This is a genomic window from Ruegeria sp. AM1 (assembly GCF_056540745.1).
This window is the reverse complement of sequence record NZ_JBQFXH010000012.1, coordinates 1-55338: the sequence shown is the minus strand read 5'-3', so window position 1 is coordinate 55338 and position 55338 is coordinate 1. Positions and strand designations below refer to the sequence as shown.

Sequence of the window (55338 nt, the reverse complement as noted above, 5' to 3'; positions counted from 1 at the left end):
CAGCAGAATTGCACCGACCCAACTCGAACTCATTGCCCCATGGGTAGAGGTATTCAGATGGGCCACGTGCCGCCCATTCCCATTCCGGCTCAGTTGGGAGGCGGACACCAGCCCAGTTGGCAAATGCGTCGGCCTCATACCAGCTGACGCCGATGACCGGATGGTTATCCGTCTCCCACCCCGGACTGGAAAAAAACCGCGGCGCGTTGATTTCATTGCGACTGCGCCATGCCCACCCCTCGGCTGTCCAATAAGCCTTGCGCAAATATCCGTCGTCTTCAACAAAGCTGCGATATTGGGCATTCGTCACGAGATCTTTCGCAATCGCGAAACTGTCGACGTGAGTTTCGACCTGCCCGATTTCGCTGGTGAACAATGATGGGTCAATCCCGCGAAAGCCTGCTAGCATGGATCGCACGTCTTTCGCACGCGACCCCTGAAGAAAGCTGCCCGCTGGAATTTCGACCCATGGAATTTCGCTTTTCTGGATGAGAAAGACCTCGCAATATGTACACCGTATTTCGATGCATCGCTGAACATATGGACATGATATCTTTCTACTTTAACGAGAATGTTGTGACAACGGCGTTCTAGATTGTTGGGCTCTGTACCCCTCAATTTTGCCGCCGTTATCTCGATTGCATGATTCAAGCCGCTGAGTGTTAGGGGATTATCGTGAGCAATCTACTCTGGCTGACTGACGAACTTATGGAGCGTATGAAGTCTTATTTTCCGAAGCGCTATGGCAAATCGAAGGTTGACGACCGGCATGTTCTGAGAGGGATTATCTTTTACTACAATGGGTTGCTTTGACATGATGTTCGTAAAAGACTTTGTGACCAGTGCTCGGCTTGAGTAGTCTCACCTCTTGGACACGAATGGCGGCTTTTGCGACAAAAGACATTCATACGAGCAGCAAAAATGGTCTTCTCTTTCTGTGACCTTGGATGACGTGGCAATAGAAGACAAAGTACTCGTTCGAGTTTAGGTAGTTACGATCCCAAGATCGCGGTTCCCTTAATTTCCAGCCTCATGACCGTTCCGAAATACCGGGCAAACTGCCTCCGTTTGGAACTACCTGCAGTGCTGGCATAGAGACATTGCAAGGGAAAGAAAAAGGCCCATAAATGCCGAGTGAAGGGCATTGGGCAACAATCAAAAGACGTGTCGATGCAGTGATCAGTGTTTCCGATATCGTTTGTCAGAATGCCCGAATCTCACGATATCAGACAGGTGATGAGGACCCGCAAAGGACCCTGTCCAGTCGTCACTTGCCGAGTCGGAATGCATTGGTTCAAAGGACTCGCATTCCGTTTGAGGTGTTGGATGCAAGAGGTGTTCAACCTGACGACATCGCTCCATTTCTCATAGACCCCGTCATTTGGGACGAAGTCGGAAATCAGCGTGCCTCTGAAACAGCTCTGCACTTCAAGCCTCTCGCTGTCCTTGGTCGAGAGGCGGTGACTGTCGTGCTTCCAACGTGTTTGTCACTGGCGTTGCGAGAATACGTGATTGGAGAAATCTTTGATCACGGTCTGGAATATGCATTCGACCAAATGCTCATCAACAGATTTTCGGTAGTACTAAAAGACACACCGTTGCTGGGTGGTCCAAGAAACGCCCCTGTTTATTGGCGCAAGGTTGGTGAACACCGCGTCAGCAATGCAAATTTGCTTTGTTATCCTTGAGCTGCTTGAAATTGACGAGTGCAAGTTGTGGTTGATGACAGTCTGCAAAAACAGGGGTGGTGGGAACGCTTTATCGATGAAGAAAAGATTGCCGTCGAGGAAATTGAAGAGATCATCAAAACTTGGTTGTGGCTGATTGTTGCACTAGATGTCGCCACGCGTATGCCACTGGGCTGGGCATTGACGGACAAGCCAGGCCACGAAGCAACTTTGAAAGTTCTTCGAATGGTTACCCAGGACAAAACCAAAGAAAAGGTTGTTTACGGCAGTGAATCAGATCCAATGCCTGCAGTTGGGATCGGCGCGATCAAAACAGACAACGGCTCGGCCCTACCCCCGAAGTGGCACTTCGCCGATCATCGTTCCGACGGAACGATGATCTGACAGCCAGAATGCGAGGGCCGCACTGACTGCAATGTCTGCATGTCCGAAACTTGTTCCAGAGTCTATCACGGTACGACCCGCCGACGTGATCTCGGTCTTAAATGACTCAAGCTCTTCCTGCAAAGTCGGGCGAGCTGCAAAGTTTCCCATTCGCAGCTCGCCCGTGTGCAACGCCGAGTTAAGCCCGGAAAGGATACGAACCTTAGGCGCTTCTAATCTGACTAAGTCGGAGGCTCGCAATAGCCGTACCAAGCTCGACTCAATTTAGCGTTTTTGGCTCGCGCGTTGAGCACATACATCTGGTTCCCAAAGTCAAAGTGCCAAAACTCTGAAGGGTAATTTTCGAATCCTGCCTCAGTCATGGTCCAGTATAGCAAGCGGCGGTTGAGCAAAGCGGCATTGTCAGGCCGAATAAGGCCACGGTTGAGTGCCCGCTCCAGCTGGTCTGTATGGGCCACAGGGCTCAGATCATCAAATGCAGCCCCCAGATCCAGCTCCTTGCCCGTGTCAAGCGAGCGCAGCATGACGTCAACTGAGGCCCCGGATGAATGTATCGGCCACGTGGTCGCATCCCCCGGGTCAAATCTTCTCGGGTCCGAGCTATACTGACTGGTCAAAGCTTCCAGCTCGGAGCGAGAAAGAGCCGGATGGTGCCTTCTGACTTTCTCCAAAGCCCAAGCCCACAACCCTCTTTGAGTGGCTATTGGGCGATATGCATCGTAGACGACAAGTTCACACCCAAACGCTGACAGTTTTTGGTTTGCCGATCGAAGCATCGGCAGCAGGCCTTCACGACACCACATGCGAGAAAGACTGCCATCAATCCTTTGACCGTACGGGGCGTTAGAACCATCTGAAACATAGTAGTATGGCAAGACGGAAACGCCGTGCTCGCCAATGTCAATCAGTGCTTCTGCTCCGCGAGGGTCTGAGGCGTCTATTTCGACAAAATGATAGTTGCGTGCATCTAGATTATCGTCCCTCATTGGGATTGGCGGAAATTCGGATTTGCTCAAAGGCGTTCCTCACGTCGGAATCTGATCCCTAGCTAGGCAGGTAAAGCATTTGTCCAGTTTGGTGTTCAACTCAGACTGGTCTAATTCGGACAGCCCTTCGACCAGTTGCTTCTGAACAACAACGTGGTCCGATACGGCGGCGTCAATCTTCCTGATCCCGCTCGCTGTGAGCTTCACATGGACACTGCGCTTGTCTTCCGGGTTAGGTACGCGCTCCACGAAACCATCCTTTTCAAGCTGGTCGATCCGGTTCGTCATTGTGCCTGACGTTACCATCATCGTCGCAAGCAGTTGGTTCGGCGACAGCGCATGGGGCGGTCCCGACCTCAGGAGCGTGGCCAACACGTCAAAACTCGCCGCGCTCAGCCCGTGTTTCGCAAAGGTCTTGCCCATCTCTTCGCTGTAGAGAGCCGACAATCGAACCACCCTGCCAATCACGCCCATTGGCCCGGTGTCTATGTCAGGCCGTTGTTTCGCCCACTGCGCTCTGATGTCTTCAATATCGAACATGCTGTAACACTGAATAGATTTTTATCTTGACGTCAAGTTAAATGCATTTACCTCTACGTCAAGATAAATCGGAGATCCCCATGCCCCGCCCTCATGAACTTGCCATAACGGCACTGGCCCCACTTGTGTGGGGCAGCAGTTACATTGTCACCACACAGTTCCTGCCCAACCTTGATCCGCTGACCGTGTCTGTCCTGCGCGCTCTGCCTGCTGGCCTTCTTCTTTTGTGTCTGGTTCGCCAAGTTCCCCACGGTCACTGGGTCCGGAAGATGTTCGTTTTGGGCGCGTTAAATTTCGCGATATTCTGGTCGCTGCTCTTCTTTGCCGCATATCGTTTGCCCGGCGGCGTTGCAGCCGTGATGGGGGCATTGCAGCCGTTTGTGGTCATCTTCGCATCACGTTTCTTGCTTGGATCACCAATCAAAATGCTTTCACTCTTCGCAGTCGTGGCGGGCGCTGTTGGGGTCGCACTCCTCGTCCTAACGCCCGAAGCACAGCTGGATATGTGGGGTGTCGTTGCTGGCATTGCCGGGTCGGCGTCCATGGCCCTCGGCACTGTTTTGAGTCGAAAATGGCAGCCGCCGGTCAGCGCTCTGACCTTTACGAGCTGGCAATTGACGGCTGGCGGCTTGCTCTTAGTGCCCTTCGCACCTTTTGCACCTACAGATTGGTCAACTATCAACGGAGCGAACGTTTTAGGGCTCGCATATCTGGGACTTATTGGTGCCGCATTAACCTACATTATTTGGTTGCGCGGTATCCGCATCATACAACCCACTGCGGCGTCTATATTAGGTCTTCTCAGCCCTTTGAGCGCGGCACTACTCGGTTGGTTTATTCTAGATGAAACGCTGAGTATTCCGCAAAGCATCGGAATGATGGTTGTCCTCGTGAGCGTATTCGTCGGTCAATATGCGTTAAGACCAAAGCTGGTATCGACAAAGCCAACATTAGCCGCATTGCAGCAATCATGATATTTGGGCTCAAACCGGACTTGCGGCGACGCGGGAGCAAAAAAGTCAGGCTTGGACAGTCGATTTGCGGAAAATCGCTGCCGTTCGCGGCGGCTGCACGAATGTCTGGTTCGCCGAATGTTTTTTAGCGAGCCAATATGCTTGTTTTTAACACGGAATATTGTTTGCTCGCAGGGTCGCCCACCATGTTCAGTCGTTGAGGCGTAAGCAATCACCCAGTGATAGAAGCGTGTCTAAGTAGTAAGGATCCAAGTTTTCTGGACTGAACCGTTTCAGCCATTGAATTGAGAGATATTCTTTTGCCTTATGGAATACATGCGTGATGATCTGGTCGTCTGATATTGTCGCTGCTAAGCGAAGTTGATTAGGGTTGAAATCTCTTAGGTCATACGCGTCGTGATCAAAACCATTCTGCTCGAAAATCCTTGCGCAGATCTCCATCCATCCACCGCTCTTGAAGTCTTCATCCTGCCGATTGACATAAGCGTCCAACGCTAAAGAACGCAAACTCTGTTCTAATGGATCAACTGTTGGATGGCTGGCCGTTTTTCTAAATTCCGTCATCTTTAGTACAGGGTAATCCCATGGGCCGCGCGGTTCCCATCGAGACGTAGGGGCGATCCATTTCGGGTTGGCTTCTGGAAATTCTTGGATCAATTGCTCCCCTATAAAGAGACCAAGGTCGATCCTCACGCTATTCCAAGAAGGCGACTCCCAGATTTCTGGATCACCATATCTATTCATTTTGCGGCTGGGGGGCGTTAGAGCTTCAGTCAGTCGATCGCCAATCCTATCCAAGAGCACTGGCCTTGAAAGCGAGGAGGCATCGTTTGCCAAACCGCAAAGGTTTGAAAATTCTTCAATACGAGATTCATAGCAGGCCATAGCCTCCTCAAAGAAGACTGCAGGTCCATTATCCTCCACATGTTCTGGAAGTGCTGGGAGAGAAGTTGCAAAGGATAAGTAGTTCTCGGAACCAGGTAACGCTAACTCAGTACCCTGTTTACCTTTGAGAGCTGAGCAATCAAAAAACCCTATCTTTCCAAGGCTGCCAACGGGATGTAGTCGCATAAGGGAACAGCTTGAAAGACAAACAATTTTGACCATACGAGAGAGGCTTCGCCTATTTTGATACGACAAGTACATTTGTCTGTACAGCCTTTGCCACCATTCAAACGAACTGAAGCTTTGGTCAACATGGGTTCTCTGCGGACCTCTGAGGAAGCGCAGCAATCCACTGATATGTTGCCTCGTCAACGTCGGTTTGTCGCATTGGAAGGGCATGGCGGATCGGAGGATCAGTCATGGAAACACCAAATTCACCAGCCATTGGCGCGCTTAACCCAGCCTGGAACAAGCGACGCATTCTCGGCCAGAAGTGACCGCTAAAGCCAAAGCACGTCTGGGCGATCCGAGTTCGACTTGAACTGGCCGAGAACCATCGCGATCTCGCGCTCGTAACATGGCCATCGACTGCAAGTTGCGCGGCTGTGACTTGGTGAAGATGAAAGTGGTCGATGTGATGGCTTCACGCCATATCAAAGAACGGGCCTAGGTGCAGCGACAATGCCAGTCTTGTGCAACGCAACGTAGGAATTTGGAAATAAAAGCATGTGTTTAGTGTTCTTTCTATGAGAAAGGATCAGCTTCACGGTCCAAAAGCGACCTTGCGCGCCCCATCGGCATGCTGCGCTCGCAGCCCGCTTTGCGGTCATTCGCTGCAAGTGCAATATCTGGTGTCGCTTGAACTCACACATCGCGGACGGAGCGGACCTTTGACGCTTCAAGGCGAATGTCCGCTGTGAGCAAATCCGAGTTCATGAAATAAGGGTCAATTTGGCGAACCAAATTCTACACGCAGCCGTCGAGCCAAACATCACTTTGACTTTCTGGCCTGCAATCACCGGATGCGAGCCTTGCGATACGCGAAGCGCGGTCGTCCAGCTCTTCATCATTTTGAAGAAGCCGGAACCGTCCCGGAGCGATCAGCACAGCCAATAGACGATGATACTCTTGATCCGCGAGTTCAGAGGGTGCTCGGCCATAGATGCGTTCACTTGCCTCAAAGAAACCCGTCATCCACCCTTCAGGACCGCGCCCCATCTCGACGGTATCGAGCCAAAGCGCGAGTATCCGATCTTTGGTGAGTTGTCGTTCAAGACCCATCGCGAAGCCTGTCTGCCGTATCTTCCCAATTCCGGGGCGAAACTCTTCGAAACCTAGTCTCTTGGCCAGGGATTGAGAGATCGTAGTTAATCCCGCCCCGGCCGTAGAGAAATCAACGCCAGCATGGTCAATAAATCCCGGGTCTTGCACCAAGATAAGCTGCCTGAGTTGTTCGATGCCCAGATCATCTGGCCCGCGACCGCCGGCGATCAAAATGTCCGCGCGAGCTGCGTACGCATCTGCCTGACGAATGGCGTCCCAATATCCAATGGCGCCGTAGCCAGCGGCTCCCGCAAGAACGAGTAAGAATAGACTCAGTGCAATACCAAAAATCCGTCTCATGCTTCACGCTACCTTCAAAGAAACCTGCCCCTTTTAGACTACTGACGTCGCGCGTCAGTTGAAACGATGAAACTTCGCAAAGCGGCCCTTCGCGCATTGCGAAGCATTCAACACAATGGGCTCTTTCGACACCTTTGCCGCACTAGTTTCGAATGGCTGGTTCAAGGCAAACGCTGTTCGCTTCGTTGCGCGCGCCGCACTCCTCGGTCTAAATCGTTCACAAGCTCCAAATCCGCCCCGTGCTTGTTCACTGGCAACAAGCACGCCCGAGGAAGTACGTCGTCAATCTGAACAGGGCAAAATTTCCGCTGATCAACGCCAACATTGGCGCTGTTGCGCGAGGTCTGCCATTGGTCATGAACGTGGCCAAATGGCTGAACCGCACCTTTTCGCGCCCCACCCCGCCGCGTGTTTAACGCCATCGCCTGCATGCGATGTATTTTAGCAGGATCGCTGTCCCCCAAAGCGCCCGGTTGCATATGTTCGGCGGCTCAACATTGCGTTGAACGATTGACATGCATTCGCAGTTGGTATGCTATTCACACCCACAACGTTCACAGAAATTTGCGACACAGAATCGCGAATTCAATGCAGCTAAACGACTGCAATATGGGAGAAAATAATGAAAAAACACATGCTCGCGCTTGCGCTGTTGATGACGACGACGTCATTGGCCAATGCAGAAACCCTACGTTGGGCGCGCTCGGGGGATGCGTTGACGCTCGATCCGCATTCGCAAAACGAAGGGCCCACGCACACTGTGCGCCACCAGATGTATGAACCTCTGATCATCCGCGATACCTCCGGTGCTTTCGAGCCCGCGCTGGCGACGGATTGGGCCCCCAGCGAGTCTGATCCGAATGTCTGGGTGTTCAACCTGCGCCAGGGCGTGAAGTTCCATGACGGCGCCGATTTCACAGCCGAAGACGTGGTGTTCAGCGTTAATCGCGCGAAACAGCCGAACTCGGACATGAAAGAGCTGATCAACTCGATCGTCGAGGTGCGTGCAGTTGATGACCACACGGTCGAGATTGTGACGGATGGGCCGAACCCGATCCTGCCGGCGAACCTGACGGATCTGTTCATCATGGATAAGGGATGGACCGAGGCGAACAATGCCGTCGACGTTCAGGACTTTGAAGGTGGTGAGATCACTTTCGCGACCACCAATGTAAATGGCACCGGCCCTTACAAACTTGTCAGCCGCGAGCCTGACGTGAAAACGGTCATGGAGCGGAACGAGGACTACTGGGGGCGCGATCAGTTCCCTATGGCGATCAGCGAAATCATCTATACTCCGATCCAGAATGACGCAACCCGCGTTGCGGCGATGCTGTCGGGTGAGGTGAACTTCCTTCAGGATATGCCAGTGCAGGATCTCGGCCGGGTGAATGCCGTGGATGGGCTAGTCGTCAAACAAGCGCCACAGAACCGGGTAATCTTTTTTGGCATGAATCAGGGCGGAGATGATATCGACGCGGATAATGTCGATGGCAAGAACCCCCTCGCCGATGTACGCGTGCGTCAGGCCATGTCTAAGGCGATCAACCGCGATGCTATAAAGCAGGTGGTCATGCGCGGACAGTCGCAACCTGCCGGTATGATCGCACCGCCCTTCGTCAACGGATGGACCGCCGAGATGGACGGTGAAAGCAGCACGGATGTCGAGGGCGCAAAGGCCCTGTTGGCCGAAGCGGGCTATCCCGACGGGTTCTCGATCCGGCTAGACTGCCCCAATGACCGTTACATCAACGACGAAGGCATCTGTCAGGCTGCTGTCGGGATGCTGGGTCAGATCGGCATCACGGTGAATCTGGATGCCAAGCCGAAGGCACAGCACTTCCCGCTGATCACTGACGGAAAGACCGATTTCTACATGCTGGGCTGGGGCGTTCCGACCTATGACTCGGAATACATCTTCAACTTCCTGGTTCATGGCCGCGAAAGCGATATTGGCACGTGGAACGGCACCGGTTACGACAATGATGAGCTGGACGCCAAGATCAAGTCGCTGGCGTCGAACACCGATCTTGTCGCGCGCGATCAGGATATCGCCGAGATTTGGCGTGTGGTGCAGGACGAACAGCTGTATATCCCGATCCACCATCAGGTGCTGAACTGGGGCATGGCAGAAAATCTGGACATCAACGTTGATCCCGAAGATCAGCCAATGGTCAAACATTTCGGCCTGAATTAAGAAACGTGGCGGGCCTCGGGATGCGAGGCCCGCCACCAAAAAGTGGGAGCTATCATGAAACGTCTGACCACTGCCGCGCTTTTGGGCGCGCTTGCCTTACCTGTAGCAGCTGAAGAATTCACCTTTGCCGTCACAACAGACCCGCAGACGATGGATCCTCATGCGGTTAACTCTGCCCCTGTGCTGGGTTTTCTGAACAATGCCTACGAAGGGCTTGTTCGGCGGGGCAAGGATATGACCATCGAACCGGCGCTTGCGACCAGTTGGGAAACCATCGGTGACGGCGCGGGCTGGCGGTTCAAGCTGCGCGAGGGTGTAACGTTTCATGACGGGTCCGAGTTTAACGCGGATGATGTGATTTTCTCGTATCAACGCGCTTCGGACGAGAGTTCAGACACCCGCAGCTGGTTTGCGCCGGTCCGCGAGGTGGTGAAAGTCGACGACTACACCATTGATGTCATGACCACCGCGCCCAACCCGATCTTCCCGGACAGCATCGCCAACTGGATGATCATGGACAGCGGCTGGGCCGAGGCGAACGACGCAGCGCTGCCCGACAAAGAGGCCGGCAACTACGCGACACTGAACGCAAACGGCACCGGTGCGTTCCGTATCACCGCGCGTGAGCCGGGCCTGCGCACCGTGCTGGAACCTTTCGATGGCTGGTGGGGCGACGCGGAACACAACCTGACACGTGCCGAACTGGTGCCCATCCAGAACCCGGCGACCGCGCTGGCGGCGCTTTTGTCCGGGGATGTGGATTTCATCAATCCCGTGCCCATTCAGGATGTCGCGCGGTTGGAAGGCAATCCAGATGTGAAGGTCATTCAGGGCATCGAAGCGCGTGTTATCATGTTGGGTTTTGACCAGCAGGCAGGCGCCAGCGAAGCCGGGCAAGGCGGATCCGACATCTTCAGTGACACGCGCGTACGCGAGGCGGTTGCCAAGGCGGTGAATGTACCGGCCATCCTGAAGACCATTATGCGCGGCAATGCCGAAGCGGCAAGCCAGTTGGTCAGCCCGGCGATGCGAGGGTATTCTGCGGCGAACGCAGACCCTTATGCTTATGATGCTGAAGGCGCGAAATCCCTGCTGGCTGAGGCTGGCGCAGAGGGGGCCGAGGTCAGCTTTAAGTGTTCTAACAATCGGTATCTGAACGACGAATCCGTCTGCCAGGCGATCACCGCGATGCTGACGCAGGTTGGATTAACTGTGACGCTCGACGCGATGCCGGTGCAGAATTATTGGCCGGAACTGCGCGCCGACAATTTCGACATGTATCTGCTGGGCTGGTCGCCCGGCACATTTGATGCCGAACATCCCGTGCGCTTTCTCGCCTCGACCCCGAACGAGGAAAAGAAGCTGGGATCGTGGAACTTTGGCGGCTATTCCAACGCCCGCGTGGATGAATTGCTGCCGATGATCCAGTCCGAGATTGATGAGCCCAGACGTCAGGCCATGCTGGATGAGGTCGCGGGTATTCTGCAGGATGACGTGGCCTATGTGCCGCTCTATGTCCAGCCGCTGGTCTGGGGTGCACGCAGCAATATCGAGCTGACACAACGGCCCGACAACTTCTTCCTTCTGCGCTGGGTCACGGTCAACTAAATGCTTTCATACATTATCAGGCGTGTAGCCCAGTCGGCGCTGGTTCTGTTCGTCGTGGGCCTTGTCGCCTTTTCCATGTTCCGCTTTGTTGGCGATCCGATCGACAATATGCTGGGGCAAGAGCGGACCATGGAAGACGTGGAACGCCTGCGCGCTCAACTTGGCCTCGATCAGCCGTTTCCGGTGCAATATGTGAAATTCCTGCAGGAGGCGGCACAGGGGAATTTCGGCGTCAGCTTCCGGCAGGGCCGTGCGGTTGCGGAAATCCTGGCCGAGCGTGCTCCGGCCACGCTGGAACTGGCACTGGTCTCAGCCGTGTTTGCCATTGTTTTGGGCATCGCCCTGGGTGTGTTTACAGCAATCCGACGAGACGGGTTGGCGGCGAACTTCATCATGTCGGCCTCACTGATCGGAGTATCCCTGCCCACCTTCCTGATCGGCATATTGCTTATCTATATTTTCTCGGTCGAGCTTGGGTGGCTGCCCAGCTTCGGGCGCGGAGAGGTTGTGGATCTGGGCTGGTGGAACACCGGGCTGCTGACCAGCAGCGGACTTAAAGCCTTGATTCTGCCCGCAATCACGCTGGGCCTTTACCAGATGACCCTGATCATGCGGCTGGTGCGGTCCGAAATGCTGGAGGTGCTCCGACAGGACTACATCCGCTTTGCCCGTGCCCGCGGTCTGGGCGACCGGACCATCAACTTTCGCCACGCGCTTAAGAACACAATGGTTCCTGTCATCACGATTATCGGCCTGCAGCTGGGGGCAATCATCGCCTTCGCGATCATTACCGAGACAGTGTTTCAGTGGCCGGGCCTCGGCCTTCTGTTCATCAACGCGATCCAGTTTGTGGATATTCCTGTCATGGCAGCTTACCTGATGATGATCTCGGTCATCTTCGTCACCATCAACCTTGCGGTCGACATCCTCTATGCCTTCATCGACCCGCGCCTGAGGGTCAGCGCATGAGCCTTATGACGCGCATTCTGAACAGCGATCAGTTCTACGCCTTTCGCCGGTCGCCCGTGGCTATGGTGTCGGCCACTGTGGCGTTTATCCTTATCCTTGCCACCATCCTTGCGCCGCTGATTGCGCCGACAAACCCATTTGATCCGTCGAGCCTCAATCTGATGAACGGATTCACCCCGCCGATGGAGCCCAATGCCTTTACCGGGGAAAGCTTCCTGATGGGCACGGACGATCAGGGGCGTGATGTGTTCTCGACAATCCTCTACGGAATGCGAATCTCGCTGTTTGTCGGGGTGGCGGCCGTTCTGTTCGCGATGGTGCTGGGGATCGTTCTGGGCTTGCTGTCGGGCTATTTCGGCGGCTGGACTGAAACGATCATCATGCGCACGGCCGATGTGCAGCTGACTTTCCCGTCGATCCTTCTGGCCATGCTGATCTTTGGTATCGCCAAAGGTGTCACGCCGGTTGAGTATCGTGACCAGATGGCAATCTGGGTGCTGATCCTCGCCATAGGCCTGTCCGACTGGGTGCAGTTCGCCCGGGTCGTCAGGGGCGCGACACTGGTCGAAAAAAACAAGGACTATGTCGCCGCCGCGCGTATTATCGGACAGCGCCCGCTGACGATTATGCTGCGACACATCCTGCCCAATGTGCTGTCACCGGTGCTGGTGATCGCAACGATCTCATTGGCGCTGGCGATCATTGCCGAGGCGACGCTCAGCTTTCTGGGCGTTGGCGCGCCCCCCACGCAACCCTCGCTGGGGACGTTGATCCGCATCGGGCAGGGTTTCCTGTTCTCGGGCGAGTGGTGGATCCTGTTCTTCCCGGCCTGCACCCTGCTGGCGCTGGCGCTGAGTGTGAACCTGCTGGGCGACTGGCTGCGCGACGTTCTGAATCCGAGGCTGAAATGACCGATCCCGTTCTTTCGATCCGCAACCTGACAGTGGAAATCCCGACCCGCCACGGCATTTTCAAGCCCGTAGAGCATGTGACCTACGACCTACACCCCGGTGAAATCCGCGGAGTTGTTGGCGAAAGCGGTGCTGGCAAATCCATGACCGGCAACGCCGTGATCGGCCTGCTGGACCCTCCGGCCCATGTGTCCGAGGGCGAGGTCTGGCTAAACGGCCGCAGGATCGACGCGCTTGATGCAGAGGACAAGCGCAGAATCCGGGGAAAAGAGATCGGAATGATCTTTCAGGACCCGCTGACCTCGCTCAATCCACTGTTCACAGTGGGTCAGCAACTGGTCGAGACCATTCAACTGCATCTGGGTCTGTCTGCGTCAGAGGCGAAAAAGCGGGCCATTGCGCTGCTGGATCGCGTCTCCATCCCGGACCCGGCGGACCGGTTCAATCAGTATCCGCATCAGTTTTCCGGCGGGATGCGGCAGCGGGTCGTGATTGCCCTGGCGCTGTGTACCGAACCCAGTGTTCTGATCGCGGATGAACCCACAACAGCCCTGGACGTGTCCGTTCAGGCGCAGGTACTGGACCTGATCAAGGAGCTGGCAAAGGCACGTCAGGTGGGCGTCATCCTCGTGACGCACGATATGGGTGTTATCGCTGACACCACTGATACGGTCACAGTCATGTATTCCGGCCATGTGGTCGAAAGCGGTACCACCGATCAGATCCTCGGCGCGCCCACGCATGACTACACCAAATCGCTGATTGCCGCGGTGCCGCGACCTCATGCCAAAGTAGAACGCTTTCCGCTGGTCAGCTATGGCGAGCGGGAAAGAACCTTCAAGATTGATGATCTGGCGGCGCATTGGGACAAGACCGATTTGTCAAAGTCCGGCAAGCTGCTTGAAGTCGAGAAGATCACCAAGACGTTCCTACAAAAGGGCGGGCTGTTGCCATCGCAGCGCCGCTATTTCACCGCCGTCGATCAGGTCAGTTTCGACATTCGGGATGGTGAGGTTTTTGGCCTTGTTGGCGAAAGCGGCTCTGGCAAGTCCACTGTCGCGCGGATGATAGGCACATTGTACCCCGTTGACGGTGGCCGAGTATTCTTTGACGGAGAAAACGTGACCGCCATGGGCGCAGACGCCCTGCAAGCCTATCGCCGCCAAATTCAGATGATCTTTCAGGACCCTTTTTCCAGCCTCAATCCACGCATGAGGGTCGGGGATCTGGTGGCCGAACCAATCCATCATCACAAAATTCTGCCCAAGCCCGCCATCGAACCGCGTGTGCGCGAATTGCTTGACTGGGTTGGGCTGGCCAAGGATGCGTGGCGCAAGTATCCCCATGAATTTTCCGGCGGGCAGCGTCAACGCATTTGTATTGCGCGTGCACTTGCAACGCAGCCTCGTTTTCTGATCTGCGATGAACCGACCAGCGCCCTGGATGTGTCCATTCAAGCGCAGATTCTAAACATCCTCAAAGACCTGCAAGATCACCTCGGTTTAACTATGCTCTTTATCAGCCACGATCTTCCGGTTGTGCGTCAAATGTGTGATCGGGTGGGCGTGATGCGTCATGGCAAACTGCTTGAGGTTCAAGAGACGGACGCGTTGTTTGCAGCTCCAGAGCATCCGTACACACGGGAACTCTTGGATCTGATGCCCCGGCTAAAGCAATTGGCATAGCCTTACCGAGTTACTCTTACATCGGCTTTTGCAGAAACACCTGGCCTGAGACGCGAAGGCGCGCGTGATCGACGGTAGCCAGGCAACAAGTCCTGACCTGCTGAGGTCTAGGTTTCTCGCCGATTACACTGGGACTACATTTGTAGCCCTGGATAGATCGGACAAAATCTCGGGGCCATCGCTGCGCAGCATCACAATCTCTTCCAGGCGGACACCAAACCGTTCCGGAAGATATATGCCCGGCTCGATGGAAAATACCATGCCTTCCTCCAGCACCGTCTCACTTGATGAGGTGATGTAGGGCGGTTCATGGGACTGGGTTCCCAATCCATGGCCTGTACGATGCACAAAATAGTCGCCATACCCTGCTTCAGTTATCACAGCACGCGCGACCGTATCCAGCACGTGGGCAGCGACACCGGGCTTTGCAGCGACCAATGCAGCTTGAACTGCAGCATCCACAATGCCGTGGATCTCTGAAAACCCGTCGGGTTCGGTTCCGATGACCGCCATACGCGTGATATCAGAGACGTAACCGTCGAGCTCTGCACCGATGTCAATCAGCACTGCATCGCCCTCATTTAGTATGGCGTCACCGGTCTGGTGATGCGGAAACGCGCCGTTGCGGCCAGCGCCGACAATGGCAAAGCCCAGCCGGGCGTTTTGAGCGGCGAAACTCTGTTCAACAATCTCCGCTACGTCGCGCTCGGTCATGCCCGGACGAATGGCCGCCCACGCTGCCTGCATGGCGATATCTGCAGAATGCGCGTTGCGTTTCAGAAGCCCGTATTCCTCGGCGTCCTTGCGCATGCGCAGGGCGCCAATTGTGGTGTCGGTGAAACTGCGCGCGGCATTCACAAGGCGATCCTGCACGAGTGCCGCGTGATCTGCACGCATGGCTTCATCCAGAACAATTGATTCCGCCTCTTCGGCCCCCAGATAGGCCAACAGCCGCTCAAAGGCCTGATGTGGACCATCAGCATCAGCCCATTCAAAGAAAGGCAGATCTGTTTGAGCGCGCGCGCTGCCGGCCTCAAGGGCTGGCATGAGAAAGGCGACTTTGCTTTTTGAGACACAGGCCAACAGAGCGCGTTCATCCGCATGCGGGCGCACATCAAGCAGCCAAGCCATGTGTGCGCCGGGCGCGAGAACGGTCAGGTCAGTGCCCGTCTCGCGCATACGATTCTGTAGTCGTTGAATGCGGCTCATGCGGTCCTCTCTTGCGTCAGGGTGTCGAAAGCTTGAAGCAATTCACTCCGAGCGCTTTCAACGAGGTTTTCCAAGTTGGTGACACACTCCGGGTCGAAATGACCGGCTTTGTCCAGGATGTTGACGGTTCCGCGCACCCGCGTGCCATCGCTGACAGGTATGTTGATCGCCGCCTCACATCCCAGGGCATTGATCAGCGCATGATCAGAAAAGTAGAGCGCAAACGCATCAGTGCTGTTGGCCACGAAGGTCTGGCCCTCTTCAAGCACGAGGCGTGACCAGTTGTTTGGCGTCATCGGCTTGGTGCCGGTGACAGGGTAGTCGGTTGGATGAGAGGTATAAGCGCGCCAGGCCACCCCTTCTGCGCGATTCAAAATAGTAATGGTGAAAAGCCGTGCGCCGCAGGCCGTCTGTGCAGATGCGTGCAGGGCTGCAAAAAAATCTGAGGGGGTCATGTAATAGCTCTTTCATCCCCGGGCACGCGCGGCGCCCGGGGTTTTGATCTTAGTCTTTGTCGACGAGGCGGTAATAGACGTAATCCGCATTCGCGCCATTTACATAGCCCGAGACATCATCAGCCATTGCAACCTGTTTCACCGCCTGGAACATGATCACAAAAGGGGCTTCGTCCTGCATGGATTTCTGCAGCTCGACATACATCTGATTGCGGATTTCCGGGTCTTGTTCCGCCAGGGCCGCCTTGGTCTTTTTGTTCACATCCTCTGGCGGCATCCACGCGTTTCGCCATGTGGTCGTCGAGACATATTTGTCATCCGCATTGTCCGCGTTATACGCAAAGGCCTTGGCGTTGGAATGCGGGTCCATGAAGTCCGGCCCCCAATACAGCAGCATGCCCTGATGGGTGCGCGCACGATACTTGGTGATCACCTGAGCGCCCGTGCCCGGAAGAATTTCAAAGTTGATACCGGCGGGCGCAAAGGTCTGCTGCAGGCTGGCCGCCATATCGGTGAATGGCGCCGCGTTGATCACGTCCAGTTCGATCGTCAACGGCAGCTCTACGCCGGCCTCTTCCAGAATAGATTTGGCTTTTTCGGGGTCGTAGCTGAATGGAGTATCGGTGAGCGCGCCCGGGAAACCTTCGGGCCAGAAAGCTTGGTGCACTTCCATCTGACCTTTTAGGAAACTTTCCGCCATCCCGTTATAGTCCACCAGATAGCGAGAGGCCTCCCACAGCGCGGGGTTTGTCAGAGGCTCGTGTTTCTGGTTGAAGCTGAACCAATGAACGGCCGTTTGCGGGTAGGTTTCAACCTTTATGTCCGCGTTGCCGGACAGGCCTGCGATTTGATCCGGTGTCAGGTTTTTCGCCATGTCGACATCGCCGGTTTCCAAGAGCAAGCGTTGAGTTGCGGCTTCGGCGACGTGGCGGATCATGACGCGTTCGATGTCCGGGGCGTCATTCCAATAATTGTCGTTGGCCTGCAGCATCAGCATTTCACCCGGCGCGTAACGTGCCAATGTGAACGGGCCGGTGCCCGCACTGTTTTGGTTCAGCCAGGCATGACCCATGTCACCGTCAACTTCGTTGGCCATGACGGTTTCGATGTCGACAATGGCAGCGGGGCGCGCGGCCAATACGTTCAATACAAAAGACGGCGCAAGCGTGCCGGACCAGCGCACAGTTACGGTGTTTCCGTCAACGGTGACCATCTCGTCAAGGTTATCCGCAGACCAGCCGAGGTTCTCAAGGATAAACGCCGGCGCTTTCTGCAGCACTAGAACGCGCTTCCAGCTTTCAAAAACGTCAGAGCCTTTCAGGGCATTCCCAGACGAGAATTTCACGTCATCGCGCAGCTCAAAAGTTACGATTTTTGCAGCGGCGTCGACGTCCCAGCTCGCCGCCAGGCCGGGGGCGAGTTTCGTGGTGTCTTCGGCGTCGTACTGCACCAGTTGATCGTAGGTGTTCGCGACATATTCGCCAGAGCTGAACTCGTAGGCCGACGCCGGATCAATGGTGACAATGTCATCGATATTCTGGGCAATAACCAGTGCGTTGGATGGTGTTTCAGCGATCGCCGACGACGTGGACAGAGCAATAAGACTGACCGCAAGGGCCCTAGTCAGATTTGGAAAATGTTTCATGGGACTCTCCTGTTGGTATTGTTATGTGCTGTCGCGGCTGGCTTTGGGGCCTCGAAACCGGGGCGAGGTACCCGTCCAGAGCAGCTTGGCCGGACCCCTGCCCACGTTTGAAAATGCATGTGGGGTATCCCCCATGAAATGCATGCTGTCGCCCGCGCGCAGAATGAACGGCGTGCCATCCAGGGTCTGTTGCAGGGTACCTTCCAGCACAAGGACCAGTTCTTCGCCTTCATGTGCGGTAATTTCAGACGTATAGCCTTCGGGGACATGCACGATCAGGGTCGAGATTATCCCGCCGGGCAAAGCGGTCGAGACGTGCTCGTAGGACAGAGAGGAATCGGCCAGTGCAAACCTTGGCCGCTCGCCTTCACGGGTCACACTGTCCGATGGCCTTGGCGTCGAGACGAAAAAGTCCACATCCACCCCCAGATTGGCGGCAAGGCTGGCCAACGTGCCCAGGCTGGGCGTGGCCTTATCACGCTCGACCTGACTGAGAAAACCGACCGAAATCCCCGATTGATCTGCAAGCGCCTGCAATGTCAGCCCGGCTTTGCGACGCAAATCCCTGATCCGGCCACCAAAGGCAGGAGGCTTTACTTGGGCGGGTTTCGTGGACAGTTCGGACATGCAGTCTCCAATATTTTTTTCACGCTAGTAAAGAAATTTTGATGAGTCAAAAATTTTTGCTATAGCGGGTAAAACGGGAGTGAATTTTGAACCGCACCTATGCTGTCCTGCAATTTGTGTTGACCCTGGTGGTAACCTTTTTGGGGTTGCTGGCAATTACATTTGTGATTGGCCGCGTCGTGCCGATCGACCCGGTCGTGGCCGTGGTCGGGGATCGCGCCAGCATTGAAACCTACAACGCCACAAAAGAAGCGATGGGGCTGGATGATCCGCTCGCGGTTCAGTTCTTTCGCTATGTGGCGCAGGTGCTTCAGGGCGATCTGGGCAGTTCGGTATCAACCGGGCGCCCGGTGGGCGAGGATCTGGCACGGGTCTTTCCCGCCACCTTTGAGATGGCCACCTTGGGCATTCTGATCGGTGTCGCGCTCGGCGTGCCAATGGGTGTTTTTGCAGCCGCACGACAGGGTCGGTTGGCGGATCAGGTCATTCGCGTCGTAGGGCTCGCCGGTTATGCAATTCCGGCCTTCTGGCTGGGACTGGTTGGACTGGTTGTATTTTATGCCAATCTGCGTTGGGTCGGCGGCCCCGGCCGGATTGACTTTTTCCTGGACGGCATGGTGCCGACAAAAACGGGTCTGTTGCTGCTGGACAGCGCGCTTGACGGCAACTGGGAAGCCTTCCGCAGCGCCTTTTCACATATAATCCTGCCCTCAGTCATCCTGGGCTTTTTTGCTCTGGCCTATATCTCGCGCATGACGCGCAGTTTCATGCTCGAACAGCTGGGTCAGGAGTTCATTACGACAGCCCGTGTCAAAGGTGTACCGGAACGGCTGATCCTGTGGCGGCATGCCTTTCGCCCGATCCGCGTACAGCTGATCACGGTAATCGGCCTCAGCTATGCAGGGTTGCTGGAGGGATCGGTGATGATTGAAACCGTCTTTAGCTGGCCGGGCATTGGCAATTACCTGACGACGGCTTTGCTGAACGCCGACATGAATGCGGTGCTCGGGGCGACATTGGCAATTGGTGCGGTTTTTGTTGGCATCAACAAGGGGTCCGACGCGCTGTACCGCCTGCTGGATCCGAGGGCGAAAGCATGATGACCCGCGATTGGCTGCTATCTGACGATCCGGAAACACGGCTGCAGGCGCGGCTTGGCGTCAGCTATCGACTGGCGCGCGACCTGCTGCGCAATCCGCTTGCGACCATCGGCTTGCTGATCATTCTGGCGCTGATTGTGATTGCCGCGCTCGCCCCGTGGCTGGCGCCCTATTCGCCGGTCGAGGGCGACCTGACGAACCGTCTGCAGCCGCCGTCACAGGCCCACTGGATGGGCACGGATGAACTGGGCCGGGATATCCTGTCCCGTGTTATTTATGGCGCGCGCATCACGCTGATGATCGTCATACTCGTCGCCGTGATTTCGGCCCCGCTGGGCCTGCTGATCGGTACGGTTGCAGGGTATTTCGGCGGTTGGGTCGACCGCATTCTGATGGGACTGACGGATATTTTCCTGTCTCTGCCACGGCTGGTGCTGGCGCTTGCTTTTGTCGCGGCCCTTGGACCCGGCATTGAAAACGCAGTCATTGCAATCGCGATTGCGGCTTGGCCCGTTTATGCACGGATTGCCCGCGCCGAAGTGCTGACGTTTCGCAATGCCGAATTCCTGGATGCGATCCGTATGCAGGGGGCGTCACGGCCGCGCATCATTGTGCTGCACGTGATGCCTTTGTGCCTGTCATCGACGATTGTGCGGGTCACGCTCGATATGGCGGGCATCATCCTGACCGCTGCAGGGCTCGGCTTTCTTGGGCTGGGCGCGCAACCGCCGTTGCCTGAATGGGGCGCAATGATCTCGCGCGGGCGGTCCTTTATTCTGGACCAGTGGTGGGTCGCGACCATGCCCGGCTTTGCGATTGTGATTGTGTCCCTGGGCTTTTGCCTATTCGGCGACGGTTTGCGCGATGTGCTTGACCCTAAACAAAGGAACCGGGGATGAGCTTGCTGTCGGTCAAAAACATGCGCGTGACCTTCCCAACGGACCACGGCCCTGCCGAAGTTGTGCGCGGCCTGAGCTTTGATCTGGGGCGTGAGAGACTGGGGATCGTGGGCGAAAGCGGGTCCGGAAAATCCATGACAGGGAAGGCGATCATGGGCCTGGTCCCCCGCCCCGGTCAGGTCAGCGCGGATCGCCTGTCTTTTGAAGGCAAAGACCTGCTGGCGCTGTCGCCCGAAGAGCGACGCAGCCAGCGCGGCACCGCAATGTCGATGATCCTGCAAGATCCGAAATTCAGCCTCAACCCGGTGATCAGGATTGGCGACCAAATCGAAGAGGCCCTGGCAGTACATGGCAAATGGTCCAAACGCGACCGCCGCTCAAAAATGATCGAGGCATTGCACGCCGTACAGATCAACGACCCCGAGCGCGTCGCACGCCTGTACCCCCACGAGGTATCAGGCGGAATGGGGCAGCGGGTCATGATTGCGATGATGGTTGTGTTGGAACCCGCCCTGATGATCGCGGATGAGCCGACAAGCGCGCTGGATGTCTCTGTAAGGGGTCAGGTGCTTTCAATTCTGGACAATCTGGTCGCCAATCGGGGCATGGGGCTGATCATGATTTCGCATGATCTGAACATGGTGGCACGATGGTGCGACCGTATCTTGGTGATGTATCAGGGCGAAATTGTTGAAGAGCTGGCCTCTGGTGAGCTATTGAACGCGCGCCATCCCTATACCAAAGGACTTGTGGCCAGTCTGCCGACCATTGATGAGAACCGCAACCGATTGCCGATTTTGGATCGGGGGGCGCTATGATTTCCGTCAAAGATCTTTGTGTCAGCTTCAGCGGCACGCCTGTGTTGCAGGATGTGACGTTTGATGTCGCGGCTGGTGAAAGCTTTGCCCTGGTAGGAGAGTCCGGGTCCGGAAAATCGACCATATTGAAAGCACTTGCCGGGCAGGTGGCCCATTTCACGGGCGCGCTGCAGCTCGCCCATGGTGCTGCAGGGCAACGCCCGTTGTCAGCGCGTGACAGGGCACGCCAGGTTCAGATGGTGTTCCAGGACCCATATGGCAGCTTGCATCCGCGTCGAACCATTGACGACACGCTGAACGAACCGCTGGTGATCCATGGCGTTCAGGACAGAGACAAGCAGGTTCTGGCGATGCTCGACGCCGTTGGCCTGCCGCGGCGCTTCAGATTTCGCCTGCCGCACCAACTGTCGGGTGGCCAACGTCAACGCGTCGCCATCGCCCGCGCCTTGATGCTGCAACCGCCCATCTTATTGCTTGATGAGCCGACAAGCGCGCTGGATGTAAGTGTGCAGGCCGAAATCCTCAACTTGCTCAAATCATTGCGCGAAGAAAAACAGCTGACTTTCCTGCTGGTCACACATGATCTACCTGTTGTCAGTTTTCTTTGTGATCGTCTGGCAATTCTGAGGTCGGGCCGTATCCAGGAAACTGCTGCAGTCAACTTGCTGAAAGCAGGGAAACTGTCTTCCGACTACGGACAGGAACTCTTTCGGCGATCTGTCGAAGGGTAGCGGCCCGCACTATGCACAAGTTTCGTCTTGTGAATTTCGACACCAGCGTCCGTCAGTCTAAACTTCGGGCATCTTCGAACCAATGCCTACGAGCGGATTGAAGCGCCGGCAGCATTGCCAATTACGCCAGCTAAAGCAAACGCTGAGTCGTCATCAGCGCGCTTATCTAACTGTTGTTTATGTCTGCGTTTGTGAACGAGGGTGCCAATTGATCGGTAAGGCTGTTGAAGTTGCAGGTATGGATGTTAAACCCGATTTGTCCAGCAGAGTGTAGTCAACATGCCTGGAATGTTGGGCGTAATTCTCTTTTTTGCCGGAACTGAACCACATGACACAAGCCCGTACGATACCTCTGGAGGACGCTGTCCGGTTAGGCGTGTCGCATTTCAACAAAGGCGACTATCGGGCGTCAGAGGCAGTTTTTTCCAACATCGTTCAGGCCGCTCCGCAACACGCATTGTCACACCAGATGCTTGGCTTGATTGCCTTTCGTTCCGGCAAAATCGAAGACGCGGTGCTCGCAATGGCCGAGGCCGTGCGCCTTCAGCCGAACGATGCAAGCTTTCTTGCAAACTTCACCGAGATACTGCGCTCGGCTGCAAGACTAGAGCAGGCCGTGGAAATGGGGTTAAGGGCTGTTGCCCTTTCTCCGGGCAATGCCGCGGCTCATTCCAACCTGGGCCTTGCATATTATGATCAGGGCAATCTGGCTGAGGCCGAAGCCTCGCAAAACCGGGCTTTGGCCCTGGATCCGGAATTCGACCGGGCCTTGAACAACCTTGGCAGTGTTGCAAGGGACCAGGGTGACAGAAAGAAAGCGGCAGTATTCTATCGGAAAGCTTTGGAGATCGCACCTGGCTCTGCTGAAACCGTCAATAATCTGCTTTCGGTTCTGATCGAGGATGAAGAACTCCAGGCGGCGCGCGCGTTTGCCGAGACGCAGTTGAAACATTTTCCGCAAGATGCAGAGCTTTACCGGAATTTCGGCCGAATTTTTCTGCTGGACAGTGATTTGGACAAGGCCGAAAGCACCTTTCGCAACGCGATCACCCTGGATCGAGACAAAGCGGACAGCTATGTTGGCCTGTCGCAGGTTCTGTTCGAAAAGAACCATCCAAAGCTTGCCCTTATCGAGGCCGAGCAGGCGGTGCGCCTTGATCCTGACTCGGCAACGGCCATTCACCAGCTTGCTTTGGTCACTGCCCATCTCGGCGATATCGACAGCGCGGTTGCGCATTATTTCAAAGCCATCGAGTTGAAACCCGACATGGCGGCCAGCCGTCTGGCGCTGGGGCATCTCGAGCTGGAGCAGGGCAACTCTGAGGGGGCCCGCGCGCATTTTGAACATGCCGCCGAACTGGATGGCGACAATCTGAACGCCCTGATCGCGCTGTCCAAACTGGAAAAGGCGACACCGGACAGTGCCGTGTTCAAGGCCCTTCAAAGGAAAATACCCGAGGCCACCGGGATGCTTCCGCAGAAAGCGATCGCATTTCACTTTGCGATCGGGGAATGTTTCGAACACCTGAAAGACTATGACCAAGCGTTTCGTCACTTTGACACCGGCGCGGGGTTAAAGCGGAAACTGATTGACTACGATGCCGATGATTTGGACCAGCTGACGGGGTCCATGATCGATGCCTTTGACGCCCGGATGATCGATCGCCTTCGGGCTTGCGCAAATGACAGTGCCCGCCCGATTTTTGTCGTTGGCATGCCGCGTTCCGGCACAACGATGACCGAATCCATTCTGAATGCGCATCCCAGCGTGTTTGGGGCCGGTGAGCTGAACGATCTGCAACATCAGTTCGGCAAGGTAGGCGACCGGCAAACAGAGGTGCCCCAGGCACTCGTCGCGCTTTCAGATGCTGATTTGAAACGTCGTGCTGACAGCTATGTTGGTGTTCTGGAACAACACGCACCTGAGGCGCCACATGTTGTGGACAAGATGCCGGCGAATTTTCAGCTGATTGGGCTGATCCATGGCATCCTGCCCAACGCCAAGATTATTCACGTTGCGCGCAATCCCTTTGACACCTGCCTGTCCTGCTATACCAGACTGTTCGAGCGCAGCCAGTTGCACAGCTATGATCTGATCGAGCTTGGGCGGTATTTCAACAACTACGTCCGCCTCATGGACCATTGGCAACGCACTCTGCCCTCAGATGCATTCATAACCCTGCACTATGAACGGCTTGTCGACGACCTGGAACACGAAGCGCGCCGGATGATTGCGCATTGCGGGCTGGACTGGGATGACGCCTGTCTGGATTTCCACAAATCCAAGCGGCGTGTGCGCACGGCAAGCGTTCAACAGGTTCGCAAACCTCTGTACAGCTCGTCAAAAGCCAAGTGGCGCAACTATGAAACGCAGCTGCAGCCCCTGATCGATACGATTGGTGACACTGCAATCCGGTTTTGAGCGACGCCGCCAGTACGAAAAAGGCCGGTCCACAGACTGGCCTTTGGAGCAGTGCTTTGCGTCGCTCAGCGACGGACTAGAACCGCCATTCGTATGATGCCCAGATCGCCTGTGTCGACACATCTGCGCCCAAGGTCGACCGGGCCTCAAGGTTCAGGACCCCGCCATGATCAAATACCTTTTGATAGCTCAAACCAAGCTCGCCAAAGGTCTCTGCCCCGCTGCCGCCCGAGGCCAAAAGCAGCGTATTGCCGAACACCGTTACATCCACAGCAGATGGCGCATCCGCATCACGATGAACGGCGGCAAGCGATGCCGACAGTGTTCCGTCTGCCAGAGAAGTCGCATAGCGCCCGCCCAGCCGCGTTTCAGTGAATGAGACGTCACGCTCTCCGACCGTTGCATTGGCGGAGGTGCCGGTTTCCGTGTACCCATCCAAATCCTGCCGGCCATAGAGGAAACTCGCCTGTGGCGTGAACACAGCACCGTTTTGCAGCGCATAGTCCCGCTGCGCCGCCACCAAAGCCGTGAACATGTCACTGGAATAGTCCCCAATTGCGTCAGAGCCGCTGACCGAGCGGGTCTCGGTGTGGTCGAACTGACCATAGCCCAACCCAAAACTCAGATCGGCAAAGCCGAAGTTCTGGGCGACGATGCCGCTGAAATAGACACCTGTTGTGTCGAATGAGGCCACGCCGAAAGTACCGTTGTTCTCGAGGTAGCTGGCCCCAAGCCCAAATCGCAGGCCCGCGCCCAGGTCACGCGTCACGCCGGCACTGACACTCCACATATTCGAGGACAGCGCAGCCGTGTCGGCACTCGCGTCGGCGTCGCTTTGGCTGCCGCTGATCAGGAAATAAGGACGAACCCCTTCGATCGGGCCACTTCCGCTTGTACTCAGGACAGTCCGCTCACCGCTGTTGTTCAGATCAGGAGAGCCTTGCAGCTGACGGGCAAGGTCATAGGACAGGCCCGCAATCTCAAAGGATTGGTCCAGGTTCGGTTGCGCGTCATCCGCATCATAAGATGCGTAGACCGGCGCCGATCCCCCCTCACCGTCCACAAACCAGCCCTGGCCAGCCGAGGTGACGCTTGTGGTGAAATTGCCCTGCAAGGTGTCGTCATCCTGAAAGCGGTAGACACCTCGGCCCCCCACATGTATCAGGTTGACGTTGTGGTCGCTGACACGGATCAGCCCGTCGACGCTGGCCGTATTCTCGACATTCAGCGTGCCGCCCCCGTCGCCCAGAAATACGGCGTAGCTTTCGCCAGAGGACGTGGCCGCGATATCGCCGGTGACATTGACCGTGCCTTGCGCCGCTTCGACCCAAAGACCATAGGCGGATGCGGCAGAACCCTCGGCGGCGACCTGGATCGAACCGCTATGTGTCAGCACCGCGCCTGCCGAGAGCTGTTCGGCATGCAGACCATACGCGCTGGCGCTTCCATCCCCTGATACCGCAACGTTCAGGCTGCCGCTGTTTTCCAATGACCCGTAGACGTCATTGGCAGAAATACCCCATGCCTCGGCGTCCAAGACACCCTGGGTGATCGTATTCACGGTCACAGAACCGCTGTTGATGAACGACGCGCCGGTCAGGATATCGTTTGGCTCAATGCCAAATGCCTCAGCCTGCGCACTGTCATCGACATTCAGCAATACGCTGATGTTGCCCGCGCTTTGAAAGCTGCCTTCGACATCTGAGATATCGATCCCATAGGCCCCGGCAAAGAACATGTTCTGTGCCGCCGTTTGCACCCGGATCGCACCGGAATTTGAAAACGCGCCCGTGGCAGAGATATCGCCCAGGTCGATGCCATAGCCCTCGGCAAAGAAACCATCCTGCCCCTGCAGCGCAACCGAAACGTCTCCCTCATTGGTGAATGTCCCGTCGACGTCGTCTCCGGACAGGCCAAACGCGCCGCCGCCAAACGACCCGCCCGCCTCAGCCGCGACTGAGACCGTTCCGGAGTTTGCGAATGTGCCGCCGGCCTCGATCGCACCCATTTCAATCCCGGCAGCAAAGGCGGACGAAGATCCGGTGTTGCGGACGCTGACCTGGATGCTGCCTGAATTACTGACCCCACCGCTGATGTCGTCAATCTCAAGGCCAGCTGCGTCAGCCGAGGAACTGCCGGCCGCTGCAACCGTAATGGTGGCCGAGTTCTGGAACTGCCCCGAGACGTCGTCCATCTCGATACCATCTGCGAAAGCGAACTCACCTTCTGCGTAAACCTGGATCGACCCAGAATTTGTGACCTGCCCGGTGATGTCCTGCAGGTCTATGCCGTTGGCATGTGCCGACGATCCGCCCACAGCCTGAACCTGAATGCTGCCACTGTTTTCCAACGTGCCCGAAACATCGCGCAGGTTGATCCCTTCGGCAAACGCGCTGGTTCCATCAGCCGCAGCGGTAATCGTTCCGGTATTCGTCAACGTCCCCAAGAGGTCGCGACCACTGATACCAACCGCATAGGCAGATGAGGTTGCCGAGGTCGAAACGGTCAGGTTTCCGCTGTTCTGCAACTGACCCGAGATGTTGCCGACACGGATGGCCTGGACGCTGGCAGTGGTCGCGTTGTTGGCGTTGATGCCGATCGTTCCGCTGTTTTGCAGGAGGCCGGACACCGTATTGGCCGAGATACCCTGCACCCGCGCATCTGATCCGTCCGCAGTGATTGCGATCGTCCCGCTATTGGCCACGGATCCCGAGATGTTCGACATGCGAAAGCCGCTGGCCTCGATGCTGGAACCCTGCACGTTCATTCGGATGGTTCCCGAATTCGTCAGGTTGCCCGATACATCTCGCGCATCGATCCCATAGGCGGTTGCGTGGCTTGTGGCAGATACTGTCAGGTCCAGCGTACCCGAGTTGTTCAGAGTGCCCGCGACGCTGTGGGCGGTAATCCCATAAGCCTCGCCGCTCGAGGCGTTCTGAGCACTGACCACGATGTCTCCGGCATTGTCGACGACACCCGAGCCGCCAATATCCTGCACCAGAATACCCTGCGCCGTCGGGCTGCTGCCGGTCGCCGTGACGGTCATTGTCCCGCTGTTTTGCAGCGTACCCATCACATCACCGGCTTCGATACCTGTCGCGCTGGCGCCCGATGTAGAAAGCGCCGTAACCGTCAGCGTTCCGGTGTTCGACAGGTTCCCGCTGATGTCATCCACCTGAATGCCGCTTGCATTTGCGCTCCCGCTGGTGGCCTCTGCGCGGACGGCAATGCTGCCGCTGTTTGCAAGAGAGCCATCAATGCTGATCGCTTCTATTCCGCGTGCGCCCGCGTCAGTAACGCCGTCCACCCGAACGTCCAACGCGCCAGAATTCGTGACAGTTCCAAAAATATTGTCAAAATCCAAAGCGTCGGCATAGGCGCTGCTTGTCGTGGCCGTCGCCTGTACGGAAACGGAACCGCTGTTCACGAATGAGGCAGCCGCCGCCAGCTGACTGACATCAAACCCATCGACGGAAGCGCTTGAACCGGTCGCGACCCCGCTCAGCGCCCCGGTGTTATTCACGGAACCGGTAATATCAGCACTGCTGGTGATCTCGACGATATCAAAAAACGCACCGCCATCTGACGCGGTAACATCAACCGTCAGCGCTCCGCTATTCTCCAGATGACCTGAAAGCCCCAGAATTTCGATCACATCAGCACTGGCATGCGTGTTGCCGACGACCTGAAACCGGATCGCCCCACTGTTGGTCAGACTGCCGGAAAGATCGTTTATCTCGATACCGTCTCCGCTCGCGCTACCGGATCGACTGGTTGCGGCAACATCTATCGGGCCCGAGTTGATGACCTGACCCGCGGCCTGGTCAATCTGAATGCCGTCGACGCTGGCTGAAAAGCCATCCGTCTGCGCTGTGACGGTGATGCTGCCGGTGTTTGTCAGCGTCCCATCAACCTGTGTCGCACGGATACCGTCCGCCACGGCGCTACTGCTTGTGTCCACGTCAACGTCAATGGTGCCCGAGTTGGATAGCGTACCAATCACTGCACCCGTGCGGACGCCCGCAGCCGTACCAAAGGTCAAGGCAGAGTTTGCTATGCTGATTGTACCGGTGTTCTGCAAAGACCCGTCAACGTCCCCCTGAACATCGATACCTGCCAGGTTCGCGGAATCGCCTATTGCAGCGCCCATGGTGATTGTGCCCGAGTTCAGAACCGAACCGGACAGGTCGCCGTTTATGTCAATCGCGGCACGGGTCCGGTTGATCCCTTCCGGCGACGACAACAGCCCGTCATTGGTCAGGTCACTAGTGTAGTCCGGCACATTGACAACAACCAGCCCCGCGCCCGACAGCGGGTTCACAACGATCGACCCGGTACTTGTGATCGTGTGGTCTTCGTCCACCGCGCTCACCAAAGGTGCGGTCCGCGCGGTCGAGACAACCTCGGCACCGGCGCCGCCGACCGACAGCGCCGCAACCGAGACTGTGCCCCAGAAAAGCGATGGCGCAACGCTTGCCACCTTACCCTTGAATTTCGTCAAACGACCACCGCGCGCAATCGCGCGTTTCTTCTGCTCGGTCAGCATAAAACCCCATCTCACCTGGCTATGTTTCCATTCCCCGCGCCTTCGGTTTGCTCCGAAGTACGCTCGCATTGCGGCCCCCTTTTAGGCACGCGTCAGAAAGCGGTTAAAGGGTTAATAGAGGCAGGATTATGGCCGAAGCAGAGCTTTAGAACTTTGGTTTATGCCTTATTTTTATGGGCATTGTGCCATGTTGAGACTTGGCGCCTGCTATGACCTTGTTTCCCCTTCCAGAAACGCTTGAGACCTAGCCCGAACATCAGGCAACAGATCCACCATCGGTCAGATCTTCCAGCAGCGCGCTCAACAATTGCGCCTTGCCGGCATATCCGGATTTTTTGTAGATCGAATTGGTCTGCGCCTTGATGGTCCCTTCCTTGGCATTGCGGATTTCTGCCATTTCAGCTGTCGAGCAACCCTTGATCAAAAGCCGGGTGACATCTCGTTCGGCATCCGAAAAAGACCACTCTTCGAAATAGGCATTCAGGAGATCTTCGAACGCGCCGGAGGCCCGGGCAACCTTGTCCTCCAGCGTCTCCTGATAGCGACGCATTTTGAGCACCTCGTTGCCCAGCACCATGATCGCCCCAAACAACGACAGCATGATCAGGACCTCCCAGACGTGGATATCATCCCATTCGTCGATCCAGGCGACTCCCATTGCCTCGCCGATATCTTCAAACAGCATCACGCTGGCGCAAAACAGGGAGGCAAAGAAGGAGAAAGTCAGACGTTTTCTTGAAGGCATTGGTGGACCATAGTAGCTGAGATGTATCGAAGCTGCCTATGGAAAACCTGCAAGGCGCACAAGCCCATGAATACCCATACGACCCTTATTTGCTATGGCAAAGATAGAGGCCCATACCTGCTGCTCATCCTAAGAAGCTATGCCGCGTTGCAGTTTTTTTCCCGATAGACCGTCAACCGTCACGCAGCGGTTGAAAGCTGGTTCTGGCACCCCCAAATCGTCACCATCGGGTTCTTTCGGCGGAAACGCCGTGTGGGAAACGTCATAAACTTAAGTCAACAATTGCTGTTTTGCTTCTGGCGACCGGCATCCTCTGCGCATTTGGAGCTTTCGGCGTCGGACCGATGTCACTGATAGGAGGATTTGCCATGGAAAAAGAACTTAACTCGCTGATTGGAAACTTTAGCCTTGGATATTGCGCAAGCTATATCTGCAACTTGACGTTTTCGCCGAAAGAATCTGAAGCGTAGCCTCGGCTTTAGGCAAATGGGCTGGACCCTGTGCTGACTGTCGACTATGGGCCATATTGATGGCTTGCAGCCGAAAGAACCTCCGAACATATCGTCTAATTGCAGATTGTTACGTGCATCCGATTTCTCGCGCGGTGACATCTCGCACTCTTGTGGTCGTCTAGCGTAAATCACTGCAACTTACGAAAAGGCTGCATTTTTGAAAGCGGGGATTCACGCGTCGCGGTTGGTTCCGTCAACGAAACCCGGCCGCTCAGATCGTGGAACAACACTTGGGGACCAGTCGCGACGATTGGAAGCCATTTGCTTCGGCCTGCGCAATCGGGAATTACCGCTGGTTATAACCTAGGCTTTGCGTTTCTTGCCAAGCCGTTCCTGATTTGTGAGGCTTTCCCAAATGATGCAGGACGAACAATGAATATCTTATTCATCATGTATGACCAATTGCGCTTTGATTATCTGAGCTGCGCAGGCCATCGCCACCTTCAGACCCCTCACTTTGACCGCGTCGCAAAGATGGGTGTCCGTTTCACCAACGCCTATGTGCAATCGCCGGTCTGCGGCGCGAGCCGGATGAGCTTCTATACGGGGCGGTATTGTTCCAGCCACGGTGCGCAGTGGAACGGATTTCCTTTGCGCGTGGGTGAAATGACCATGGGCGATCACCTGCGCGAGCTGGGCATGCAATGCTGGCTGGTAGGTAAAACGCATATGCGGGTCGACACCAAAGGGATGGCGCGTCTGGGCCTTGCGCCGGACAGCATCGTTGGCGCCCGTCAGGCTGAATGCGGCTTTGATGTTTGGATACGAGATGACGGGCTTTGGGCCGAAGGCCCCGACGGGTTCTATGACTCATCGCGATCCCCCTACAACGAATACCTGAGATCAAAGGGGTATATTGCCGAGAACCCCTGGAGCGTGAACGCCAATGCGGGCATCGAGGATGGGGAAATCGCTTCGGGCTGGATGTTTCAGAACGCGGACAAGCCGGCCAATATCCGCGAGGAAGACAGCGAAACCCCCTGGTTGACGACAGAGACGCTCAAATTCATCGATCAGGCCGACGACCCCTGGTGCGCCCATGTAAGCTATATCAAACCGCACTGGCCCTACATCGTACCCGCACCATATCACAACATGTACGGCCCGGAGACCATTCAACCGGCTCTGCGCGACGCCAAAGAACTGTCACATCCACATCCGGTATTGGCGGCTTATCAGGGTGGGAAAATCGCGAAAGCCTTTCAGGACGATGACGTGCGCGCAAAGGTCATTCCGGCCTATATGGGGCTGATCAAGCAATGTGACGATCAACTGGGGCGGATCCTGGATCATCTGGAAGCCACCGATCGCCTGCAGGACACGATGATCGTTCTGACATCCGATCACGGCGACTATCTGGGCGACCATTGGCTTGGTGAAAAAGACATGTTTCATGATCCCTCGGTCAAAGTTCCGATGATCATCTATGATCCCCGTCCCGAGGCAGATGCCACCCGCGGACAAACCTGTGACGCCCTTGTGGAAGCCATCGACCTGTTACCGACCTTCGTTGAAGCCGCAGGCGGGATCGTGCCGGATCATATTCTGGAGGGGCTCAGCCTGTCGCCCCACCTACACGGCGAACCCAACGCGGCACGCAGCTATGTCATCAGCGAATACGACTACTCGGTCACGCCCTATTGCCAGCAGCTGGGACTGGAGCCGCGGGACGCAAGGATGTTCATGGTGTTCGACGGCCGGTGGAAGATGATCCATTTCGAAGGCGGTTTCCGCCCGATGCTGTTTGATCTGCAAAACGACCCGTCGGAGCTGACAGATCTTGGGGATTCGACCGCTCATGAGGTCGAGATTGAGCGACTTTATCAGCACCTTGCGCAATGGGGGCGGCGCCTAGCGCAGCGCGTCACGCGGTCGGACGACGATATCATCAATATGCGGGGCAAAAGCCTACGCAAAGGAATCCTACCTTTTCTCAAAGACGGGAGCGAAGTGCCGGAAGAACTGACCCGTGCCATGCGCGGGACCGCGCCGCAGGATTTTGTCTCAAAACCAGAGGACCCCTGAAATGACTATGTATGACACCGGCAGCCGCGCGCTGCAGGACCGCTATGGCGGTCGCAAAGTTGCGGATGCAATATGCGACAAGATTGGCAGCACCACGATCACCGATGAGTATCGCGCCTTTATCGAAGACTGCAGCTTCTTCTTTCTGGCAACGTCATCCGGCAACGATACCGATTGCTCGTTCAAGGGTGGCCCCAACGGGTTCGTACGGATCACGGTCCCGACACGCTGCTTTTGCCGGATTACGACGGCAACCGGATGTACAAATCTCTAGGCAACATCCAGCAGAATCCAAACGTGGGACGGCTGTTCATCAAATTCGATGCCGAAACCTCTGCGCGCTATCTGCGGGTGCGGATCAATGGCAAAACCACTTTGTTTGACGACCATCCTGAGATGAGCAGTTTCCCCGGTGCCAAACGGCTGATCGAGGTGAAAACGGACCACGTCTATCTGAATTGCGGGCGGTACATCCCTGAAATGGAAATGCTGAGCGAAAACCAGCATGTGCCAGCCGAGCGCAAAGAGGCCCCGGTGCCCAAGTGGAAGCTGCGGCCCGAGGATTTCACCCTCGTTGGAAATCATCAGGATCGTGCAATAGACCGAGCCATCGGTCTTGGGTTCGCGTTCGACAACCCCGATCACCACATCGATGTTCGCTGCCCGCGCGGCCTCGCAAAGCCGGTCGGTTTCAAGCTCGGGGCGGCGGCATTGACGGTGAAGACGTTGATGCCAACTGGCGGCGTGATCAGACCCAGTTCGATCAGAATGATCATCGGGATGCCAAACCAAATCAGATCCGCATCGCGGGTCTCGAGAATGGGCAGGAACACCGGCACCACAAGCACCAGGATCGAAATCGGGTCAAACACCATGCCCATCAACACGCACACCACGGCGATGAAGGCGATAACCGTCAGCGTACTCACGTCCTGTGCCTCGATAAAGGCAAACAGTTGCAGGGGCAGCCCTGCCAAGTTGACGAATTTCGCAAAGACCGGCGCGCCGCGAAATCGCAAAAAGGAACGCACCTATGGCGCCGACGCTAGCCGCCTCGGTCGGGGTCAGAATGCCGAAGTAGATGCCGCCTAAGACCACCGCGAACAAAAGCAGGAAGGCCCAGGTCCACTCCATGGCAGCAAAGCGTTCCAGCAGGGACATGAAGTTGATCTTGCCGCCATGCGCGGGTCGCAGCCGCACCCAGAAAACGATCGACAGCATGAAAAGGCTCATCATCAAAAGCCCGGGCATCACACCGGCGATGAGCATCTTGCCGATGTCCTGACGCACAAAAATGCAATAGATGACCATCGGCACGCCGGAAAAGGCCAGTAACAGCAGGGCCAATATACCTAAGAGAGAGAGCAGCATCACACACCCTCACGCCAAAATCGGGGCAGCTCGAGGCACAACAGAACAGCGGCGCTGTTCAACAAGGCGGCCAAGGCGACAAAAAATCGCGCCAATGGAAAAGTCCGGCACAGCAGTGTACTCATAATTGTCCAGCAGATGCACGGCATGGCGCCAGATCAACGCCGCCAGAATACAGGTGGCCACAAGTTCCCGATCAGAATTCAGGCGCGATAGACCCGGTCGCCCAAAACCCGCACCAGAAGATTTTCAAACAGCGTAACTCGGATATGGCCGCGCTGGTGGACGCAGATAATGAACCCAAATCCCAGCAGAATGGCGAGCATCGCTTGGTTCAGTTCGTTGACCCCCAAGTACAGGCCGATTGAACAGGTTGCGCAAGACCACGTCATAGGCAGTAAGCCCGGCAATGGCAGCGAGAAACTGATCGAGGACACCCAGGTCGAGAATTCGGTTGCGGATTTCACATAGGTTCCAATCCGAAAGTCGCGCACGCTTTCCATGGACAGGCCAAAGATGCCGTCAACCACCCCGCTCGGGACCGACTCGCTGATCTGAACTGCGGGTGTTGTCACGGGGCTGATCCGCTCTTCGAACAGAATTTTGGCCGCCGAGCCCAGCAGCGCCCACATCTGACGATCTCTCAGATCGGCAACTGAATTGATGGGCGTTTCATCAAGCGTATAGGCCTGCCCTCCGGCGAAATGAAAAAGCGAGAGCAGCTCGGCATCGTCATAGAGGCCCTTGTCGGCAAGATCGGTTTCATAGGCGTCCCACAAGGCAACTGAAGCGTCTTCTGTGCTGTTAATGAGCCAGGGAAGCATCGACATAGCGATCAAAGGCTCTTTGCGCTGGATGAAAGTATTGGCAGTTACGGCAATGTCAGCAACGCCGGACGTGACCGCGCCATATTGCTGATTTGGCGGCGCGAGGCGCCTGCGGGAACGGTGATCGACACGCGGCCATCAGTCACTTCGGCGCCGTCCTCGCTCTATTCGATCAGCTCGGAATACAAGAACTGCTGCTGAGGCACGAAGACATTCATCACCAGGTTCGTCTCAGTACCGCGAGTGGTATCAGGTCTTTTCTGCGCATTATGCTTATCCCTGTTGTGGCTCCGTTTTCTTTCTATGCTAGACACCAATTTGCACGGGGCTATGTCGTTTAGGCGCCGAAATTATAACCAATGGTTATGCTGACGGGGGCAATCGATTGGATATCAAGAAACTCAAAGGCTTTATCGCGATTGCAGAGCTGAGCAGCATCAATGCCGCGGCGGCGCATCTTGGGGTCTCGCAGCCAGCTTTGTCCAAATCGCTCCGCGTGCTTGAAAACCATTGTGGACCCCCCTGCTTGTCCGCGACCGATCAGGGGTCGTCCCGACAGAGTTCGGCAAAACCCTGCTGGAACACGCTCGGGTCATTTCTGCCGAACTGCGAAAGGCGGAACAGAATATCTCTGACATGCAGGAAAGGTTTGATCGCAAGATCAACCTTGCCATTTCGCCCGCGCCATCGATCAGCCTGCTGCAAAGGCACTGAAAGGGTTTCGCAAGGAATTTCCGGACGTCATCGTGAATGTGCGCGAAAGTGTGTTCCCCCGCGCAGGCGATCAATTGAGTGACGGAACAGCCGACCTTGCGGTCGGTCCGGTTGTGCCCTCGCTGAACACTGCGGCGTTCATGCAAACCCCGATTATGGACTTTCCCCTTGTCGTGGTGACCAATCAGGATCACCCGCTGAAACACGCGACAAGCCTGACAGACCTGATGGAGGCCGACTGGCGCAAGTGGACGGCAACAGTGTCGCCAGCTCGCTCATCAAGAAGACCTTCGAAGCTGCGGGGCTGACATCGCCCCGCTTTATCATCGATAGCTATTCCATTCTGTCCTCGATCACGTTGGTCAAGGCCCTGAACCTCATCGGCATCATGCCGCATGAGTTGCTTGATAACGCGATGGCGCAGGGTCTGTGTGAAATCAAAGTCAAAGAAACCATCGCGCGCAACACATGCGGGATTGTCGTCGACCAGCGCCGTCCGCTGTCAAAATACACGCTGGCAATGGCAAAGCATCTCGAACGGGCCGGAGTCTACCTGAGCTAGCCTCGGCAGCCAGAGGTTTTCACAGACCCATCAATCGCCACGCACCTCGGAAATTGAGGTTTCGCCCAGCTTTTGTATCAGGCTTTGTTCGATGTCTTTCAGAACACTGGAAACCTGTTTGTGCAGCGCATGTTCCAGTGAACATTCTGAAACCTGCACTGGGTCTTCGGTGGCCACCAGGCTCTCATCCAGCGCGAGGTAAACATCGGCGAGCGTGATGTCTTCGGGCGGCCGCGCCAGTCGCCAGCCACCAGCGTGACCCTTTTCTGACGTCAGAAGCCCGGCCTCTCGCAGCCGGCCAAGAACTCGGCGCACCACGACAGCATTGGTTCCGGCATGATCTGCGATATCGGCAGACGTGCGCGTCCGCTCCGGCTCTCCTGCCATATGGCTCAGGGTGTGCAGGGCAAGAGACAGGCGGCTGTTTCGCTTCATATGCGGGGTTTCTCCAAGACGGGGCTTTATGTAACTTTATTTGTTGCATTCATCTAGTAACTGCGTAAGTTACAAGACTTGCAAAGCAGGTTATGGAGGCATTCTATGCCAGAGACTCGTCTACCCGTCACGGTTCTTTCCGGTTTTCTCGGAGCGGGGAAGACCACGTTGCTCAATCGTGTTCTCAACAACCGCGAGGGACGTCGGGTTGCGGTCATCGTCAATGACATGTCCGAGGTGAACATTGATGCAGATCTTGTCCGCGCGGATACCGAGCTGAGCCGGACTGACGAAACGCTGGTCGAGATGTCGAATGGCTGTATTTGCTGCACCCTGCGCGATGACCTGCTGGATGAGGTGCGCCGCCTCGCCGCAGAAGGTCGTTTCGACTACCTGCTGATCGAATCCACCGGCATTTCCGAACCGCTTCCGGTCGCTGCCACCTTTGATTTTCGGGATGAATATGGTGACAGCCTGTCCGATGTGGCGCGGCTGGATACGATGGTAACGGTTGTTGATGCGGTGAACCTGCTCAACGATTTCTCGTCTCATGATTTTCTGCGGGATCGCGGCGAAACCATGGGCGAAGAGGATGAGCGCACGCTGGTCCATCTGCTGACCGACCAGATCGAGTTCGCAGATGTGGTGATCCTGAACAAGGTCAGCGATGCCGGGCCCGAAAAGGTGGATGCCGCCCGCAAAATCATCCGCAGCCTGAATGCGGATGCAAAGATCATCGAAGCAGATCATTCCGACGTGCAGGCCGACTCAATTCTGGACACCGGGATGTTTGACTTTGAAAAGGCGCATGAGCATCCGATGTGGGCGAAAGAGCTATATGGCTTTGCCGATCATGTCCCCGAGACCGAAGAATACGGGGTCGCCTCTTACGTCTATCGCGCCCGCTTGCCTTTTGTCCCCGAACGCATTCTGGATCTTCTGAACGGCGACTTGCCGGGCGTGATCCGGGCCAAGGGCCATTTCTGGATTTCGACGCGCCCCGATTGGGTTGCCGAATTCTCGCTGGCCGGGGCCTTATCCAGCGTCAAGCCGCTGGGCACCTGGTGGGCAAGCGTTCCGGAAGAGCGTCGCCCCACCCATGAAAACGCCCGCACCTATATGCAGGCCCATTGGCAAGAGCCCTGGGGTGATCGTCGTCAGGAAATCGTGTTTATCGGTGCCGGCATCGACTGGCCCCGGCTGAAAGATCGCCTGGATCGTTGCCTTGTCCCCGCTTTGGCCGCCACCGGCCCCAATGATCTGCCGGATTATCCCGATCCGTTCCCGCTCTGGCGTCGTGTGGAGGATGCGGCATGAATTTCGTCCGAAAGACGGTCCAGGGCACCGCTCCGGGCATCAGCTTTGTGGAGGACCCAACGGCGCTGGCCGCCTTCTTGCGGCCTGAATGTGCCGCTGCGATCTGGAGGCGCCAGACACCGCCCGACGTTCAGAACTGGCTGGACACTCTTGAGCCCGACGCACTGCCGCGCGGACGTGTCATCCTTCGACCCAACGCGGTGACGGATACCGTCCGCCATCTCTGCGGCATGGCAGAGATGCCAGTGGGCCCAGAACGCAACTGGCTGGTGGCCGATGTCGCAGCATTGGCGGATGCTTTCTCGGACTTGATGTCAGCGCCGTTCCTGCGCCTGCGGCTGGATGTTGTAACCACCAATGCCTGTCGCAAATTCCACGTTGATGCCGTGAACGCGCGACTGGTCTGCACCTATCGCGGCACCGGAACCCAATACGGTCTGTCCCCGGACCGAAGCGACCCAAAGCGGGTCTTCACCGTCCAGACCGGCGCGCCGATCCTGCTGCGCGGAACGCTTTGGCCTGAAACCCCGTCCTCAGGATTGCTGCACCGCTCCCCGCCGATCGAGGGCAGCGGAGAGACCCGTCTGGTTCTGGTGTTGGACCCGGTCTCTGAGCCGCATGACGAAGCTGACTACGCCCACACCCGCCTGCACTGAAAGATGAGGATGTTGCCATGAAGACTCGCGCCGCCATTGCCTGGGCTCCAAACCAGCCGCTGGAGATCGAAGAGATCGATCTGGAAGGCCCGAAAGACGGCGAGGTCCTTGTCCGGATCGTGACAACCAGCCTGTGCCACACGGATGTGTTCACGCTCTCTGGTGAGGACCCCGAAGGCCTGTTTCCCTGTATTCTCGGGCACGAGGGCTGCGGCGTGGTCGAAGAGGTCGGGAAAGGTGTCACCTCGGTCAAACCCGGCGATCACGTGATCCCGCTTTACATCCCCGAAGATCCGAACTGCCCCTATATCAAATCTGGCAAAACCAATCTGTGTCAGACGATCCGCGAAACCCAGGGTGCAGGGCTGATGCCCGACGGGACGTCGCGCTTTTCCTATAAGGGCAAGCAGATTCTGCACTATATGGGCACAAGCACCTTCAGCGAATATACTGTGTTGCCCGAGATTTCGGTAGCCAAGATCTCGAAAGACGCGCCCCTGTCAAAGACATCGGTCATGGGCTGCGCGGTTCCCACCGGCATGGGTGCCGTGCGTAATACGGCCAATGTCGAAGCGGGCGCAACGGTCGCGGTGTTCGGGCTCGGCGCTGTGGGCATGGCGGTGATTCAGGGCGCCGTGATGAGCGGGGCGTCGCGGATCATCGGCATCGACGTCAACCCAGCCAAATTCCTTCTGGCAAAATCTCTGGGCGCGACCGAATGCGTCAACCCCAAAGACTACGACGCGCCGATCCAGGATGTCCTGGTCGAGATAACCGGTGGCGGGCTCGACTACACGTTCGAGGCAGTCGGCAACGTAGACCTGATGCGTGCCGCCCTCGAGTCTTGCCACAAAGGCTGGGGTGAATGCACGGTGATCGGTGTCGCCGGCGCTGGTCAGGAAATTGCTACCCGCCCCTTCCAATTGGTCACGGGGCGGGTCTGGCGCGGAACCGCCTTTGGCGGCGTGAAAGGGCGCAGCGAGCTGCCGGGGATGGTCGATGAATGGATGCGGGGCGAATTCAGCGTCGATCCCTATATCACGCATCACATGAACCATAACCAGATCAACACGGCCTTCGATCTGCTGAAAGCCGGCGAGTCGATCCGCTCCGTAATCCATTTCCGGCCAGATGACACAATGACGGTCAACTCGCTGCCAGGCATGATCCTGCCCGAGTAGGCAGCTCTGACCGCCATTGAACGAAAAGCCGCCGAAAGCGTGCTGGGTGTCTCAGGCTAGGCGGGCTCGGCCCGCTTGCGCTCGAACTGTTGCTCGATGACCTCCGTTCCCCACTGCTTGCCCGGGGTTTCTCGGACAAGCGCAAAGCCGTGTTTTTCATAGAGGTGACGCGCCGCATCCAGCCCTTTGAACGTCCAGAGCTGGGTCAGGTCCGCGTGTACAGCATCCGCAAATGACGTGGCCTTTTCCAGAAGCAGGCTGCCAATCCCCATGCCCTGGGCTTCCTGGCTGACGATGAACCACCTGAGATGGCTGACGCCTTCTTCCAAGTCTTCACCGTCCAGCGACACTGACCCCAGCAATGTGTCCCCACGATACGCGGAAAAGGTGGTGTTCGGCGGGCGGTCTATCCGGCCCATGAAATCCGACATTTCTGTCGCAACCTTTCTTTCGAAGACGGCACCGAACCCATAATTGGCAGAGTAGTAGGCAGCGTGCAGACCTGCGACCGATGCAATGACACCCGGCCTGTACCCTTCCCACAGCTCGACATCGCTGGTCCCGAGCGACATGCGTGGGTTTTCTGCGCACAGAGCCTGATCAAACAGCGAAAGACCGGCTTCGATTTGGTCGAGGTCTTCCTGCGTTACCTGATCAAATGCCGATGTCAGCTGCTGCCGTCCGAAATCATCGACGTCGCTGAGAAGCTGCAGCCCCTTGCCGGTCAGTGCCAGTTGGCGCGACCGCTTATCCGCAGGGTCGGGCACGGCCCGGATCAGACCTTCGGTCTTCAGCTTTTGCACAAGGCGGCTGACCGACGATTTCTCCAGATGCAGCAAGGCGGCCAGATCGCTTGCGGTCGCAACTGTGCCATAGCCCAGTTCGATGATCGTATGAACGGCTGAGGGCGACAAATCCGTTCCAGCCAACCCTTTTTGCATGAAACCAAGCGCACGCACGATGCGGCGCGCGCTGGAACGCATTTTGTCGATACGGTTGGTGGTCAGTGCCTGATGCATAGTTGTATAGTACAACTATTTGTCGATCCTGTCCACAAAGGCCATGCCAATCGGATTGGTCAGATCGCTCCGCCTGAACGTACAGTATCATTTTTAGGCCTATACATGGAAATTCTACCTTCTTGCGGCTTCATACCGCCATCTTACCTTGCCCCAGAGCCCAAACGTCATGGCGATCAGCCCCCCTGGCAACGCGTTCTTGAACTTCAAACGAAAGAGAGATCTCAATCTTGCTCGAAGGTAAAAACGCATTGGTATTTGGCGCGGGCGGCCATTTGGGTCGCATCATTTCTGCACGGTTTGAACAGAAAGGCGCGACCGTTTTCAAATCGTCCCATAGTGCTATCCCGCAGATCAGCGATCTGGCCGTTGTTGATGCGTCCGACGAAGATGCGGTCAACGCATATATCGATCAGGTGGCAGCAGAGGCCGAGTCAATTGATGTTGTGGTCAACATGGTTGGCATCGATCTGGCAACCTATAATCATGGGAAACCTGCCGATACCGTCTCAGTCGCGCAGTTTCTGAGGCCCATGGCCGTGGATACCGCATCCCAGTTTGTCACCGCAAAAGCCGCGTATCGGCAGATGTCAAAGCAAGGCAGCGGCGTCATCATCATGAACAAATCTACCCTGGCTAAAGTCGGCGCGCCCTGGTGCCCGGCTCTGTCTGCCTCGCATGCGGCGACCAAAGGGCTTATGCGGTCGCTGGCCCACGAATATGGCCCGGCTGGCGTGCGCTCTGAGGCGATGCCGGAGTCGCCAACCATCGCCTATACGTTCCAAACCATAGGGGCCAACATGGGCATCGGCTTTGACGAGATGAAAGATTTCATCGAGCAAAACAAAACCGCCCTGAAAGAGCTACCACAAGCCAAAGACACGGCAGCGGTCTATGCCTTTGCTGCATCCGATCTGTCGGCGTTCATGGCGGGCACCATGCTGAACAATTCGGCCGGTCACATCGTGGACTAACCGTTTAGGGTGGGCGCCTATGCGTCTGCCCGAAGCCACCAATTTGTGCATCGCGTGAAACATCTCTTCCAGATCGAGCGCCCGATGCGTGGCCGTGTATTCCACCTTTGGCGGCACCTCGGCATAGACCTTGCGCGACACAAGGCCGTCGCCTTCCAGTGCGCGCAACTGATTGGTCAGCATCGTTTGCGTCACGCCCGGGATCATCCGCCGTAACTCATTGAACCGTTTGGTGCCCTTAAAGATCAGGATTTGCAGGATGATGAGCTTCCACTTACCCCCGATCAGCTTGGCAATATCAGGCATCGGACACAGCTCTTCCCCTTCGGCAAGCTGCCCCGGTTTCTCTGTTTTTGCTACGCCGTCCATGGAGTCGTATCCCAATAGTATGTTTTTTCGCACTATACCCAAAAATTCTGCCTTCCTGCAAAAATGGACCAAACCGCAGATGCTGGCCTTTGTCGGCGCATTCCTGATCACCGCCTGTTTTGCAGTCCTGTGGCATGCCGTTTTGTTCGAGCAGCACTTTCTGAACCTCGACGTCTTCACCCGCATGGATGCGCCTCTGTATCACTTTGGCCTACTCGCCTGGGGGCTGGACGCGCTGAAGGTCGCGTGGTTGCTGGGTGTGTTCGCGGCTGCTTTGACCTTGTTCGGCATCGCGGCAAAGGTCCGGATTGATGATCTAACCCTGTGGTTCCTGCTGACCGGCGGGTTCATTTTTCTGCGCACAACTCTGCTGGGGCTGTGGCTCGGGTCCATCTCTGCAAAATTCCGCGGGCGGGATCAATGGGCCCCGCCCCGACACATGCGGTTTGCCCGTGCCGGTGTCTAGATAAGCCTGCAGACTGTCCACAAAGAACATGTCCCACCCCGCCTCGCAGATATCGAAACAGTGCAAATCGGGGGTCAGACCCTCATGTAGGAAATGAATGTCCGTACCGCCGTCTCTGGGCCGGATCGTCCAGATGGCGCGCGTGCCCAACCACTCCTGCTCGATCTCTTTGGGCATGCCCTCGTGAATGTGCAGCGCCTCGGTACATTCCAATTCCATGCGGTCCGCTCGACGGTGCGCGCCTTAAAAGTCCAATAGCCTTTGCGCCCGCTAAACCCGATTTTGGCGACATCACCCGCCTTTTCAAAGGTGCCGGCGTCGCTGGTCCACCGCTGGCTCATGCCGGTGATGAGCGCCGCAAGCGCCTGTTGCGGCGTGGCCGTCACGTGAATGGTGCGTTCGTAGCTCTCCTTTTTCATCGCTTTAGTCTCTCTCAATCGACCTCTGGCTTTCGGAGCCGAAACCGAAATAAGACCGCCCGCATTCCCCGGCAAGAAGGCAGAATTTCCATGGATAGTACGGACAGGTGTACCGAGTCAGGGCCTTGAAACTAAGTCATTTTTGTCAAACTGAATGCGGTTTTTCTGCCTTCTTGCGCCGGAGAGTCTGACCATTAACTCTCTGGAAAACAGGGAGAGCATCATGACACTGCACCTGATAACAATCAGCGGCTCACCGCGCAGCTGGCGCGTGCTGCTGGGGCTGGCCTTCAAGGGACAAAAGGCACAAATCCACGAACTCAAACTGTCCCGGAACGAGCACAAATCTGAACCTTTCCTGTTGCTCAATCCCCGTGGCACGGTCCCCGTGATGCAAAGCGACGGGCTTGTGCTGCGCGACTCCATGGCCATTCTGGCCTGGCTGGATCGCAAATTCCCCAAGCGCCCTCTGTTTGGAAGCACCGAACAACACGCGGCGTGCATATGGCAGGCCACCATGGAATCGCGTCAATACCTGCGTCAGGCTGCGACGGATTTTCTCACGCCGGTGTTCTTTCAGGGCGCCTCGCTTGCCGATCGCGGCACGCCCAAATGGGACATGTTGCAAAAGGCAGCCGTACGAGTGCAAAGCGAAATGCGGTTTCTTGACACCAGGCTTTCGGCCGGGCGCACCTTTTTGGCCGGGAACACCCCCTCTGCCGCGGACGCCGTGTCCTGGCCTGAGATCAGATTGGTACAGCGGGCGGCAGAAACCTAACCAGACCTGCTGGCGGAACTGGGTTTTGAGGGCCCGGCCAGCAAACTGGATCATCTTGAGGCCTGGAAAGATCGTGTCTTTGCCCTTCCCGGTGTCGCAGACACGATGCCGGGGGATTGGTAAGCTTACAACAACATCGCGCACACGCGGCAAGGGCCCAGTTGGGAAGCCTGAGCGCGTGCGATACGCCCGCCACCGCTCCATTTCGACTGAGGCCGTTGATCTTTGCGCGCCAAAGGCGCAAGGTCGCGCCGATGGCAAAATCCTTAACATCGCATCGACCTTTGTTGGCTGTGATACTGAAACTCAGCGCCCTGTTTCTGTTCACGGCTATGTCCGCCTTGGTCAAGGCGCTGTCCGAGGTGTTTCCTCCTGGTGAGCTGGTTTTTTTCCGCTCGCTCTTTGCCATTCCGGTCATCATCGTTTGGCTGATCGCGCGCGGCGAGTTGCGGCAGGGCTTTGTGGTCAAAAAACCAATGGGTCATTTCTGGCGCGGCGTGTTGGGCACCTCTGCGATGGGGTTGACCTTTACCGGACTCAGCCTGCTTCCCCTGCCCGAAGTCACCGCCATCGGGTATGCCACGCCGATTTTTACGCTGATTCTTGCAGCGGTGATGCTGGGGGAACGCATCCGCATGATCCGGATCGGCGCGGTCGCGCTGGGCCTGCTGGGTGTCCTCATCATGATCTGGCCACGGCTTGGCAGCACTGAGATGGAGATCGCCGCGACCAATGGTGCGCTCTGCGTATTGGGGGCGACTATCGCCCGCGCCTTTGTTCAGATCCACATCCGGCAACTGGTGAAGGTGGATCATCCGGCGGCGATTGTGTTCTATTTCTCGATGACGGCCACGTTGCTCTCAGCATTGACGGCGTTCTGGGGATGGACCATGCCCACACTGAATCAGGCTCTGATTATGGTCACAATAGGCCTGATCGGCGGTGTCGCTCAGATTTTGGTGACCTCATCTTATCGTTTTGGACAGGCCTCGATGCTGGCGCCTTATGACTATGCAACGATGCTGTTTGCCATTGTAATCGGATATGTCTGGTTTGATGAGCTGCCAACAGGTGCCATTCTGATGGGCGCTGCGCTGGTCATTGCCGGCAATGTGGTTGTGATCTGGCGTGAACATCAGCTTGGGCTGGAGCGCGGCAAGGCCCGGTCGCTGAGCGATCACAAACCGTGACTTTACCTTTTGCGAACTTCCCCTAGGTTGGCCCAAGCAATCAAAGAGGATGCCCCATGAGCGACGCGCAGGATCACAAGGAAAAGATGCAGCAGGTGCAGGCCAAGCACCGCAAAAAAGTGTCCGAAGCGGTCGATCCGGAACGCGGGCTGGTTTTGATCAACACCGGTAAGGGCAAGGGCAAGTCTTCGGCGGCGTTCGGCGTTGTGATACGGGCGCTTGGCTGGGGCCAGAAAGTGGCCGTGGTCCAGTTCATCAAGGGCAAGTGGAAGACCGGCGAGCGGCGATTTTTCGAAGAGCGTGATCTGGTGACATGGCACACGATGGGCGAGGGATTCACCTGGGACACGCAGGATCGCGAGCGCGACATTGCCGCAGCGACGGCGGCCTTTGGCAAAGCCTGCGAACTGATGGCCAACGGAGAATATGATCTGGTTGTTCTGGACGAAATCAACATCGCGCTGCGCTACGAATACCTGTCGCCCGAAACGGTGATCGAGGGGCTAAAGGCGCGGTCGGATCGCACCAGCGTTTTCCTCACCGGGCGTGACGCGCCCCAGGCATTGCGGGACTATGCCGATCTGGTCACCGAGATGACCGAAGAGAAGCACCCATTTCAGGCCGGTATCAAAGCCCAGCGCGGCGTGGATTTCTGATCGTCGGCTGCGCCTGCTGTTTCTCATCGCAGCGGTTTCCGGGATTGTCGCAGCACTTCTGGTCAAGATAGGCCGCAATATCTGTGTCCAGGGTGGATTCACCCATGGCAGATGTACTCTGCAAAGAAGCCAACCGATCTATCGAATCGCGCATATCACCTATCCTTGCGGTTCGTTTCCGAGACGGCGGCGCGCACTCACATTGTGTTTGCTATGCGCGCAAAGCCGCCTCGAAACTGATGGCTTGATGTCGACGCATCTGGCGTTAGCTATTATCTGACTTTTTTAGTCAGATAATTCAAGTAAAAAAGCACCCCGAAAACAATCCGGGGCGCCTTGTCTGCATGCTTGGTGCCTCAGATCGCGCGGCTTTGCGGATCCAGTGTAACTGACCAAAGCTCGGTGTCCGCCCGATCCATCAAGCGTACCGTCATTTGCTGCGTGGCGCCGTCGATATCAACCAGCCCAAAGAATTGCAGCCCCGCGCTGGGCGGCAGGTTGACGCCTTGTCCTTCGGTCGGGGCTTTGACGAATTTCACCTCAGGCCCAAAGGTTCCGTCCAGCGCATTCGGACCAAAGGTTCCGGCGTGCAGCGGCCCTGACACGAACTCCCAAAAAGGTTCGAAATCCTGGAATTGTGCTTTGTTAGGGTCATAATAATGCGCCGCAGTGTAGTGTACATCTGCCGTGAACCAGACCGTGTTGGTGATCCCTGCTGTTTTGATGAAGCGCAGCAGATCGGCGATCTCAAGCTCACGCCCTTTGGCCGGACCACTGTCGCCGTTTGAGATCGCCTCAGCGCCGGCTTGTTCTTTCCAGTTGTCCCAGACGATCAGACCGATCGGCATATCTGACGCGATGACCTTCCAGGTTGCTTGCGAGCTGGTCAGCTCCTGTTTCAGCCAGTTCAGTTGCTCAGCGCCCAGAATGCGCGACTGATCGCTGATCTGGTCTTCCATCGCCGGACCATTCGGGCCGCGATAGCTGCGTAGGTCCAAAAAGAAGACGTCCAGCATCGGCCCGTAAGAAATCTTGCGATAGACACGGCCCGGCTCTGCCGGCGTGATGCGCAGCGGTGTCATCTCATGAAAGGCGCGGCCCGCACGGGATTGCAGAATATGCACCGATTTCTCGGAATACCGGTCATCCGAGATCAGGTCTTTGGCATCCGACCAGTTGTTGACCACCTCGTGATCGTCCCACTGGAAGAAAGTCGGGCAGATGGCGTTCATGGCGCGGACATGATCGTCCATCATGTTGTATTTCCATTGGGCGCGGAATTCGTCCAGCGTTTCGGCCACCTTGCGCTTTTCATCGATCAAGGTGGAATTCTTCCAAATCACCTGACCGTCTTTCTCAACCTCGTCTTGCATCGGACCATCCGCATAGATCGTGTCGCCCGAGTGGATGAAGAAATCGGGCTTGTGCTGCGCCATGGTTGCATAGGTGCGCATCCCATCGTCATCGATGCCCCAGCCCTGACCTGCGGTATCGCCTGACCACGCAAAGCGGATATTGCGGCGCGAGGTCGGCGCGGTGCGGAATTGGCCAACAATAGGCTCTGACGTGACGTTGATGTCGCTCAGATCAGCGGCCACAAACCGGTAGAAAATATCCTGATCCGAGGGCAGTCCGTCAACCAGCCGTTTCACAGCAAAATCGCTGTTCGGGATCGCATCCATCGGGGGCAACCTGCGGGTATCTGCGAAGCTTTCGGTGGTGGAAACCTCCATCATCACCCGCGATGGGCGGTCAGTTCGGGTCCAGATCATGCCCGAGGTGGTGTCAACGTCACCGGATTGCACACCATGGGTGAACACCGGGCGTGACGACGCGCGACTGATGGCGGGCATCGACAAGGACGCGGCAAATGCAGTGCTGCCGGCAAGAAAGGCACGACGATTGGGACGTAGGATCTTGGTCATTGGGGCTCTCCTGTCTGGTGGCCGCCAGGGGCCACGCGATTGGTGAGCGCAACTGAGCCGCCTGTTTGTAAAACAAGCGGCTCAGTTTTTTGAAACTATCACGATGATCTCATGACAGTTCGTGGATCAACGGTTCACGCGGTTACGTCCTCTTCCGGCGCGCTGAGCGAGATGACCGCAACCACAGCAGCGCCGTTCATCCAATAGAATATCGCATCCAGACCCGAGAACCCACACAGGCTGGGCGCTGACAGAAACACAATGCCAACCAGCAGATCAACGGCCAGATGAAACTTATAGGGCAGCACCCGCCAAATCCCCAGATGGTGGTCCGTCAGAACTGTCAGAACAAAGGCGGCTGCCCCGGTGGCAACGGACAGCCAAAGCGCAAATGGGTTCGACTGACCCAGCCCCAACACAAAGGGCAGAACCATAAGGGCAATTGCAACGGGATAATCCAGATAGGCGTGAACAGCGCGGGTAACAAAACGAAGAGACATAAGGCTTCCTTTCTTTGCTATGAGATGACTAAAGAATAAGAAGCGCAGGCCGGACGGTGCAGCCCAGATCGTCTGCAAAACATTGCTGATCGTTCAAGAACGTCGGTGTATCAATGCATGGCCCGATAGGCGGCAGGTGACAGGCCGATCTGCTTTTTGAAGACACGCGAAAACGCTGCCTCAGAGGCATAGCCCACCTCGGCCGCCGCATCCGCAACGTTCCAACGGCTTTCGGTCAGCCCGTGACAGGCGATCTGCATGCGCCAATCCGTGAGATACTGCATGGGCGTCGTGCCCATCTTTTCCACGAAAAGCTGGGCAAAGGCTGTCCGCGACATGCCTGCCTCTTTGGCCAGCGTCGCAACGCTCCACTCTTGCGCAGGTGCCTGATGGAACGCCGTCAACGCGCGCGAGATGCGTTGATCTGCAAACCCGGCCAGGGCTGCGTCGCTGGTGCTTTGATGCTCAAGATACGCCCGGATTGCCTGCGCAAACAGCACCTCGGACAGTTTCAGCGCGATCAGATCGCCGCCGATCCGCGCACCGGCAACCTCAGAGCCGATCATGCGCAATGTGGCCTCAATCCAGGCCCCCGCTTCTTCGCCGTAGTTCTCGATCAGGATATGGGCGGGCAACCGGTCGATCAGCATATGCCCCGTACCCTGACGCCCTGCCGGCCCGGTGAACGAGAAATGGCCACAGATCAGCTGCGTATCCCGATCTTCGTGGCCACCGCCATAAACAAGCACTCCGTCCCCCTTATACCCCGCCGCATCCAGAACCTGTTCCAAGGGCAGCGCATCCACGGGTGACACTTCGTTGCACAGCAACGCATGGGCCGCTCCATGCGGGATCAGGATCAAATCCCCCTGCCGCAACCGGATGGTTTCGCCTGTGGTCGCGACATAGACGTTCAGCTCACCCCGCTGAACAAAATGAAACCGAGCCACATTTTCAAAGCCGGGCACCTGAATGCCAAAGGGGGGCGTGAACGAGGTGCGGAAATAGAAAGTACCGCGCAGGGAGAGGCGGGTGAGGATATCGCTGAGCAGATCTAACATCCCTCAAACCTATCCGGATTTGCATGACCGTCCAGCCAGCGGGACGATCTGCAACATGAAATGCACGGCAGGCAACAAAAAGCCCCCGCCGTGGCGGGGGCTAATGCGGGTTTGATCCGAGTTTTAGGCGCGAACCAACTGCTCGTAATCTTGGGCAATTTCGCGGGTCAGATCACCGACCTCAAACGTATAGTCGCCAATCTGGCCGACCGGCGTGACCTCGGCGGCAGTGCCGGTCAGCCAACACTGCTCAAAATCCGCCATTTCCTCGGGCTTGATGCGGCGTTCGTGAACGGTGACGCCTTTGTCTTTCAGCATCTGGATGACGGTTTGGCGGGTAATGCCGTTCAGGAAGCAATCGGCCAACGGGGTGTGTACCTCGCCGTCTTTGACGAAGAACACGTTGGCGCCGGTCGCCTCGGCCACATAGCCGCGCCAATCCATGAACAGCGCGTCCGAGCATCCTTTGGCCTCGGCCTTATGTTTCGAGATAGTGCAGATCATGTAGAGACCCGCCGCCTTAGCGTGAACCGGAATGGTTTCAGGGCTGGGACGTTTCCATTCAGCGATATCCAGCTTGGCACCCTGCATCTTGGCGTCGCCGTAATATGCGCCCCACGGCCAGACGGCGACCGCCATCCGAACCGGGTTTTTTGCCGACGCGACGCCCATGTCATCGCCCGAACCGCGCCAGACCAGAGCGCGGACATAGGCGTCCTTGAGCCCGCTGGCGGCCAGCGCTTCTTCTTTTGCGGCTTCGATATCGTCGACCGAATAGGGCATCGGCATATCCAGCGCTTCGGCTGAAGCAATCAGGCGTTCGGAATGTTCGCGACTTTTGAAGATCTTACCGCTATAGGCACGTTCGCCCTCGAACACGGACGAGGCATAGTGCATCGCATGTGTCAGGATGTGGACATTGGCATCGCGCCATGGGACCAGCTTGCCATCCAACCAAATGGTGCCATCACGATCATCGTACCCCGCCATGCGAAACCTCCTGAACCGGGTTGAATTTTCGATTGTTGCGCTAAATAAGTCCGAAACGGACATAATCTTGCGCAAAAACTGCGATTCGATACCTGCACGCTCTTGGAATGTCAACAACGCTGACATAAAGTTGGCCCGAGTAACGAATGAGGCATAATATGTCTGAAACCCGCCCCGCCCCGGTCTTTGGTGGCGAAAGCCTGTTGTTTCTAACGGATGAGCAGCTACGGCAGGGGATCGAAGCGATGTTCTTTGCCTACAGGGGCTTTACCGCCGATCCGGATCGCATTCTGACCCAGATGGCCTATGGGCGGGCCCATCACCGGGCGGTTCATTTCATCAATCGCGCGCCCGGCACCACGGTAAACAACCTGTTAGCGATCCTTGGCGTCACGAAACAGTCTCTAAATAGAGTCCTGAGAACACTGATTGAGGACGGGCTGGTTGAAAGCCGCGTCGGGACGGTAGACAAACGGGAACGCCATTTGTTTCTGACAGAGAAGGGGAAGTCATTGGAATCCAAACTGTCTGATGCACAGCGGGCGCGCATGCGTGCTGCTTACAAGGATGCCGGCCCCGAGGCAGTGGCAGGATTTCGTAAAGTCCTTGAGGCGATGATGGATGCCGACATGCGCCGAGCTTACACCAAACTGCGGGATACAACCTCATGAGCGATATGGATGCCCATCTGCTGATCGTTGACGATGATGAGCGCATTCGCGATCTGCTCAAGAAGTTCTTGATGCGCAATGGCTTTCTGGTGACGGCCGCCCGTGATGCGGCCCATGCGCGCCGTGTCCTGTCGGGGCTGGATTTCGATCTGATGGTGCTGGATGTCATGATGCCGGGCGAAGATGGTGTCAGCCTGACGCGGGCGCTGCGGGAAACGCATACGACACCCATTTTGTTGCTGACCGCGCGGGGCGAGACCGAGCATCGGATTGCGGGACTTGAGGCGGGGGCCGATGATTATCTGGCAAAACCGTTCGAACCCAAGGAACTGTTGCTGCGCATCAACGCCATTCTGCGCCGGATGCCGGAAACGCCGGCCCAGGACGCAGCATCAAAGATTCTGCATCTGGGGCCCATCCGCTATGACATCGAGCGGGGCGAGATGTGGCAGGGCGAAGAGCCGGTCCGCCTGACGGCCACAGAAAGCCAGCTGATGAAGATCTTCTCGGGCCAGCCCGGCGAACCCATAAGCCGGGCAAAACTGGTCGAGGATCTGGGCCGTGACAAAGGACAGGCGCAGGAACGTGCCGTAGATGTTCAGATCACCCGCCTGCGCCGCAAGATCGAGCAGGACCCGAAACAGCCGCGCTATTTGCAGACAGTTCGGGGCGCCGGATATATGCTAGCGCCGGATTGAATGAGCCTCTGCGCGGAGGCTTAGCCTTCGGCGAGGATGTTTGCAGCCAGATGAACAGGGGACCCCGATGACAACCGCCCTTTTGACCCATGCCGATTGTCTGGGCCATGTAACGCCTGAGGGTCATCCCGAACGGGTGGCCCGGCTGGAGCATATTCTGCATGCGCTTGAGGCGCTTGAGCTGAACCGGGTGACGGCCCCTTTGGCAGCCGATGATGATCTGTTGCGGGTCCATCCCGAGAGCTATGTTCGAGACATCCGTCGCACGCGCCCGGCTGAAGGGTTTGCGCAGATCGATGGCGACACGTTTATGTCGCCGGGCTCGGTCGATGCGGCCTACCGCGCGGCAGGGGCGGTGGTGCGCGCCGTAGACATGGTGCTAGGCGGCGAGGCGCCAAATGCCTTTTGCGCCATTCGCCCGCCGGGGCACCATGCCGAGACAGACACCGCAATGGGGTTTTGCCTGTTTGGCAACGCCGCGCTGGCCGCCAAACATGCGCTGGACCACCATGGTTTGAACCGGGTCGCGGTGGTTGATTTCGATGTCCATCACGGCAATGGCACGCAGGATCTGCTGTGGGATGAGCAGCGCGCGCTGGTAATCACCAGCCAACAGATGCCGTTATGGCCCGGATCGGGGCGCGTGGATGAGACCGGCACCTATGACACCGTCCTGAATATACCTTTGCCTCCCGGTTCCGGCGGGGCCGAGATGCGGGCCGTCTATGAAACGCAGGCATTCCCGCGCCTGCGCGCCTTCAGTCCCGAACTGATCATCATCTCGGCCGGGTTCGACGCGCATCAGTATGACCCGCTGGCCAACCTGAACTGGTCCACCGGGGATTTTGCCTGGGTGACCGCAGAATTGTGTAAGATCGCCCACGAGCTGTGCGATGGGCGTATCGTCTCGACTCTGGAAGGCGGTTATGATCTGAACGCACTGGCCGAGGCGACCCGCGCCCATGTGGAAGAACTGATGAAAGCAGCACGATGACCGATACTCCCGTTGAGCAGATGACGTTTGAACAGGCGATGAAAGAGCTTGAGGCCGTGGTCGGCCAGCTGGAACGCGGCGATGTGGCGCTGGATCAGTCCATCGCACTGTACGAGCGCGGCGCAGCCCTGAAGAAACGCTGCGAGGATGAGCTGAAGCGCGCCGAAGAGAAAGTGGCCGCCATCACGCTGGATGCCGGTGGGCAGCCAACAGGGACCACGCCTGTCGAAGGTCAGTAAATGTTTCGCGAACAACTGGCGCAGGATGCGGCGCGGATTCAGGGCCATTTTGATCTGGTTCTGGGGGCGCTGGACGATCTCGATGTGACCCGAGCCATGGCGTATGCCACGAAAGGGGGCAAACGTCTGCGCGGTTTTCTGGTGCTGGAAAGCGCGCGATTGCATGGGGTTGGCCCAGGCCGTGCGATCTGGCCTGCGACGGGGATTGAGGCATTGCATGCCTATTCATTGGTTCATGACGACCTGCCTTGTATGGACGATGACGATCTGCGGCGCGGACGCCCGACCGTGCATGTGAAATGGGACGATGGCACCGCAGTTCTGGCCGGAGATGCGCTGCAGACGCTGGCCTTTGAGCTGTGCGCGCGGCCCGAGGCCGGTGATGCGGAAACCCGCGCCGATCTGGCTCTGACATTGGCCAAGGCAAGCGGCGCGCAGGGTATGGTTCTGGGCCAGGCGCTGGATATCGCCGCCGAATCTGCGAACAGTCCGCTTACGCTGGACCAGATAACGCGGCTGCAAGCGGGCAAAACAGGTGCCTTGATCGAGTGGTCTGCCTGCGCTGGTGCACGGCTTTCCAAAGCCGATCCATCCCCGTTGCGCCAATATGCCCAAGCTCTTGGTCTTGCTTTTCAAATTGCTGATGACATCTTGGATGTCGAAGGGGACGCCGAAAAAGCCGGTAAGCGGCTTCAGAAGGACGCTGAGGCAGGCAAAGCAACCTTTGTCTCGCTTTTGGGTCTGGAGGCCGCCAAAACTCGCGCCGCAACGCTGGTCGATCAGGCCTGTGCTGCGTTGGATGGGTACGGATCTGAGGCGAAAACCTTGAAGCAGGCTGCCCGGTTCGTTATTGCCCGGGACAGCTAAGCCAGGAACGCGCCATATGTCTGACCGCCCGAATACGCCCTTGTTGGATCTTGTGAACCGCCCTGCGGATCTCAAGCAATTTTCGGACGCTCAGTTACAGCAGATAGCACAGGAGTTGCGGGCCGAGACGATCTCGGCTGTGTCCGAGACCGGCGGCCATCTGGGGGCCGGACTGGGTGTTGTCGAATTGACGACCGCGCTGCATGCGGTCTTTGACACCCCGCGCGACAAGATCGTCTGGGACGTTGGTCACCAGTGTTATCCGCACAAAATCCTGACCGAGCGCCGCGATCGTATCCGCACACTGCGTCAGAAAGACGGGCTCAGCGGCTTCACCAAGCGCAGCGAGAGCCCCTATGACCCGTTCGGCGCCGCGCATTCCAGCACGTCGATCAGCGCCGCCCTTGGTTTTGCCGTGGCGCGCGATCTGGGGGGCGTGACCCCCGAAGGTCTGGGCGATGCAATCGCGGTGATCGGCGATGGTTCGATGTCCGCCGGCATGGCGTTTGAAGCCATGAACAATGCAGGCCACCTGAACAAACGCCTGATCGTCATCCTGAACGACAATGAGATGAGCATCGCGCCACCTGTCGGCGCGCTTTCAAACTACCTGTCTCGTATCTACGCCGAAGAGCCCTTTCACGATCTGAAAGCTGCGGCAAAGGGCGCAGTCTCTCTTCTGCCGGAACCTTTCCGCGAGGGCGCAAAACGGGCCAAGGAAATGCTGAAAGGCATGGCGGTCGGCGGCACTTTGTTCGAAGAGCTTGGCTTTTCCTACCTAGGCCCGATCGATGGCCACGATATGGAGCAACTGCTGCCCGTTCTGCGCATGGTCAAAGCCAAGGCAACCGGGCCGATCCTGATCCATGTGCTGACCAAAAAGGGCAAAGGCTATGCCCCCGCCGAACAGGCCCGAGACAAGGGCCATGCAACGGCCAAGTTCGACGTTGTGACCGGCGAACAGAAAAAAGCGCCCTCGAACGCGCCTTCTTATACCTCGGTCTTTGGAAAGACATTGGTCGAGGCGGCAGCGCGTGACGACAAGATCGTGGCGGTGACCGCCGCGATGCCGGATGGAACGGGGCTCAGCCTTTTTGCCGAACGCTATCCGTCACGCTGCTTTGACGTAGCAATTGCCGAACAGCACGGCGTAACCTTTTCCGCTGCTCTGGCCGCCGGAGGGATGAAACCGTTCTGCGCCATATATTCAACCTTTTTGCAGCGCGGCTATGATCAGGTCGTCCATGATGTAGCGATCCAACGCCTGCCGGTACGCTTTGCCATTGACCGCGCGGGCCTGGTGGGCGCGGATGGTGCAACCCATGCCGGATCGTTCGACATCGCCTATCTGGCCAACCTGCCCGGCATGGTGGTCATGGCCGCAGCAGATGAGGCTGAGCTGGTGCATATGGTAGCCACCGCTGCCGCACATAACGACGGCCCCATCGCGTTCCGCTATCCACGCGGCGAAGGGGTGGGCGTTGACCTGCCAGAGCAGGGTGAGGTGCTTAAGATCGGCAAGGGCCGCATGATTCAAGAAGGCGCGCGCGTCGCGCTTTTGTCTTTCGGGACGCGATTGGCTGAGGTGCAGAAAGCGGCCGAATCTCTCTCAGCCCGAGGCATCACGCCCACGATCGCGGATGCCCGTTTTGCCAAACCGCTCGACCGGGAGCTGATTTTGGATCTCGCCACCAACCACGAGGCGTTGATCACCATCGAAGAAGGCGCCGTTGGCGGGTTTGGCAGCCATGTCGCACAGTTGTTGGCGGATGAAGGCGTGTTTGACCACGGGCTGAAATATCGCTCGATGGTCTTGCCTGACATCTTCATTGATCAGTCCAGCCCGGCAGACATGTACAAGGTCGCAGGACTGGACGCCCGACAGATTGAGGACAAGGTGTTGTCTGTTCTAGGTGTCACATCCATCAGCGAAAAACGCGCATAGGCACAGCTGCTGCGTAAGGCTTGCATCGGCCCGGATGACGGTTTAAACGACCGCTCACATCGCCGCAGCGGGCGTTGAAAACCGCCTCAATAGCTCAGCTGGTAGAGCAGGTCCTTCGTAAGGACAAGGTCGGGGGTTCGAGTCCCTCTTGAGGCACCATCTATTTCGCAAAATCAAAAGGCAACGTTGCAGGTCGTTGGTTATGGGAGCAGGATTTGAACTGACCCAGCCCCCTGAAATCAGGCCATTGAGGTGTTAGTAATCCGTCCAAGCAAAGGATGGACTATGAAACGCAGATTTAGCGACGAACAGATCATTGGAATGATCAAG

53 protein-coding genes, 1 tRNA gene and 3 pseudogenes (1 of these 57 only partly in view) are annotated in these 55338 nt (G+C 57.0%); 35 read left to right on the top strand and 22 right to left on the bottom strand.

Going from position 1 to position 55338, the window contains the following annotated elements:
- Window positions 1-409: the 5' portion of a formylglycine-generating enzyme family protein gene (locus tag ACR0I7_RS17610; protein ID WP_480513338.1), read on the bottom strand. 365 nt of this gene lie to the left of the window's left edge; 409 of the gene's 774 nt are visible here — the first part of the coding sequence; its start codon is at window positions 407-409; its stop codon lies beyond the left edge, outside the window.
- Between the two features lie 266 nt (window positions 410-675).
- Here ACR0I7_RS17610 and ACR0I7_RS17605 point away from each other — a divergent pair, with 266 nt between their 5' ends.
- The 3 genes from ACR0I7_RS17605 to ACR0I7_RS17595 all read left to right on the top strand — a co-directional run bounded on the left by ACR0I7_RS17605 (window position 676) and on the right by ACR0I7_RS17595 (window position 2072).
- The gene (locus tag ACR0I7_RS17605; RefSeq protein WP_480513336.1) at window positions 676-813 is read left to right on the top strand and encodes a hypothetical protein; all 138 of its coding nucleotides are present in this window, start codon (window positions 676-678) and stop codon (window positions 811-813) included.
- Window positions 814-1127: 314 nt separating this feature from the next.
- On the top strand, window positions 1128-1688 hold the full coding sequence (locus tag ACR0I7_RS17600; protein ID WP_480513334.1) for a hypothetical protein: 561 nt from the start codon (window positions 1128-1130) through the stop codon (window positions 1686-1688).
- Between the two features lie 18 nt (window positions 1689-1706).
- Window positions 1707-2072: a hypothetical protein gene (locus ACR0I7_RS17595; protein ID WP_480513333.1), complete on the top strand. Its 366-nt coding sequence runs from the start codon at window positions 1707-1709 to the stop codon at window positions 2070-2072.
- Between the two features lie 221 nt (window positions 2073-2293).
- On the opposite strand, the gene ACR0I7_RS17590 is transcribed toward ACR0I7_RS17595, so the two are convergent.
- Together ACR0I7_RS17590 and ACR0I7_RS17585 are read right to left on the bottom strand one after the other, a co-directional pair.
- On the bottom strand, window positions 2294-3088 hold the full coding sequence (locus tag ACR0I7_RS17590) for a M15 family metallopeptidase (RefSeq protein WP_480513331.1): 795 nt from the start codon (window positions 3086-3088) through the stop codon (window positions 2294-2296).
- A gap of 9 nt (window positions 3089-3097) precedes the next feature.
- Window positions 3098-3598 carry a MarR family winged helix-turn-helix transcriptional regulator gene (locus ACR0I7_RS17585; protein ID WP_480513329.1) on the bottom strand — a complete coding sequence of 167 codons (501 nt, stop codon included), beginning with the start codon at window positions 3596-3598 and terminating at the stop codon, window positions 3098-3100.
- An 80-nt stretch (window positions 3599-3678) separates the two neighbouring features.
- Here ACR0I7_RS17585 and ACR0I7_RS17580 point away from each other — a divergent pair, with 80 nt between their 5' ends.
- The gene (locus ACR0I7_RS17580; protein ID WP_480513327.1) at window positions 3679-4572 is read left to right on the top strand and encodes an EamA family transporter; all 894 of its coding nucleotides are present in this window, start codon (window positions 3679-3681) and stop codon (window positions 4570-4572) included.
- A gap of 189 nt (window positions 4573-4761) precedes the next feature.
- Here ACR0I7_RS17580 and ACR0I7_RS17575 read toward each other — a convergent pair whose 3' ends face one another.
- Window positions 4762-5643: a hypothetical protein gene (locus tag ACR0I7_RS17575; RefSeq protein ID WP_480513325.1), complete on the bottom strand. Its 882-nt coding sequence runs from the start codon at window positions 5641-5643 to the stop codon at window positions 4762-4764.
- A gap of 233 nt (window positions 5644-5876) precedes the next feature.
- Here ACR0I7_RS17575 and ACR0I7_RS17570 point away from each other — a divergent pair.
- Window positions 5877-6124: pseudogene (locus ACR0I7_RS17570) on the top strand (integrase); the annotation flags it as partial.
- A 299-nt stretch (window positions 6125-6423) separates the two neighbouring features.
- On the opposite strand, the gene ACR0I7_RS17565 reads toward ACR0I7_RS17570, so the two are convergent.
- Window positions 6424-7080 carry a transglycosylase domain-containing protein gene (locus ACR0I7_RS17565; protein ID WP_480513323.1) on the bottom strand — a complete coding sequence of 219 codons (657 nt, stop codon included), beginning with the start codon at window positions 7078-7080 and terminating at the stop codon, window positions 6424-6426.
- 622 nt (window positions 7081-7702) lie between these two features.
- Here ACR0I7_RS17565 and ACR0I7_RS17560 point away from each other — a divergent pair.
- Genes ACR0I7_RS17560 through ACR0I7_RS17540 form a run of 5 tightly spaced genes read left to right on the top strand, consistent with a single transcriptional unit; the run spans window position 7703 to window position 14450 of the window.
- Window positions 7703-9277: an ABC transporter substrate-binding protein gene (locus ACR0I7_RS17560; RefSeq protein WP_480513321.1), complete on the top strand. Its 1575-nt coding sequence runs from the start codon at window positions 7703-7705 to the stop codon at window positions 9275-9277.
- A 54-nt stretch (window positions 9278-9331) separates the two neighbouring features.
- Window positions 9332-10885 carry an ABC transporter substrate-binding protein gene (locus ACR0I7_RS17555; RefSeq protein ID WP_480513319.1) on the top strand — a complete coding sequence of 518 codons (1554 nt, stop codon included), beginning with the start codon at window positions 9332-9334 and terminating at the stop codon, window positions 10883-10885.
- Window positions 10886-11854 (top strand): ABC transporter permease, encoded by a 969-nt coding sequence (locus ACR0I7_RS17550; RefSeq protein WP_480513317.1) that lies wholly within the window; start codon window positions 10886-10888, stop codon window positions 11852-11854.
- A complete protein-coding gene (locus ACR0I7_RS17545; protein WP_480513315.1) occupies window positions 11851-12765 on the top strand; it encodes an ABC transporter permease in 915 nt (304 codons plus the stop codon). Before ACR0I7_RS17550 ends, ACR0I7_RS17545 begins: the two co-directional genes overlap by 4 nt.
- Complete coding sequence (locus tag ACR0I7_RS17540) at window positions 12762-14450, top strand: ABC transporter ATP-binding protein (protein ID WP_480513314.1); 1689 nt, start codon at window positions 12762-12764, stop codon at window positions 14448-14450. The genes ACR0I7_RS17545 and ACR0I7_RS17540 overlap by 4 nt, the downstream gene beginning before the upstream one ends.
- 123 nt (window positions 14451-14573) lie before the next feature.
- On the opposite strand, the gene ACR0I7_RS17535 is transcribed toward ACR0I7_RS17540, so the two are convergent.
- From ACR0I7_RS17535 to ACR0I7_RS17520, 4 genes are read right to left on the bottom strand one after another with little or no spacing between them, the layout of a single operon-like run.
- Window positions 14574-15659, bottom strand: coding sequence for a M24 family metallopeptidase (locus tag ACR0I7_RS17535; protein ID WP_480513312.1), 1086 nt, complete (start codon window positions 15657-15659; stop codon window positions 14574-14576).
- Window positions 15656-16114 carry a GAF domain-containing protein gene (locus tag ACR0I7_RS17530; protein ID WP_480513310.1) on the bottom strand — a complete coding sequence of 153 codons (459 nt, stop codon included), beginning with the start codon at window positions 16112-16114 and terminating at the stop codon, window positions 15656-15658. Before ACR0I7_RS17530 ends, ACR0I7_RS17535 begins: the two co-directional genes overlap by 4 nt.
- Before the next feature lie 49 nt (window positions 16115-16163).
- Complete coding sequence (locus ACR0I7_RS17525; RefSeq protein WP_480513308.1) at window positions 16164-17759, bottom strand: ABC transporter substrate-binding protein; 1596 nt, start codon at window positions 17757-17759, stop codon at window positions 16164-16166.
- Window positions 17760-17780: 21 nt separating this feature from the next.
- Window positions 17781-18386, bottom strand: a complete 606-nt coding sequence (locus ACR0I7_RS17520) for a helix-turn-helix domain-containing protein (RefSeq protein WP_480513306.1) — start codon at window positions 18384-18386, stop codon at window positions 17781-17783.
- Between the two features lie 86 nt (window positions 18387-18472).
- Here ACR0I7_RS17520 and ACR0I7_RS17515 point away from each other — a divergent pair, with 86 nt between their 5' ends.
- From ACR0I7_RS17515 to ACR0I7_RS17495, 5 genes are all read left to right on the top strand, one after another.
- Window positions 18473-19486, top strand: a complete 1014-nt coding sequence (locus ACR0I7_RS17515; protein WP_480513304.1) for an ABC transporter permease — start codon at window positions 18473-18475, stop codon at window positions 19484-19486.
- Complete coding sequence (locus ACR0I7_RS17510) at window positions 19486-20385, top strand: ABC transporter permease (protein WP_480513302.1); 900 nt, start codon at window positions 19486-19488, stop codon at window positions 20383-20385. The genes ACR0I7_RS17515 and ACR0I7_RS17510 overlap by 1 nt, the downstream gene beginning before the upstream one ends.
- Window positions 20382-21203, top strand: a complete 822-nt coding sequence (locus tag ACR0I7_RS17505) for an ABC transporter ATP-binding protein (RefSeq protein WP_480513300.1) — start codon at window positions 20382-20384, stop codon at window positions 21201-21203. Before ACR0I7_RS17510 ends, ACR0I7_RS17505 begins: the two co-directional genes overlap by 4 nt.
- Complete coding sequence (locus ACR0I7_RS17500; RefSeq protein WP_480513298.1) at window positions 21200-21934, top strand: ABC transporter ATP-binding protein; 735 nt, start codon at window positions 21200-21202, stop codon at window positions 21932-21934. Before ACR0I7_RS17505 ends, ACR0I7_RS17500 begins: the two co-directional genes overlap by 4 nt.
- Before the next feature lie 328 nt (window positions 21935-22262).
- The gene (locus ACR0I7_RS17495; protein WP_480513296.1) at window positions 22263-24356 is read left to right on the top strand and encodes a tetratricopeptide repeat-containing sulfotransferase family protein; all 2094 of its coding nucleotides are present in this window, start codon (window positions 22263-22265) and stop codon (window positions 24354-24356) included.
- Between the two features lie 76 nt (window positions 24357-24432).
- Here the strand turns inward: ACR0I7_RS17495 and ACR0I7_RS17490 are convergent, their stop codons facing one another.
- Window positions 24433-28917, bottom strand: coding sequence for a beta strand repeat-containing protein (locus tag ACR0I7_RS17490; RefSeq protein ID WP_480513295.1), 4485 nt, complete (start codon window positions 28915-28917; stop codon window positions 24433-24435).
- Between the two features lie 241 nt (window positions 28918-29158).
- The gene (locus ACR0I7_RS17485) at window positions 29159-29587 is read right to left on the bottom strand and encodes a helix-turn-helix transcriptional regulator (RefSeq protein ID WP_480513293.1); all 429 of its coding nucleotides are present in this window, start codon (window positions 29585-29587) and stop codon (window positions 29159-29161) included.
- Between the two features lie 944 nt (window positions 29588-30531).
- Here ACR0I7_RS17485 and ACR0I7_RS17480 point away from each other — a divergent pair.
- Window positions 30532-32184, top strand: a complete 1653-nt coding sequence (locus ACR0I7_RS17480; RefSeq protein ID WP_480513291.1) for a sulfatase-like hydrolase/transferase — start codon at window positions 30532-30534, stop codon at window positions 32182-32184.
- A 1-nt stretch (window position 32185) separates the two neighbouring features.
- The gene (locus ACR0I7_RS17475) at window positions 32186-32458 is read left to right on the top strand and encodes a hypothetical protein (RefSeq protein ID WP_480513289.1); all 273 of its coding nucleotides are present in this window, start codon (window positions 32186-32188) and stop codon (window positions 32456-32458) included.
- Here the strand turns inward: ACR0I7_RS17475 and ACR0I7_RS17470 are convergent.
- From ACR0I7_RS17470 to ACR0I7_RS17455, 4 genes and pseudogenes are all read right to left on the bottom strand, one after another.
- Complete coding sequence (locus ACR0I7_RS17470) at window positions 32455-32829, bottom strand: hypothetical protein (RefSeq protein WP_480513287.1); 375 nt, start codon at window positions 32827-32829, stop codon at window positions 32455-32457. The genes ACR0I7_RS17475 and ACR0I7_RS17470 overlap by 4 nt on opposite strands.
- Window positions 32826-33453: pseudogene (locus ACR0I7_RS17465) on the bottom strand (TRAP transporter large permease subunit). Before ACR0I7_RS17465 ends, ACR0I7_RS17470 begins: the two are co-directional and overlap by 4 nt.
- A 305-nt stretch (window positions 33454-33758) precedes the next feature.
- A pseudogene (locus ACR0I7_RS17460) lies at window positions 33759-34475 on the bottom strand (type 2 periplasmic-binding domain-containing protein); the annotation flags it as partial.
- Between the two features lie 244 nt (window positions 34476-34719).
- Complete coding sequence (locus tag ACR0I7_RS17455) at window positions 34720-34893, bottom strand: hypothetical protein (RefSeq protein WP_480513383.1); 174 nt, start codon at window positions 34891-34893, stop codon at window positions 34720-34722.
- On the opposite strand from ACR0I7_RS17455, the gene ACR0I7_RS17450 reads away from it, so the two are divergent.
- From ACR0I7_RS17450 to ACR0I7_RS17440, 3 genes are read left to right on the top strand one after another with little or no spacing between them, the layout of a single operon-like run.
- On the top strand, window positions 34810-35178 hold the full coding sequence (locus ACR0I7_RS17450; protein ID WP_480513381.1) for a helix-turn-helix domain-containing protein: 369 nt from the start codon (window positions 34810-34812) through the stop codon (window positions 35176-35178). The genes ACR0I7_RS17455 and ACR0I7_RS17450 overlap by 84 nt on opposite strands.
- Window positions 35129-35404, top strand: a complete 276-nt coding sequence (locus tag ACR0I7_RS17445; RefSeq protein ID WP_480513285.1) for a hypothetical protein — start codon at window positions 35129-35131, stop codon at window positions 35402-35404. Before ACR0I7_RS17450 ends, ACR0I7_RS17445 begins: the two co-directional genes overlap by 50 nt.
- The gene (locus ACR0I7_RS17440; RefSeq protein ID WP_480513284.1) at window positions 35344-35658 is read left to right on the top strand and encodes a type 2 periplasmic-binding domain-containing protein; all 315 of its coding nucleotides are present in this window, start codon (window positions 35344-35346) and stop codon (window positions 35656-35658) included. Before ACR0I7_RS17445 ends, ACR0I7_RS17440 begins: the two co-directional genes overlap by 61 nt.
- A gap of 30 nt (window positions 35659-35688) precedes the next feature.
- Here ACR0I7_RS17440 and ACR0I7_RS17435 read toward each other — a convergent pair whose 3' ends face one another.
- A complete protein-coding gene (locus tag ACR0I7_RS17435; RefSeq protein WP_480513282.1) occupies window positions 35689-36093 on the bottom strand; it encodes an RrF2 family transcriptional regulator in 405 nt (134 codons plus the stop codon).
- A 105-nt stretch (window positions 36094-36198) separates the two neighbouring features.
- Here ACR0I7_RS17435 and ACR0I7_RS17430 point away from each other — a divergent pair, with 105 nt between their 5' ends.
- The 3 genes from ACR0I7_RS17430 to ACR0I7_RS17420 are packed head-to-tail and all read left to right on the top strand — an operon-like array spanning window position 36199 to window position 39247.
- Window positions 36199-37410 (top strand): GTP-binding protein, encoded by a 1212-nt coding sequence (locus ACR0I7_RS17430; protein WP_480513280.1) that lies wholly within the window; start codon window positions 36199-36201, stop codon window positions 37408-37410.
- On the top strand, window positions 37407-38066 hold the full coding sequence (locus ACR0I7_RS17425) for a DUF1826 domain-containing protein (protein WP_480513279.1): 660 nt from the start codon (window positions 37407-37409) through the stop codon (window positions 38064-38066). The genes ACR0I7_RS17430 and ACR0I7_RS17425 overlap by 4 nt, the downstream gene beginning before the upstream one ends.
- 17 nt (window positions 38067-38083) lie before the next feature.
- Window positions 38084-39247 carry an S-(hydroxymethyl)glutathione dehydrogenase/class III alcohol dehydrogenase gene (locus tag ACR0I7_RS17420; protein WP_480513277.1) on the top strand — a complete coding sequence of 388 codons (1164 nt, stop codon included), beginning with the start codon at window positions 38084-38086 and terminating at the stop codon, window positions 39245-39247.
- A 56-nt stretch (window positions 39248-39303) separates the two neighbouring features.
- Here the strand turns inward: ACR0I7_RS17420 and ACR0I7_RS17415 are convergent, their stop codons facing one another.
- Window positions 39304-40266, bottom strand: a complete 963-nt coding sequence (locus ACR0I7_RS17415; RefSeq protein ID WP_480513275.1) for a helix-turn-helix domain-containing GNAT family N-acetyltransferase — start codon at window positions 40264-40266, stop codon at window positions 39304-39306.
- 230 nt (window positions 40267-40496) lie between these two features.
- Here ACR0I7_RS17415 and ACR0I7_RS17410 point away from each other — a divergent pair, with 230 nt between their 5' ends.
- Complete coding sequence (locus ACR0I7_RS17410; RefSeq protein ID WP_480513273.1) at window positions 40497-41240, top strand: SDR family NAD(P)-dependent oxidoreductase; 744 nt, start codon at window positions 40497-40499, stop codon at window positions 41238-41240.
- On the opposite strand, the gene ACR0I7_RS17405 is transcribed toward ACR0I7_RS17410, so the two are convergent.
- A complete protein-coding gene (locus ACR0I7_RS17405; protein WP_480513271.1) occupies window positions 41130-41609 on the bottom strand; it encodes a winged helix-turn-helix transcriptional regulator in 480 nt (159 codons plus the stop codon). The two genes, ACR0I7_RS17410 and ACR0I7_RS17405, sit on opposite strands and share 111 nt — an antisense overlap.
- A gap of 19 nt (window positions 41610-41628) precedes the next feature.
- On the opposite strand from ACR0I7_RS17405, the gene ACR0I7_RS17400 reads away from it, so the two are divergent.
- From ACR0I7_RS17400 to cobO, 4 genes are all read left to right on the top strand, one after another.
- A complete protein-coding gene (locus ACR0I7_RS17400; RefSeq protein WP_480513269.1) occupies window positions 41629-42075 on the top strand; it encodes a hypothetical protein in 447 nt (148 codons plus the stop codon).
- 642 nt (window positions 42076-42717) lie between these two features.
- The gene (locus tag ACR0I7_RS17395; RefSeq protein ID WP_480513267.1) at window positions 42718-43272 is read left to right on the top strand and encodes a glutathione S-transferase family protein; all 555 of its coding nucleotides are present in this window, start codon (window positions 42718-42720) and stop codon (window positions 43270-43272) included.
- Window positions 43273-43526: 254 nt separating this feature from the next.
- Entirely contained in the window at window positions 43527-44462 is a 936-nt protein-coding gene (locus tag ACR0I7_RS17390) for a DMT family transporter (protein WP_480513265.1), read from the top strand.
- 56 nt (window positions 44463-44518) lie between these two features.
- Window positions 44519-45118: a cob(I)yrinic acid a,c-diamide adenosyltransferase gene (cobO, locus tag ACR0I7_RS17385; RefSeq protein WP_480513263.1), complete on the top strand. Its 600-nt coding sequence runs from the start codon at window positions 44519-44521 to the stop codon at window positions 45116-45118.
- 356 nt (window positions 45119-45474) lie between these two features.
- On the opposite strand, the gene ACR0I7_RS17380 is transcribed toward cobO, so the two are convergent.
- The 4 genes from ACR0I7_RS17380 to ACR0I7_RS17365 all read right to left on the bottom strand — a co-directional run bounded on the left by ACR0I7_RS17380 (window position 45475) and on the right by ACR0I7_RS17365 (window position 49594).
- Window positions 45475-47043 (bottom strand): alkaline phosphatase D family protein, encoded by a 1569-nt coding sequence (locus ACR0I7_RS17380; protein ID WP_480513261.1) that lies wholly within the window; start codon window positions 47041-47043, stop codon window positions 45475-45477.
- 134 nt (window positions 47044-47177) lie between these two features.
- A complete protein-coding gene (locus ACR0I7_RS17375; RefSeq protein ID WP_480513259.1) occupies window positions 47178-47543 on the bottom strand; it encodes a hypothetical protein in 366 nt (121 codons plus the stop codon).
- Between the two features lie 110 nt (window positions 47544-47653).
- A complete protein-coding gene (locus ACR0I7_RS17370) occupies window positions 47654-48604 on the bottom strand; it encodes an AraC family transcriptional regulator (protein WP_480513257.1) in 951 nt (316 codons plus the stop codon).
- Between the two features lie 123 nt (window positions 48605-48727).
- Window positions 48728-49594 carry a branched-chain amino acid aminotransferase gene (locus ACR0I7_RS17365; protein WP_480513254.1) on the bottom strand — a complete coding sequence of 289 codons (867 nt, stop codon included), beginning with the start codon at window positions 49592-49594 and terminating at the stop codon, window positions 48728-48730.
- Between the two features lie 158 nt (window positions 49595-49752).
- On the opposite strand from ACR0I7_RS17365, the gene ACR0I7_RS17360 reads away from it, so the two are divergent.
- The 7 genes from ACR0I7_RS17360 (at window position 49753) to ACR0I7_RS17330 (ending at window position 55167) form a co-directional block, all read left to right on the top strand.
- The gene (locus tag ACR0I7_RS17360) at window positions 49753-50265 is read left to right on the top strand and encodes a MarR family winged helix-turn-helix transcriptional regulator (protein ID WP_480513253.1); all 513 of its coding nucleotides are present in this window, start codon (window positions 49753-49755) and stop codon (window positions 50263-50265) included.
- Window positions 50262-50963, top strand: coding sequence for a response regulator (locus tag ACR0I7_RS17355; RefSeq protein WP_480513251.1), 702 nt, complete (start codon window positions 50262-50264; stop codon window positions 50961-50963). Before ACR0I7_RS17360 ends, ACR0I7_RS17355 begins: the two co-directional genes overlap by 4 nt.
- Before the next feature lie 67 nt (window positions 50964-51030).
- On the top strand, window positions 51031-51957 hold the full coding sequence (locus ACR0I7_RS17350) for a histone deacetylase family protein (protein WP_480513250.1): 927 nt from the start codon (window positions 51031-51033) through the stop codon (window positions 51955-51957).
- Complete coding sequence (locus ACR0I7_RS17345; RefSeq protein ID WP_170613140.1) at window positions 51954-52196, top strand: exodeoxyribonuclease VII small subunit; 243 nt, start codon at window positions 51954-51956, stop codon at window positions 52194-52196. The genes ACR0I7_RS17350 and ACR0I7_RS17345 overlap by 4 nt, the downstream gene beginning before the upstream one ends.
- Window positions 52197-53063 (top strand): polyprenyl synthetase family protein, encoded by an 867-nt coding sequence (locus ACR0I7_RS17340; protein WP_480513247.1) that lies wholly within the window; start codon window positions 52197-52199, stop codon window positions 53061-53063.
- Window positions 53064-53079: 16 nt separating this feature from the next.
- Entirely contained in the window at window positions 53080-55008 is a 1929-nt protein-coding gene (gene dxs / locus ACR0I7_RS17335; protein ID WP_480513245.1) for a 1-deoxy-D-xylulose-5-phosphate synthase, read from the top strand.
- 83 nt (window positions 55009-55091) lie between these two features.
- Window positions 55092-55167, top strand: a tRNA-Thr gene (locus ACR0I7_RS17330).
- Window positions 55168-55338 lie beyond the last annotated feature (171 nt).

What these genes read in the sequence shown, in the direction of transcription:
- dxs (WP_480513245.1), top strand. Translation starts at nt 53,080, where the DNA reads ATGTCTGACCGCCCGAATACGCCCTTGTTGGATCTTGTGAACCGCCCT.
- ACR0I7_RS17340 (WP_480513247.1), top strand. Translation starts at nt 52,197, where the DNA reads ATGTTTCGCGAACAACTGGCGCAGGATGCGGCGCGGATTCAGGGCCAT.
- ACR0I7_RS17505 (WP_480513300.1), top strand. Translation starts at nt 20,382, where the DNA reads ATGAGCTTGCTGTCGGTCAAAAACATGCGCGTGACCTTCCCAACGGAC.
- ACR0I7_RS17360 (WP_480513253.1), top strand. Translation starts at nt 49,753, where the DNA reads ATGTCTGAAACCCGCCCCGCCCCGGTCTTTGGTGGCGAAAGCCTGTTG.
- ACR0I7_RS17580 (WP_480513327.1), top strand. Translation starts at nt 3,679, where the DNA reads ATGCCCCGCCCTCATGAACTTGCCATAACGGCACTGGCCCCACTTGTG.
- ACR0I7_RS17375 (WP_480513259.1), bottom strand. Translation starts at nt 47,543, where the DNA reads ATGTCTCTTCGTTTTGTTACCCGCGCTGTTCACGCCTATCTGGATTAT.
- ACR0I7_RS17455 (WP_480513383.1), bottom strand. Translation starts at nt 34,893, where the DNA reads ATGGTTTTCAAGCACGCGGAGCGATTTGGACAAAGCTGGCTGCGAGAC.
- ACR0I7_RS17475 (WP_480513289.1), top strand. Translation starts at nt 32,186, where the DNA reads ATGACTATGTATGACACCGGCAGCCGCGCGCTGCAGGACCGCTATGGC.
- ACR0I7_RS17390 (WP_480513265.1), top strand. Translation starts at nt 43,527, where the DNA reads ATGGCAAAATCCTTAACATCGCATCGACCTTTGTTGGCTGTGATACTG.
- ACR0I7_RS17550 (WP_480513317.1), top strand. Translation starts at nt 10,886, where the DNA reads ATGCTTTCATACATTATCAGGCGTGTAGCCCAGTCGGCGCTGGTTCTG.
- ACR0I7_RS17585 (WP_480513329.1), bottom strand. Translation starts at nt 3,598, where the DNA reads ATGTTCGATATTGAAGACATCAGAGCGCAGTGGGCGAAACAACGGCCT.
- ACR0I7_RS17555 (WP_480513319.1), top strand. Translation starts at nt 9,332, where the DNA reads ATGAAACGTCTGACCACTGCCGCGCTTTTGGGCGCGCTTGCCTTACCT.
- ACR0I7_RS17480 (WP_480513291.1), top strand. Translation starts at nt 30,532, where the DNA reads ATGAATATCTTATTCATCATGTATGACCAATTGCGCTTTGATTATCTG.
- ACR0I7_RS17520 (WP_480513306.1), bottom strand. Translation starts at nt 18,386, where the DNA reads ATGTCCGAACTGTCCACGAAACCCGCCCAAGTAAAGCCTCCTGCCTTT.
- ACR0I7_RS17575 (WP_480513325.1), bottom strand. Translation starts at nt 5,643, where the DNA reads ATGCGACTACATCCCGTTGGCAGCCTTGGAAAGATAGGGTTTTTTGAT.
- ACR0I7_RS17525 (WP_480513308.1), bottom strand. Translation starts at nt 17,759, where the DNA reads ATGAAACATTTTCCAAATCTGACTAGGGCCCTTGCGGTCAGTCTTATT.
- ACR0I7_RS17565 (WP_480513323.1), bottom strand. Translation starts at nt 7,080, where the DNA reads ATGAGACGGATTTTTGGTATTGCACTGAGTCTATTCTTACTCGTTCTT.
- ACR0I7_RS17395 (WP_480513267.1), top strand. Translation starts at nt 42,718, where the DNA reads ATGACACTGCACCTGATAACAATCAGCGGCTCACCGCGCAGCTGGCGC.
- ACR0I7_RS17485 (WP_480513293.1), bottom strand. Translation starts at nt 29,587, where the DNA reads ATGCTGTTTGAAGATATCGGCGAGGCAATGGGAGTCGCCTGGATCGAC.
- ACR0I7_RS17425 (WP_480513279.1), top strand. Translation starts at nt 37,407, where the DNA reads ATGAATTTCGTCCGAAAGACGGTCCAGGGCACCGCTCCGGGCATCAGC.
- ACR0I7_RS17495 (WP_480513296.1), top strand. Translation starts at nt 22,263, where the DNA reads ATGACACAAGCCCGTACGATACCTCTGGAGGACGCTGTCCGGTTAGGC.
- ACR0I7_RS17600 (WP_480513334.1), top strand. Translation starts at nt 1,128, where the DNA reads ATGCCGAGTGAAGGGCATTGGGCAACAATCAAAAGACGTGTCGATGCA.
- ACR0I7_RS17405 (WP_480513271.1), bottom strand. Translation starts at nt 41,609, where the DNA reads ATGGACGGCGTAGCAAAAACAGAGAAACCGGGGCAGCTTGCCGAAGGG.
- ACR0I7_RS17380 (WP_480513261.1), bottom strand. Translation starts at nt 47,043, where the DNA reads ATGACCAAGATCCTACGTCCCAATCGTCGTGCCTTTCTTGCCGGCAGC.
- ACR0I7_RS17345 (WP_170613140.1), top strand. Translation starts at nt 51,954, where the DNA reads ATGACCGATACTCCCGTTGAGCAGATGACGTTTGAACAGGCGATGAAA.
- ACR0I7_RS17530 (WP_480513310.1), bottom strand. Translation starts at nt 16,114, where the DNA reads ATGACCCCCTCAGATTTTTTTGCAGCCCTGCACGCATCTGCACAGACG.
- ACR0I7_RS17365 (WP_480513254.1), bottom strand. Translation starts at nt 49,594, where the DNA reads ATGGCGGGGTACGATGATCGTGATGGCACCATTTGGTTGGATGGCAAG.
- ACR0I7_RS17420 (WP_480513277.1), top strand. Translation starts at nt 38,084, where the DNA reads ATGAAGACTCGCGCCGCCATTGCCTGGGCTCCAAACCAGCCGCTGGAG.
- ACR0I7_RS17500 (WP_480513298.1), top strand. Translation starts at nt 21,200, where the DNA reads ATGATTTCCGTCAAAGATCTTTGTGTCAGCTTCAGCGGCACGCCTGTG.
- ACR0I7_RS17540 (WP_480513314.1), top strand. Translation starts at nt 12,762, where the DNA reads ATGACCGATCCCGTTCTTTCGATCCGCAACCTGACAGTGGAAATCCCG.
- ACR0I7_RS17400 (WP_480513269.1), top strand. Translation starts at nt 41,629, where the DNA reads ATGTTTTTTCGCACTATACCCAAAAATTCTGCCTTCCTGCAAAAATGG.
- ACR0I7_RS17560 (WP_480513321.1), top strand. Translation starts at nt 7,703, where the DNA reads ATGAAAAAACACATGCTCGCGCTTGCGCTGTTGATGACGACGACGTCA.
- ACR0I7_RS17510 (WP_480513302.1), top strand. Translation starts at nt 19,486, where the DNA reads ATGACCCGCGATTGGCTGCTATCTGACGATCCGGAAACACGGCTGCAG.
- ACR0I7_RS17415 (WP_480513275.1), bottom strand. Translation starts at nt 40,266, where the DNA reads ATGCATCAGGCACTGACCACCAACCGTATCGACAAAATGCGTTCCAGC.
- ACR0I7_RS17435 (WP_480513282.1), bottom strand. Translation starts at nt 36,093, where the DNA reads ATGAAGCGAAACAGCCGCCTGTCTCTTGCCCTGCACACCCTGAGCCAT.
- cobO (WP_480513263.1), top strand. Translation starts at nt 44,519, where the DNA reads ATGAGCGACGCGCAGGATCACAAGGAAAAGATGCAGCAGGTGCAGGCC.
- ACR0I7_RS17545 (WP_480513315.1), top strand. Translation starts at nt 11,851, where the DNA reads ATGAGCCTTATGACGCGCATTCTGAACAGCGATCAGTTCTACGCCTTT.
- ACR0I7_RS17535 (WP_480513312.1), bottom strand. Translation starts at nt 15,659, where the DNA reads ATGAGCCGCATTCAACGACTACAGAATCGTATGCGCGAGACGGGCACT.
- ACR0I7_RS17355 (WP_480513251.1), top strand. Translation starts at nt 50,262, where the DNA reads ATGAGCGATATGGATGCCCATCTGCTGATCGTTGACGATGATGAGCGC.
- ACR0I7_RS17350 (WP_480513250.1), top strand. Translation starts at nt 51,031, where the DNA reads ATGACAACCGCCCTTTTGACCCATGCCGATTGTCTGGGCCATGTAACG.
- ACR0I7_RS17430 (WP_480513280.1), top strand. Translation starts at nt 36,199, where the DNA reads ATGCCAGAGACTCGTCTACCCGTCACGGTTCTTTCCGGTTTTCTCGGA.
- ACR0I7_RS17370 (WP_480513257.1), bottom strand. Translation starts at nt 48,604, where the DNA reads ATGTTAGATCTGCTCAGCGATATCCTCACCCGCCTCTCCCTGCGCGGT.